Below are 48,067 nucleotides of genomic sequence, written 5' to 3' on the forward strand. Positions count from 1 at the left end.
TGACCGGCTCGCACGAGCGCACGCTCGTGGCACCCCTCGCCCGGTCGTCGCTGCTCGTCGGTCGCGCCCTCAAGGAGATCGCGCCGATCGTGGTGCAGGCGCTGGTCATCGTCGTCATCGCCTGGCCGTTCGGATTCGCCGCCGACGTCGTCGGTCTGCTCGTGGGCCTGGCGCTGCTCGCCGTGTTCGGGGTGGGTCTCGGCTCGCTGTCGTACTCGCTGGCACTCGCGACCAAGGATCGCGAATGGCTGTTCTGGGGCGTGCAGCAGGCCCTCATCTTCCCCCTGCTGATCCTCTCGGGCATGCTGCTGCCCCTCGACGACGCCCCCGACTGGATGCGGGTCGTGGCATCGGTCAACCCCGTGAACTGGGTCGTGCAGGCCGAGCGCGCCCTGTTCGCCGGAGACCTCGGTGACATCACCGTGCTCTGGGGCTGGGTGTCGGCGCTCGCCGTCGCCCTCGTCGGACTCGTGGTCGGCGTGCGGGCGATCAGGCGCAGCAGCTGAGGTGCCCGGGCCACCCCCGTGAGAAGTCCCGGCCGATCGGGTTCTGTGCCGGATTCCGGATGCTGCCGGCGTGTCGGGCTGCCGCTGGCACCGACACGCCGCCGAGCGTCCGGCATCCGGCACCGTGCGACGATGGACAGCATGCTCTGGCCGTTCGGAACGACCTGGCGCCCCGTGCGTCAGAAGCGGCGCGACACCGTGGACCTGCGCTGGCTCAGCGCTCGCTCCTGGACTCCCCGCTGGTATCCGCAGGGCATCGACCTCGGCACGTGGCGCGGGCGACGGACGGTGGCCGTGAGCTGGTTCCGGCAGGATGCCACCCGGCGGCACCTGGCATCGCGCGTGTCCTTCATCGATCTCGAGCGTTCCCGGCACCTCGACATCCTCCTCGCCGTCGACGAGGGCGAACTCGCGCCCGCGCCCATCCACGCCGGCGGTCTCGCCTGGTTCGAGGATCGCCTGTTCGTCGCGGCGACCGGGAAGGGGATCTGGGAGTTCGACCTCGCCGGCATCCGTCGCGTGCGTGGGTCGCTCGCCCGGCACCTCGCCGGTTCCGCCGGCCGGGGCTGGCCCACGAGCGCGCTCGTCGCGGTGCGGAGGCGGGTGCACCCGATCGACCTGCGCTGCTCCTACCTCGGCCGGGTGTTCGACACCGAGGGCGAGCCCCTGCGGCGTGTGCTGATCGGCGAGTACCGCACCGATGAGAACGGCAGCATCGGAGAGTTCACGCTCCCCGACGATGCCGATTCCAGCTTCCGGGAGGAGGACCGCTTCTCCCCCGGCATCCGGTCGATGCAGGGCGCCGTGCGCTGGGGCGACCGCTACTTCGTGTCGCAGTCCGCCCGGATGCGCCCCGGCGTGCTCTGGAGCGGAGGCCGCAAGGCACTCGAGCGCGACCCGGAGCCGCTCCCGGTCGGATGCGAAGACCTCGCGCTCGACCTCGACGAGCGGATGCTCTGGTCGCTCGGCGAGCATCCTTGGCGGCGGGTCGTGCGCGGCATCCCGTTCGCCCGGCTCGGCATCGACGACCGGCCGCCGGAGCGCTCATAGGAAGGCGAATCTAGAATGGTGCGGTGAAGAAGACCGCGCCTTTCCTCGTGTACACCGTGCTGCGGCTGCTGGCGTTCCTCGTCCCGCTCGGCATCCTGTGGTTCTTCTTCCCGATCTTCCGCGAGTTCTGGTGGCTCGCCGCGATCTTCGCCGCCCTCATCGGCGTCAGCATCTCGATGCTGTTCCTGCGGGCTCCGCTGACCGACGCCTCGACCCGGCTGTACGAGCGCCGCCAGACCCGCACCTCGGCTGCTCAGGCCGATGCCGACGCCGAAGACGAGGCGGTCGACGGCGACACCCGGGCCTGACACCGATCACCCCACCCTGCCCGCGACCTGCCGACTCGTGTGAGCGCGGGGAGCGACGCGAGCGCGGGGCACGCGATGCTGCGGCGTCAGCCGACGAACGCCCAGAAGAGGGCGCCCGCGTACAGCAGCGCCGTCAGCGATGTGAGAGCCAGGGCGATGACGAGCTCGCGCGGCTGACGGTACGTCCACACGATCAGGATCGCGGGCAGCCCCGCGAGCAGCGCCAGCAGAGCGATCCAGGCGATGGGGAACAACAGGGCGAGGAACACGGCGATACCGAACGGGACCAACACGAACAGCGTGAAGAGCACTTGCGTCGCCCGGCGTCCGATCAGCACCGTGAGCGTGCGCTTGCCCACCAGGCGGTCCTGGTCGATGTCGCGCAGGTTGTTCGCGAGCAGCACCGCGCAGGCGAACAGACCGGCGGCGATCGCTCCCAGCCAGGCCTGCTGCGGCAGGTCGAAGATCTGCACCCACGTCGTGCCGAGTGTGGCGACGAGCCCGAAGAAGACGAAGACGAACACCTCGCCCAGACCGTAGTAGCCGTAGGGTCGCTTGCCTCCCGTGTAGAACCAGGCGGCGACGATGCACGCGGCGCCGACGGCCAGCATCCACCATTGGCCCGTGCGCACGACGATCGCGAGACCGACACCGGCGGCGAGCACGAAGAAGACCAGGCCGATCACGAGCACGGTGCGCGGCTTCACCCGACCGGATGCCGTGAGGCGGGCGGGTCCGACCCGGTGCGCGTCGGTTCCCCGGATGCCGTCGCTGTAGTCGTTCGTGAAGTTGACGCCGATCTGCAGCAGGACGGCGACGGCGAGACAGGCGAGGGCGATCACCCAGTGGAACTCCGGTCCGGTGCTGCGGGCGGCGCCGGTGCCGATCACGACGGGAGCGACGGCCAGCGGCAGGGTGCGCAGGCGGGCGGCGCCGATCCAGTCCCGGACGGTGACGGGACCGGCGTCGAGGACCGCGCGTCGGCCCGGGTCGCCCACGCGCTTGGCCGGGTTCCCGCTGACATGCGCCGATGTGCGCTTCGCGCTCGATCTCTTCTTCTTGCGCTGTGAGGATGCTGCCACGCAGGGAATCCTACTGTCCTCCGCGATGCGGGCCGTTCGACGAACTCAGGGACCCGCACCACCTCAACGGTTCGGGTTCGTGTCCTTGCCGTCGAGCCAGAGCGTGTCGCTCTTGTCGGCGTGCGACCCGCTCGAGCCGACATGGGTGGAGGCGATCTTGGGCCCCTTGAGGATCACGTGCACCATCGCCTGCGCGTGACCGTGGCCCAGGGAGTACTCCTCCTTGAGCCAGGTGAGCACGACGGTCGACTTCGTGGTCTCGTCGAACCCCTGCTCCTTCGCCTTCTCGATGAACTGGCGCGGGGTGAGCCCGGTCTGGGTCTCGACCTTGTCGAGGTATGCCTGGAACGACATGCTGTCCTCCTGTGTTCAGTCCTCGTCGAGGAACGTCTGGATGATGGTGGCCGACGCGTGGATGCAGAGGATGCGGAGCAGCCCCGTCCCCGCGTTCACGAAGCCGTGCGGCACGAAGGGCGCCACGGTCGCGGTGTGTCCTTCGCCGGCGAGGAACGTCTCGTCCCCGCGGGTGATGCGGACCGTGCCCTCGAGCACGACCCAGGTCTCGGAGTACGGATGCCAGTGCAGGCCGGGACCTTCGCCGGGCTGATTCTCGACGAAGAAGTACGAGATGTCGGCGTCGTGCTCGGCGCCCACGAACCGGCGGCTACGGCCGGTGCCGATGCGGATGTCGGCGGCGGCGACGACTCCCTGCGGACGTTCGGTGGTGTTCATGGGTCCAGTCTCGACAGGCTCCCCGCTCGCCCCTAGAGTTTCGATGTGCATCGAAACACAGGTCCGGTGGAGGGCGTCGACCACCCGGATCACCGCGTCGAGTTCCACCTCGGTCCGGGCGACGTCGAGGCCGTGCGCTTCGGCATCTCGCCCGGTCACGAGCTGGCCCACGCGGTGCGCGTGCTGCTGCGACCCGAGCGGCATCCGCTGCAGTGGGGCTGGCTGCGCGCGGTGCGAGACCGGCTTCCGCGGGAGAGCTTCCGCCTGCTCGCCGGCGTGATCGGCACCGACGGATACATGCCCGACTTCCTCACGACCGCGCCGCGATGGGATCTCACCCCGGAGGATGAGCTCGAGGCTCTGCGATCCGCGCCGCTGACGCCGATGCGCGTCGACCTGGGCAAGATGGTGCAGCGGTCGAGCGGCTCCCGCCAGCGCGCACTGCGCGAGATGCGGGCCGATCCCCGGAGGGCGCGGGCCGCCATCGCCCAGGCCTGCGCTGAGGTGTGGGACGCGGCGCTCGCGCCGGTCTGGCCTCAGCTCGAGCGACTGCTGCGCGCCGACGTCGCGGTGCGTGCGCGCGTCATCGCCACTGGCGGCATCGCGTCGATGGCCGGCGACCTGCACGAACAGGTCACCTGGGGCGGCGGTGCGGTGCGGGTCTCGCTGCGCCGGCACAGCGAGATGGTCGACTGTCGCGGCAGTGGACTCGTGCTCGTGCCGTCGGTCATGTCGTCGTGGGGCTGCATGGTCCTGACCGAGCCGCCCGCGCAGCCGACCCTGTTCTACCCCGCGCGCGGGGTGACCGCCGGATGGTCGCGCGACGAGACCGACATCGCCGACGCACTCGGGGCGCTGCTGGGCCCGGCGCGCGCGGCGATCCTGCTGCGGGCGGGTACCTCCCGAACGACGTCGCAGGTCGCGCGAGACGCGGGTATCGCGGTGTCGACGGCGTCGCATCACCTGTCGGTGCTGCGGGAGGCGGGGCTCGTCTCGAGCCGGCGCGATGGAGTCCGGATGCTGCACCTGCGCACCCCGCTCGGGGAGGCGATGGTCGGCGCCGTGCTTTGAACGGCCTCACTCCCCAGTCGCGACGGGGATGATCGGACGGTGCTCGTAGTACGTCTGCAGCACCACGGTGGTGCGGGTGCTCACGTTCGCCGCGGTGCGGACGTCACGCACCAGCTCCTCCAGGGCCCGCGGAGAGGCCACCCGCACGAACAGGATGTAGCTGGCGTCACCGGCGATGGAGTGGCATGCCTCGATCGCGTCGAGGTGCTCGAGCAGCTCGGGTGCGTTGTCGGGCTGCGCCGGGTCGAGCGGCGTGATCTCGATGAACGCCGACAGAGGAGTGCCGACGAGTTCGGGATCGAGGATCGCCCGATAGCCCGAGATGACTCCCCGCGTCTCGAGACGCCGCAGCCGTGATTGCACCGCCGACACCGACAGGCCGACGGAGTCGGACAGCTGGGCCAGGGTCGCTCGGCCGTCGCGCGCGATCGCCGCGACGATGGCACGGTCGACAGAATCATCCATGCCTGTAAGATTATCGTCAGCGTTCCGGAATGGCCGGAATATTTCCTGAAAACACTGCGATCGGAGGTTCCGATGTCCATGATTTCCGCCCACACCCCCGCTGTGTCGGCCATCGTCGGCGAACCCGAGGTCGTGGAGGACGCCTCCACAGCCGAGACGTCCGCGGCCTGGATGCAGCTGAAGAACGCCGCGATCGAGCTCCGCGACCTCCAGGTCAAGGACGGATCGATCCCCGACGCCTCGGCGGGCTCGGCGACCCACGAGAAGGCTCGCGAGCTCGTGACCGCGATCACGGCCGCCATCCGCGCACTCGCCCCGGCCTTCCCGCACGACGCCGACTACCTGGCGGCATCCGTCGTCGACTTCGAGCGGTGGGCGGCCGAGGGCTTCGGCGTGCCCGACTTCCTCGACTCGCTCGTGGCCTTCCAGCCGCAGGAGCACCGCGTCGACGGCATCCGTCACCTCGTCGTCTTCCCGATGTACACGCAGAACGGCTCGAGCGACCGCCTCGTCGAGGCGCTGATCGTCGAGACGATCTGGCCGGAGTTCATCGCCGCGCTCGAAGCCGGCGACTACGGCAACAAGCTGTTCGTCTCTCTGCGCCTGGTCGACTTCACGCCGGGCTACGACACGAACTCCGCCGTGCTGTTCCCCGAGACCGTCGCGATGCGCGAGATCCCCTCGTTCACGTGGGGAGCGATCTTCCAGGACCGCGAGGCCGCGCGCTACCGTCGCGTCACGCGCGCGGCATCCGAGATCACCAAGCTCGACCTTCCCGAGCGCGCCGCCGCCATGCTCGACGACCAGGCGCTCACCGAGCGCGCGTTCGTGATGTGGGACATCATCCACGATCGCACCCATATGCGCGGCGACCTGCCGTTCGATCCGTTCATGATCAAGCAGCGGATGCCGTTCTTCCTCTACTCGCTGGAGGAGCTGCGGTGCGACCTGACCGCGTTCCGCGAATCGGTCAAGATCGAACGCGCGCTCTCGGCGCGGCTCGCTGAGGGCGAGGAGCTCGCGGCGACCGAGCGCGAGATGCTCGAGCACGCGCCGCTCGTGCAGTACGCGGTGATCTTCGACCGCATCTTCCGCTTCGCCATCACCGGCACCCGCGTGCGCAACTACGACGGCCTCGGCGGGCAGCTGCTGTTCGCCTGGCTGCACCAGCGCGGGGTGCTGCACTGGACCGACACGGCCCTGGCCTTCGACTGGGACGCCGTGCCCGATGCCGTCGTCGCGCTGGGCGATGCGATCGACGAGCTGTACTGGCGATCGATCGATCGGCCGAAGACGGCGCACTGGCTCGCGGCGTACGACCTGGTGCGCTCGGTGCTCACGCCGCATCCCGCCTCGAACTGGGCTCGCGGCCTGTCGGACGAGATCCTCTCCGGCGCCCCCAAGGGCTACACCGATGCGGTGCTGGACGACGAGTTCCCCCTGTCGATGTTCTTCGAGGCGCTCGACAAGAAGATGAAGCCCGTGATCGAGTCGACGGTCGGCATCCGCGGCACCGACGACTGAGGCGGGCGCGTACCTCGGAGAATGGCGCGTTCCTCGGACGAATCCGGCAGGATCGTGCGAGGAACGTGCATTTCTCCGAGATTCGTGCGCGGATGCTGATGCGGTCGCGGATGCGGATGCGGACGGAAGAGAGGCAGACATGAGTGTGACCGAGCGCACCATCCTGCTCGCCGGGGCGACGAGCGCGTCGGGCATCGCGCTGACGGAGGCCCTGGTCGCGCGCGGCGCACGGGTCATCGCGACCGGGCGCTCGCCGGAGCGTCTCACGCCCGTATCGGATGCCGGAGCACAGGCCCTGGTCGCCGACGCGGCCTCGTTCGAGGACATGACGGCCCTGGCCGAGCATCTCGGCGCGGTCGATGGGGTGATCCCGCTGGTGGGCGGATGGCGTGGGGGCGGCGGGCTCGCCGGACAGTCCGACGACGACCTCGACGCGCTGTTGCCCGCCTTCAAGGCGGTGCGGGCGACCAGCCGCGCCTTCGACACGGCACTGCGCGCCTCAGGAGCCGGGCGGTTCGCAATCGTGTCGTCGACGGCGGTCGCGCGCCCCCTCGCGGGGGGCGCCAACTATGCCTCGGTGAAAGCGGCGAGCGAGGCCTGGGCACGAGCGGTCGCACAGGGATACGCGAAAGCGGCTCGCGACGCCGGTGAACCCCTCGAGGCGGCATCCGTCGTCTTCCGGGCGAAAGGACTCGACGTCGCCGCGCTGGTGCCCGCCGTGCTCTCGCTGTGGGAGACGGATGCCGCCGAGCTGAACGACCGCGTCATCGATCTCTGATCCGCACCCGGCGCAGCCGGCGCTGGATGCCAACTCGGAGGCTGGGTCTGCCGGCGATCAGAACTCGCGGCGCATCACCACTCGCCGCGTGGTGGGGTGGGTCACCTCGACGAAGCCCGCGGCGGTGAAGGCGCCGACCGATCCGACGTTCATCTCGCCCCAGGCGACGGCCGAGCCACCGGTGAGCATCGGGTAGCCCTCGACGGCAGTCGCGCCGCGAGAGCGGGCGTGATCGACGGCGGCCGAGACGAGATCGTGCGTCAACCCTCTGCCGCGGAAGCCCGGTCGCACGATCAGGCAGGCGATCGCCCAGACGCCGTCGTCGTCTTTGTCTTCGGCTCGCCCTTTCCACGGTACGGACGAGCCGCGAAGGCGGCCGTACACGCTGCGCCGATCGACAGCGCACCACGCCACGGGATCGGGGCCGAGATACGCGACGAGTCCCACCGTGCCGGGGGCGCGCGGTTCGCCGCAGTTCGTCTCACTGCGCAGCAGGTCGCGTCGCTCCTCGACGGGCATGTGCCACCAGTCGCCGTCTCCGAGCCGCTGCCGTTCGCATTGGCACCGACCGGCGGTCCCGGTGAGGATCGCCTGCAGATCGTCCCAGCGTGCCTCGTTGGCGGGCACGATCCGCAGCTCGGCCGACGAGACGCTCATCGGGGGCTCGCGGCCTCCGATGCGGCGGGGTCGTCTTCCGGTTCGGAGGATCGTGCCGATGGTAGGGAAGGGGAGGACGAACCCACCGCGGTCGCTCGCGCCGCCGCGGTGGGGGGCCCTCCCGTTGGCGCGGACTCACCGGTGGGAACCGACTCACCCGCCGGCACGGCATCCGCTGTCGGCACGGCATCCGCCGCCGATTCCGCTTGCCCTATGGAGTCGACCTGCGCGTCGGAGTCGACCCGTGGGTCGGAGCCGGCCTGCGGGTCGTTGCCCGGTGTCGTGGCGTACAGGTCGGTGAGCTTGCGGTACGAGCGGGTGAAGAAGGCAAGGGTGGCCGCGACCACCATGACCAATCCGGCGAACAGGCAGATGAGCGCGATGCCCCGAGCCTCGCCCTCGCCGAGGAGCCAGCCCCACTGGCGCTGCCCCTCGGCGCTGTCCATGTACGGGATGATGAGCAGGTCGGCGAGCGGCGCGATCAGGAACGCGGTGATCGGGGCCGCCGCCGCCTCCATCGCCGCTGCGACGCCGAAGACCCTCCCCTGGCGCTCGAACGGCACGACCTTCTGGATCACGGTCTGCTCCGCCGCCTCGACGGGCGGGACCAGAGCCATGTACGCCCACATGCCGATCACGTACAGCGGCCACCACTCCCGCAGCATGAACACCGAACCGAGCAGCCCCATCGCGATGACGACCAGCAGCATGGTGCGCATCGGCTTCGCCCCGAGTCCGAACTTCGCCACGAGGGCTCCGCCGATCAGGAAGCCCGTCGAGGAGAAGGCGAGCGCGAAGCCCCACATCTGCGCGTCGAACAGGGTGAGGCCGTAGGGGTCCATCAGCGCCATGTAGACGCCGCCGATGAGGTTGTTGAACGTCGAGAAGACGATCAGCGCGAACAGGCCCGGTGCGAGCCGGATCGCCCGCACGCTGCCACGGAAGTCGACGGCCCCCGCCCCGTTGGGGTCGGCCACCGGATTCTCCTCGGGGATGCGGATGAAGAGCAGGTGCGCGAAGGTCACGGCCATCGCCGCGATCGCGATCGCCAGCGTCCATCCCATGCCGAGGAAGCCGATCGAGAGGCCGGAGAAGACGCTCGTGACGAGGAAGGCGATGCCCTGCACGGTGCCGACGAGGCCGTTGGCGTTGGCGCGCTTCTCCTCGGGGACGAGCAGCGTCACGGTGGTCGACAGCGCGATGTTGCGCAGCTGCTCGATCACCCCGCCGAAGAGGATGATGCCGGAGAACAGCCAGAACCACGGACCGCCCAGATCGAGCAGCGCCGCCTCGGGCTGCCAGATGTAGAGCAGGCCGGCGATGAGGAATGCGCCGGCCGAGATGACGCTCGAGATCACCATCACGGTGTGCTTGCGGTGGCGGTCGACGATGGTGCCGAACATCATCGCGAAGAACGCGACGAAGAGCATGTACGCGCCGCCGATGATGCCGGTCGCCAGAACGGACTGCGTCTCGATGTACACCCAGAAGGTGAGCGCGAACCACAGGAAGCTCGTCGTCACGTTCGCGATGAGCGTGTTGACGAGCACGTTGCCGAAGGCGGTGTTCGCAGCGGTGCGTTCCATGGCTTCGAGGGTAGGGCGAGCCTCCGACATCCGGTACCCCCTCCGAGGCGCCGGGCGTCGGCGTCGGGACATAGGCTTGACCGGTGAGCCTTACGCATGACCCCGCGGTGCGGGGATTCGCCAGTGACAACTACTCCGGCATCCATCCCGAGGTCCTCGCCGCGATCACCGACGCCAACGGGGGGCACCAGGTGGCGTACGGCGAGGACGCCTACACGCAGCGGCTGCAGGAGGTCTTCGAGCGGCACTTCGGCGAGGGCGTGCAGGCGTTCCCGGTGTTCAACGGGACCGGCGCGAACGTCACCGGGCTGCAGTCGATGCTGCCCCGATGGGGCGCGGTGATCGCGGCATCGACCGCGCACATCAACGTCGACGAGGGCGGCGCACCCGAGAAGATCGGCGGCTTCAAGCTGCTGACGGTGCCGACCGACGACGGCAAGCTCACGCCGGAGCTCATCGACCGCGAGGCCTGGGGCTGGGGCGACGAGCACCGCGCGCAGCCGCTGGTCGTCTCGATCACCCAGTCGACCGAGCTCGGCACGCTCTACACGGCCGAGGAGATCCGCGCGATCGCCGATCACGCGCACGAGCGGGGGATGAAGCTGCACCTCGACGGCGCCCGCCTCTCGAACGCCGCCGCGGCACTCGACCTGCCCTTGCGTGCCTTCACCCGCGACGCGGGCGTCGACGTGCTCAGCTTCGGCGGCACGAAGAACGGCGCGATGCTGGGCGAGGCCGTGGTCGTGCTCAACGCCGCGGCATCCGACGGCCTCGTGTACTCCCGCAAGTTCAACATGCAGCTCTCCTCGAAGATGCGCTTCGTGTCGGCGCAGCTGATCGCGCTGCTCGAGGGCGACCTGTGGCTGCGCAACGCCCGGCACGCCAACGCCATGGCCGCCCGGCTGCGCGCGGCCGTCGAGGCGGGCATCGCCGACGGCGGCATCCGCGGCGTCTCGTTCACGCAGCCCACGCAGTCGAACGGCGTCTTCGCCACGCTTCCCGACGGCGTCGCCGACCGCCTGCGCGAGTCGTTCCGCTTCTACGACTGGGACGCGGCCCGCAACGAGGTGCGCTGGATGTGCAGCTTCGACACCGAGGAGGGCGACGTCGACGCCTTCGTCGCCGAGCTCGCCCGGCTGACGCACACCTGACCCGTTCTCCTTCTTCTTCCGCCGAGACCCCGCTCTATCGCCGAGACCCCCGCCTGCTGACGTCAGCAGGCGGGGGTTTCGGCGCGAACCGGGGGTCTCGGCGGGGAGGCGGGGGCGCGGGGGCGGCGCGGCGCGGCGCGCGTCAGCGCAGCAGGCCGAGGTGCGCCAACGCCAGGCGGATGAGCGTTCCGCGGCCGCCCTCCATCTCGGCGGCGACCGCGTCGGACGCCGCTGCCTCCGGCGAGAACCAGGTCACCTCGAGTGCGTCCTGACGGGGCTCGCAAGTGCCGGTGACGGGCACCACGAAGGCCAGCGACACGGCATGCTGCCGGTCGTCGTGAAAGGCGCTGACACCGGGGATCGGGAAGTACTCGGCGACCGTGAAGGGCAGCGGCTGCGGCGGCAGCAGCGGAAACGCCATGGGCCCCAGATCGTTCTCGACGTGGCGGAACAGAGCGTCGCGGATGGTCTCGCCGAAGCGCACCCGCCCCGAGACGATCGTGCGCGTGATCTCGCCCATGGGCGTGGATCGCAGCAGGATGCCGACCTCGGTCACCTGCCCCGAACCGTCCGTGCGCACCGGGACCGCCTCGACGTACAGCATCGGCAGCCGGCGGCGCGCCTCCTCCAGCTCGAACTCGCTCAGCCAGCCCGGGTTCGCATCGGGCGCCGGGGGCTGCGCGTCGCCGAATCCGCCCATGCCGTCGTCGGGTTCGGGATCGGGATCAGGTGTGCGCACCGCCATGTGTCCTTTCTACCAGCCGCCCTGACGACCGCGCAGGGACGACCGGAATGCCGACCCGTGACGACGTCGGACGCCGCTGGCAGGATGGAGGGGTGAGCGAGGAACTGATGCTCGACGGCGCGCTCACGCGCTGGTCGACGACCGAACGGACGGGGATGCCGCTGCTCGTGCTGCTGCACGGCTACGGCGCCGACGAACACGACCTCTTCGGCCTGGCGCCGTACCTGCCCGAGGGCATCGCCGTGGCATCCGTCGCCGCCCCGTTGGTGCCGCCGTGGCCCACGCCCGGCCGCTCCTGGTACCCGATCGAGGGCCTCGACGCGCGCAGCTCGACCGCTGTGACCGCGGCAGCGAAGGCTTTCCTGAGCTGGCTCGGGTCGGAACGGGAGGATGCCGCATCCGTCGCCCTCCTGGGCTTCTCGCAGGGTGCGGCGGTGGCCCTGCAGGCTCTCCGCCTCGCGCCGGAGAGTGTCGACGCCGTGGTCGCGCTGAGCGGCTACGCCACACCCGGCGATCTGCCGCGCGACGGCGAGCTCGCCGAGCTCGGCCCGCCCGTGTTCTGGGGGCGGGGGACGCACGACGACGTCATCCCGCCGGCCCTCGTGGCGCACACGGCCGAGTGGCTGCCCGCGCACGCCGAGCTGTCCGGCCGCGTGTACACGGGCCTCACGCACAGCATCTCGGAGGAGGAGCTCGGCGACGTGCGGACGTTCCTCGACAAGTGGCTCGAACGGGTCGCGAAGACCGAGGGCTAGCGCGGTACGGACGGCGCGGCGATCCGGCATCGCTCGCTCGGCGGACGTGCGCGGCGATCGCGACCCGCCCGGGGTTGCGCACGCGCGACACGCCCGAGTATCGTCATGGAGTCCTGTCCGCCGTGTCTGGAAGTCCTTTGATCTGAATCGTCGCCTCCGCGCTCTCTCATCCGCGCGCTGACCCGACGATCGCCGACTCCACGGCCGACCACCGCCCTCTGTCTCTGTGAGGACCGCCGCTCCTCGCGGCTCCGCTCCCGGGGCGTCCGCTCCTCGAGCAGGGCGATCGGTGTCAGTGCACCCCGCACTCGACAGGAGACCCCCATGACCACCCCCACCCTCCACGCATCCGTCACGCTCGACCGCGTGACCTTCACCTGGCCCGACGGCTCGACGGCGCTCGACTCCGTCTCCGGCTCGTTCGGCACCGGCCGCACCGGCCTCGTCGGTCGCAACGGCGCGGGCAAGTCCACGCTGCTGAGGCTGATGTCCGGTGAGCTCGAGCCCACGTCCGGCACCGTCGCGACGACGGGCGAGGTCGCCTACCTCCCGCAGCAGCTGACGCTCGAGGTCGATCGACGTGTCGCGGAGCTGCTCGGCGTCGCCGATGCCCTCGACGCCGTGCGCGCGATCAGCGCGGGAGACGTCGATCCCGCTCACTTCGACGCGGTCGGCGACGACTGGGACATCGAAGCGCGCGCTCACGTGGCTCTCGCCGACGCCGGACTCGCGCCGGAGTTCCTCGACCGACGCGTCGGGGAGCTGTCGGGCGGCGAGGCCGTGCTGGTGGCGATCGCCGGCATCCGCCTCCGTCGGGCGCCGATCACACTCCTCGACGAGCCGACCAACAACCTCGACCGCGACGCGAGGGCGAAGCTCGCCGCGATGGTGCGCGCCTGGAAGGGCACGCTCATCGTCGTGAGCCACGACCTCTCGCTGCTCGAGCTCATGGACGACACCGCCGAGCTGTACGCCCAGGCGCTCAACGTGTTCGGCGGCCCGTACTCCGCGTGGCGTGCCTGGCTGGATGCGGAGCAGGATGCGGCGAGGCAGGCCGAGGCGACGGCGAAGCAGGAGTTCCGCAAGGAGAAGCGCCAGCGGATCGAGGCGGAGGTCAAGCTCGCCCATCGCGCGCGCACCGCCAAGAAGGCCGAGATCGAGAAGCGCGTGCCGAAGATCATCGCGCACGGGCGTCGGATGGCCGCCGAGGTGTCGGCCGGTCGGCTGCGCACCGAGGTCGGCGCCAAGGAGGACGCCGCGCGGGCATCGCTCGACGAGGCGGGACGCCGCATCCGCTCAGATGCGTCGATGAAGATCGAGCTGCCGGATCCGCAGGTCTCACGCATACGCCGGATCGCCGAGATCGGCGACGGCGAGCGCTCGTGGGTCGTGCAGGGCCCGGAGCGGGTCGCGCTGATCGGTCGCAACGGGGCCGGGAAGACGTCCCTGCTCGAGGATCTCGTGCACCACCGGGTGCGCGGACCGCTCACCGCGCTGCCGCTGACCGATCGCGTCGGTTATCTGCCTCAGCGGGTCGACGGGCTCGACGAGACTCGGTCGGTGTTCGAGAACATCGCGGCTGCCGCGCCGCACGTTCCGGAGAAAGAGCTGCGCAACCGACTGGCCCGCTTCCTGATCCGCGGCGCGACGGCCGACCGGCCGGTGTCAGCGCTCTCCGGCGGCGAACGGTTTCGGGTCGCCCTGGCGAAGCTGCTGCTCGCCGACCCCGCGCCGAACCTCGTCCTGCTCGACGAGCCGACGAACAACCTCGACCTCGACACGGTCGATCAGCTCGTCGAAGCTCTGCGGGCCTACCGCGGCGCCGTTCTGGTGGTGAGCCATGACGACGCGTTCCTCGCCCGACTCGACCTCGATCTCACTCTCGAGATCGATGCCGACGGCGGCCTGCGGGAGGCGGGATGAGGGCTCAGGCGCGCCGGCTCCGCATCGCCTTCGTGTGGGCGACCGCGGGGTCGGCGGCGCGCATCGCATAGTCGTCGGACTCGCGCGCGACGAGCGCCACCCGGCCGTCGGCGTCATGGTCGATGCCCCATCCGTAGCGCTTGCCGAGCGGTGACGAGCGCAGGCACGGCTGCCCCTTCGCGAAGAACGCCTCGCGTGCCGCGGCATCATCGGGGTCGAAGCCCTGACGCAGCGCGTGCGTCTCGAAGACCACGTCGTCGGAGGTGCGTCCGTACGGGTTCTCGGCGATCAGCCGATAGTGCAGAGCCGCGATGGTCGGCTTCTCCCCTGTCGGCGGCTCCTCGGCGTGCTCGGCCGGGCAGTCCTCTGCGACCTCGATGAACGTGCTGCGGTAGTTCGTGGTGTGCGTCGCCATGCCTACAGCATGCTCCGGGGGTCGGACAATCCGGAAGCCGATGTCGGTGGTGTCGACGAAGATGGGGGGGATGGGTGACGTGCTCGACCGCTTCACTCCCGCGACGCAGGACTGGTTCCGGGGGGCGTTCCCCGCGCCCACCGCCGCCCAGGCCGGAGCGTGGGAGGCGATCTCGGCGGGCAGGCACGCTCTCGTGGTGGCGCCGACAGGGTCGGGCAAGACGCTGTCGGCATTCCTCTGGGCGATCGACAGCGTGTTCCGCGAGCGCATCGAGAAGGCGGATGCCGCCCCCGCGAAAGACCCGTCGCGCACGCGCATCCTCTATATCTCGCCACTGAAGGCCCTCGGTGTCGATGTCGAGCGCAACCTCCGGTCGCCGCTGATCGGCATCGGCCAGTCCGCCCGCCGCCTGAACATGCCCGCGCCGGCCGTGACGGTGGGAGTCCGTTCCGGCGACACGACGTCGAGCGACCGCCGCAAGCTCGTCGCCGAGCCTCCCGACATCCTCATCACGACGCCCGAGTCGCTGTACCTGATGTTGACGAGCCGCGCCGGCGAGACCCTGCGCGACGTGCACACGGTGATCATCGACGAGGTGCATGCCGTCGCAGCCACGAAACGCGGCGCGCACCTCGCCGTCAGCCTCGAACGGCTCGACGCGCTGCGCCGATCGCACGGCCATGACGAACCGGCGCAGCGCATCGGCCTCTCGGCGACCGTGCGTCCGATCGACGAGGTGGCGCGCTTCCTCGGGGGCGCGGCCCCGGTCGAGATCGTCGCACCGCCCGCGTCGAAGACGTTCGAGCTCGGCGTGGTCGTACCCATCGACGACATGACGAACCCGCCGCCTCCGCCGGGAGCGCCGGTCGAGGTCGACGAGGAGGCGGCCGAGTACACCGAGGTGACGGGATCGGTGTGGCCGCACGTCGAAGAGGCGATCGTCGACCGCATCCTGCAGAACAACTCGACGATCGTCTTCTCGAACTCTCGCCGGCTGGCCGAGCGACTGACCGGCCGGCTCAACGAGATCTACGCCGAGCGCATCGGCGTCCTTCGACAGGCTCAGGAACCCATCACGAAGCTGCCGGCGGCGATGATGGCCCAGGCCGGCGCGACAGCGGGCGCCGAGCCCGTGCTCGCGAAGGCGCATCACGGCTCGGTGTCGAAAGAGCAGCGCGCCCAGGTCGAGGAGGAGCTGAAGTCCGGCGTCCTGCGCTGCGTGGTCGCCACGAGCAGCCTCGAGCTCGGCATCGACATGGGCGCCGTCGACCTCGTGATCCAGGTCGAGGCCCCGCCCTCCGCGGCATCCGGCCTCCAGCGCGTCGGTCGCGCCGGGCATCAGGTCGGCGAGATCAGCCGCGCCGCGCTCTTTCCGAAGCACCGCGGTGATGTGCTGCACACCGCGATCGTGACCGAGCGGATGCTGGCGGGAAGGATCGAGGCGATCCAGGTGCCGCGCAATCCCCTCGACATCCTGGCGCAGCAGACGGTCGCCGCGAGCGCCCTGGGGGCCATCGGGGTCGAGGAATGGTTCGAGACGGTGCGGCGCTCGGCGCCGTTCCAGTCCCTGCCCCGTTCGGCCTTCGAAGCGACGCTCGACCTGCTCGCCGGCCGGTTCCCCTCCGACGAGTTCGCCGAGCTCCGGCCGCGGCTCGTGTGGGATCGCGACGCCGGCACCCTCACAGGACGACCGGGCGCGCAGCGCATCGCCGTCACGAGCGGAGGCACGATCCCCGACCGCGGCCTGTTCGGCGTGTTCGTCGCCGGGGAGGGCGCCGGTCGGCGGGTGGGCGAGCTCGACGAGGAGATGGTCTACGAATCCCGCGTGGGCGACGTGTTCACCCTCGGCACCACGAGCTGGCGGATCGCCGAGATCACCCACGATCGCGTCAACGTCATCCCGGCGTTCGGGCAGCCCGGCAAGGTGCCGTTCTGGCACGGCGACGGCATCGGACGCCCCTTCGAGCTCGGCGAGGCACTCGGACGCTTCTCTCGCGAGGTCGCCGCGGCGACCCCCGACAAGGCGGAGCAGAGGTTGATCGACGCCGGCCTCGACGAGCAGGCGCGTGCCAACCTGATCGCGCACCTCACCGAGCAGCGCGAGGCGACGGGCACCCTCCCGACCGACCGCACGCTCACGGTGGAACGCGGCCACGACGAGGTGGGCGATTGGCGCGTCATCCTGCATTCCCCGTACGGCATGAAGGTGCACGCACCCTGGGCGCTCGCGATCAACGCCCGCATGAGGGAGCGTCTCGGCGTCGAGGGTTCGGCCGTGGCGAGCGACGACGGCATCATCGTGCGGGTCCCCGATGCCGAGTCCGAGCCTCCCGGAGCCGAGCTGTTCGTGTTCGACCCCGACGAGCTCGAGCACCTGGTGACTCAGGAGGTGGGCGGTTCCGCGCTGTTCGCGTCGCGGTTCCGGGAATGCGCCGCCCGCGCCCTGTTGATGCCGCGCACCAACCCCAACCGACGCAGCCCGCTGTGGCAGCAGCGGCAGCGATCGGCGCAGCTGCTCGAGGTCGCCAGGCGTCATCCGACCTTCCCGGTGATCCTCGAGACGCTGCGCGAGGTGCTGCAGGACGTGTACGACCTGCCGTCGCTGCGGCAGCTGGCCACCTCTATCGCCGATCGGCGCATCCGGCTGGTCGAGACCCAGCCCGGCCAACCCTCGCCCTACGCCCGCGACCTGCTGTTCGGCTATGTCGGCGCGTTCATGTACGAGGGCGACTCCCCGCTCGCCGAGCGCCGTGCCGCCGCCCTCTCGGTCGACCCGGCGCTGCTGGGCGAGCTGCTCGGAACGGTGGAGCTGCGGGAGCTGCTCGATCCCGCCGTCATCGCCCAGTTCGAACGTGAGGCACAGCGGCTCGATCCCGAGCGTCGGGCCCGCGGCCTCGAAGGTGTCGCCGACCTCCTGCGTCTTCTCGGTCCGCTCGACGCCGAAGAGGTGGCTGCGCGCCTGCAGCCGGAATCGCCCGACACCGCCCCCGCCGACACCGCCTCCGCCGACGCCGCCCCCGCCGACGCCGCCCCACCGACGAAGCACGCCCCGTCCACCGACGCCACACCGGCTGAGCCCGCGTCGGCCGACGTGACGCTGGCCGCCGCGCTGCTCGACCAGCTCGTCGCTGCCCGACGCGCCATTCCTGTCACCATCGCGGGTGTCGGCCGCATCGCCGCGATCGAAGACGCAGGACGCCTTCGTGACGCACTCGGCGCCGCACTTCCCGTCGGCATCCCCGTCGCGTTCCTCGAGCCGATGGCCGATCCCCTCGGCGATCTCGTCGCGCGCCATGCGCGCACGCACGGACCGTTCACGACGGATGCCGTCGCGTCGCGGTTCGGCATCGGCACCGCTGTCGCCCGCCACACGCTGCAGCGGCTCGAGACCGCGGGGCGACTCACGAGCGGATACTTCCTGCCCGACCCGTCCGCCGCCTCGGCGACGCGCGAGAACGTCGAGTGGTGCGACTCGGAGGTGTTGCGGCGACTGCGGATGCGGTCGTTGGCGGCGATCCGCGGATCGGTCGAGCCCGTGTCGCCCGAGGCCTATGCGCGATTCCTGCCCGACTGGCAGCACGTCGGTCGCCCGGTGGAGGGCGTCGACGGAGTCCTCTCCGTGATCGAGCAGTTCGCCGGTGTGCCGGTGCCGGCCAGCGCCTGGGAATCGCTGGTGCTCCCCTCACGGGTGCGCGACTACACGCCCGGCCTGCTCGACGAGCTCACGACGGCGGGCGAGGTGATCTGGTCGGGGCACGGCACGCTTCCGGGACGCGACGGCTGGGTGTCGCTGCATCCCGCAGATCTGGCGCCCTTCACCCTGCCGCAGCCCGATGCCGAGATCGCCGACGACTCGCTGGAGGCGCGTGTGCTGGCGGCGCTGGGCGCCGGCGGCGCCTACTTCGCGGCGCAGCTGAAGGAGATGACCCATGCCGAGAACGAGCAGTCCGTGTGGGAGGCGCTCTGGTCGCTCACCTGGGCGGGGCACGTGACCAACGACACCTTCGCGCCCATCCGCTCACTGCTCGCCGGCGGATCGCAGGCGCACAAGGTGAAGCGCCGCGCTCCGCGCGCCCGCGCCTATCGGGGCGTATCGCTGACGCGCACCGCCCCGCGCCCCACCTCGATCGGCGGACGGTGGTCGCTGCTTCCCGCCCTCGACGCGTCGACGGGTTCCGAGGCGCAGGATGCCGCTCGCCGCGCGACCGTGACCGCCGGGCTGCTTCTCGACCGATACGGCGTCGTCACCCGCGGAGCCGTGCAGGCCGAAGGGGTTCCCGGCGGATTCGCGCAGGCCTATCGGGTTCTCGCCGGTTTCGAGGAGGCCGGGCATTGCCGCCGCGGCTACGTGATCGAGCGGCTCGGGGCAGCGCAGTTCGCGGCTTCCAACACCGTCGACCGACTGCGCACCTACGCAGCGCTCGCCGATCCGCCGCCGCGCACGGCGGTCACCCTCGCGGCCACCGACCCCGCGAACCCCTACGGCGCCGCCCTCCCCTGGCCGAAACGCGACGACGTGTCGCACCGCCCGGGCCGCAAGGCCGGCGGACTCGTCGTGCTGGTCGACGGAGCCCTCGTGCTCTACCTCGAACGCGGAGGACGCACCGTGCTGTCTTTCAGCGACGACGGCGACGTGCTGCGTGCGGCGGCCGGCGACCTCGCCGCGACCGCCCGCGCGCGCCGGCTCGACACCCTCACGGTCGAGAAGATCGACGGCGAGGGCGTCTACGGAACCGAGCTGGCCGGTGCGCTGCAGGAGTCCGGCTTCGTCGCCACACCCCGCGGCTACACCCTGAGGAAGGCCGTGTGAGCCACGCCGAGCCCCCGGGTCGATCCCGACGCGACCCGAACCTACGCTGGGAGCCGTGATGCGAGAGTTCGTCGCCGGCATCGGCACGCTGTTCCGCGGCTTCGGCCTGTGGAAGCGCCGTCCGGGGCTCATGGCGCTGGGACTGATCCCGGCGGTGATCGCCCTCCTCCTGCTCGCCGCCCTCCTGATCCCGCTCGTCATCGCGATGCCGTCGATCGCCTCCTGGGCTACCCCGTTCGCCGAGGGGTGGGCGGAGCCGTGGCGGGGCCTGCTGCGCGTCGCGGTCGGGATCGTCGTGGTGATCGCGGCCGTCGCGCTGGCCAGCGCCGTGTTCACCGCACTGACGCTCACGATCGGCGACCCGTTCTACCAGCGCATCTGGCACGCTGTCGAGCGCGACCTCGGGCACGAGCCGCCGGCCGACGGCGGCAGCTTCTGGACGACGGTCGCCGAGGCTCTTCGCCTCGTCGTCCTCGGCGTTCTGATCGCGCTCGTCGTGCTCCTGATCGGCCTCGTCCCCGTGATCGGCGGAGTCCTCAGCGGCATCTTCGGCGTCGTGCTGACGGGTCGCGTGCTCGCACGCGAACTCACGGGCCGAGCGTTCGACGCCCGCGACCTCTCCCCCGCGGATCGCGCGGTGCTCTTCCGAGGCAGCCGGGCGCGCGTGCTCGGGTTCGGCGTGGCGACGCAGCTCTGCTTCCTCGTCCCGGGCGGTGCGATCGCGGTGATGCCCGCAGCGGTCGCAGGCAGCACGATGCTGGCCCGCGACATGCTGGCCCGCGACAGTCGGGCCGGCACCGGATATGCCGCCGGCCCGCCGGCTCCCCCCGCCGGTTCCGTCGTCCCGGGAGACGCCTGATGCCCGAGGGCGACACCGTCTTCCGCACAGCACGTCGTCTCGACGAGGCGCTCGCGGGTGCCGAGGTCACGCGATTCGACCTCCGTGTTCCCCGGTTCGCCACGCTCGACCTCACCGGTCAGCGGGTGCACGCCGTGGTGCCCCGGGGGAAGCACCTCCTCATGCGCATCGGCGAGCACACCCTCCATTCCCACCTGAAGATGGACGGCGCGTGGTTCACCTACCGTCCGGGCGAGAAGTGGCGGCATCCCGCCTTCAAGGTGCGCGCGATCGTCGGCACGGCGTCGCGCGAGGCCGTGGGCGTCGACATCGCCGAGATCGAGGTGGTCGCCACCCGTGACGAGCACGAACTCGTCGGCCATCTGGGACCCGACCCGCTCGCGGCCGACTGGGACGCGGCGGAGGCGATCCGCCGCCTGAGTCGCGACGACCGCAGCATCCACGTCGCCCTGCTCGATCAGCGCAATGTCGCCGGCTTCGGCAACGTGTACGCCGCGGAGCTGCTGTTCCTGCGCGGCATCCTTCCGACGACGCCGACGCCCGAGGTCGACCTCGCCCCTCTTCTCGATATGGGCGTGCGCTCGATCCGCGCCAACCGCGACCGACGCAACCGCATCTTCACGGGCGTCGATCGGCCGGGTCAGGGCACCTGGGTGTACGGGCGCGATCGCAAGCCGTGCCGCCGCTGCGGAGCCCTCATCCGCAGCGGCGAGCTGGGCGCCGACCCGACGCGCGAGCGCATCACGTTCTGGTGCCCGGTCTGCCAGCGCTGATCGACGTTCCGCCCGTCGAACGACATCCATCCGAGGGAATGAATCAACCCCCTTCCCGGTTGTTCCTATATCCGGGGATACTCCGGAACACGGGAGGAATCGTGGGCAAAAACTACGTCGACATCGAGAACGACCAGGGCGCGACACTGCGATATCGCAAGCACGCCAACGGCCGGGGTCTCGTCGCGCACGGCGCGAAGGTGCACCCCAAGGCGCACATCGAGGCCGGTGCGTACATCGAACCGGGGGCGCGTATCGGCGCCGGGGCGATCGTCGCGCGCGGCGCGTGGGTCGAGCCGGATGCCGTGATCGGCGAGGGCGCCCACATCGACGCGCACGCGCACATCGGCCAGGGCGCCGCGGTCGGCGACAACGCGCACGTGGGTGTCCGCACCGACATCGGTGCAGGCGCACGCATCGTCCGCGGTGCGCGGATCGGCGACGACGAGACCGTCGCCGCCGGGCTCACCGTGGCCACCGATCCGAAGGGATTGTGGCTGGCGGCCTGAGTGCCGGCCCCGCCGAGTAGCCTGGACGCCATGGCGAACCAGGGACGACGACCGGGCCGCGCAGCGGGCAGACCGACGCCCGTGCGGCGCAACAAGGCCGCCCCGGCCGAACGCTTTCCCCCGCCGAAGCCGCCGCGGAAGACGGCGAAGGGAGCGGAGAAGGTCGTCTTCGACGCCCCCGCACCCGAACCGGAGGCACCCCGCGCATTCCGCCTCGGGGCCGTCGCCGGCGCGACCCCCGGAAAGTGGATCGATGCGTGGAAGCAGCGGATGCCGCACGTGCCGCTGGAGCTCGTCCCGATCGACGCGACCACCCAGCGCGCGGCGATCGACGACGTCGACGCGGCCCTCGTGCGCCTTCCGCTCGCCGACCCGTCGCTGCACGTCATCCGCCTGTACGACGAGGTCGCCGTCGTCGTCGCGTCGACCGACTCGCACCTCATGGCGGCCGACGAGCTGACCGTCGACGACCTCCGGGGCGAGGTCGTGATCAGCCTGTCCGACGACGTGTGGGGTCCGCTCGACCTGCCCGGCACCACGCCGGCGCGGTTCGCGCCGCTGTCGGCCGATCAGGCGATCGCGACGGCGGCGACCGGCACGGGCATCGTGATCGTGCCGATGTCGCTCGCCCGCCTGCATCACCGCAAAGACGTCGGCCATCGCCGTCTGGCCGACGGCCCGGTCTCCACCGTGGCACTGGCCTGGCCGCGCGAGCGCACCACCGGCGACGTCGAGACGTTCGTCGGCATCGTCCGCGGTCGCACCGCGAACTCGTCGCGGTGACCGAGCGGCCGGGCCACCGGGGCCTGCTCGTTAGAATCTCCTGATGGCCTCGCTTCTGTACGTCTGCGTGCGGCCCGAGACCGGGGCGGCGGATGCCGAGCACGCCTCGTTCCGCCGCGCGCTCGGCGTCGACGTCGTCGATCGGCTGGACCTGCTCCACGAGACACTCGATCCGGCACGCCTGAGCGGCTATCGCGGCGTCGTCGTCGGAGGATCGCCGTTCAACGTGAGCGACGCGGTGAAGTCGCCGGTGCAGCGCCGGGTCGAGGCCGACCTCGAGACGATGGCGCGCGCCGCGATCGCACAGGAGATCGCGATCTTCTTCACCTGCTTCAGCATCGGCGTCGTCACCCGCCTGCTGGGCGGTCGGGTCGTCACCGACAGACCCGAGTCGGCCAGCGCCACGGTCATCCGCACCACGACCGACGGTGCCGACGATCCGGTGTTCGGCCCCAGCGGTCGTGCGCTCACCGTCTTCACCGCCCACAAGGAGAGCGCAGCCGACACGCCGCCGGGCGCGGTGCTCCTGGCCACGAACGACGCCTGCCCCGTGCAGGCGTACCGCGTGGGGACGCACCTCTACGCGGCGCAGTTCCACCCCGAGCCCACACCGCGGGACTTCGCCGACCGGATGACCTTCTACCGCACGACCGGGTACTTCGACCCCGACGAGTTCGACCGGGTACAGGGGCAGGTGCTGGCGGCATCCGTCACCGAGGGCGCCGCGCTGCTGCGCCGCTTCGCCGAGACCTTCGCCTGAGACGACGCCCCGAGAAGACCGAGATCAGCGATCAGCGATCAGCGCTCAGGCCGGGTTCGAACCGCCGCGGAGCAGCTCCACGCGTTCCCGCAGGTATGCCTCCAACGGCATGAGACCGCCCGCCGAGCTCCACCGCACGCACGGGATGCCGTCGGCCATCGACAGCGGACCCGATGCTCCTCCGCGGTCGACCGCGTCGACATCGATCACACTCCACCCCACGTGCACCACATCCCCTTCGGAGAATCCGCCGCGCAGCGCCTCCGCGCGACGCTCCGCGCGCGCCCGCGCCGACTCGGCGGTGTATCCGCGACGACCCGGGTCGGCCGCACGCAGCACCTCGGCGGTGGCCAGCACCTGCGTGTCGGTCAGCAGAAGGACGCCGAGGTGCCAGGCCGCACCGACGCGAACGATGCGGCGCCCGCGCCAGCGCGAGTCGCGCTGCTCGCCCAGCCCCTCCCTCGGCGCCCCCGCGAGATCGGCGGCGGCTCGGGTGAGCAGCGCGCTCGCGGTCGTCACAGTTCTCCCTGGGTGAGCTCGTCGGCTGTGGGTGGTCCGGTGAGGAGCGCGTGATCGCCCCGGAGCGTCATGCCGGCCAGGGGGAACAGCAGCACCGACAGCATCCCGGCGCCGACCAGCGCCGCAGCCGTGCCCGAATCGATCATGTGCTCGTCGACGCCGATGGCCGCGACCGCGACGATGATCGGCAGTCCGGTCGCGGCGAGGAAGCCGAGCGCGGCGCGATCGCGCACCGTGGCCCGCCTCGGCGCCGACAGCTGCGCGGCCGCTCCGCGGATGACGAGCATCGCGACGAGGAACACGGGCACGAGGGCGAGGGCGGCGGGCGAGCTCACCAGTGCCTGCAGGTCGAGCGTCACGCCCGTGTAGATGAAGAACATCGGGACGAGGAAGCCGAAGGCGATGGCTTCGATCTTGCTGTCGATCGCCTCGGCGTCGTCTCGCGGTGCCCGGGCCATGATGATCCGCCAGATCGCCCCCGCCACGAAGGCGCCGAGCAGCATGTCGAGGTCGAGCACCACACTCAGTCCGACCAGGGCGGCGATCAGCAGCACGACGAAGCGGACGCCGAACTGCTCCGAGGTGTGCAGGGTCAGGCGCACCAGGCCGTGCAGGCGCTCGGGCGGCAGCCGACGTGCGAGCAGCACCGCCAGGGCGGCCAGCACCACGAACGCGACCAGCACCGCGGCCGCGATCGGCGTCGACCGCGTGCTGAGGAAGATCGAGATGGCGATGAGGGGGAGGAACTCGCCGACGGCGCCGATCAGGCTGATGGCTGCGCCGAACGGCGAGTCGAGCTCGCGGGCATCCCGCAGGATCGGCATGAGCGTGCCCAGCGCCGTCGAGCTGAGCGCGATGCCGATCACCACCATGCCCTCCCCCGGTGCGAAGAAGAAACCCAGACCGATGCCGGCGGCGACACTGAGAAGCCACCCGAGCGACGCGCGCGCCAGCGGAGTGCCCGACACCGCGCGAACGTCGATCTCGGAACCGGCGACGAAGAACAGCGCGGCCAGTCCGAAATCGCTGAGCTTGTCGAGGAGGGCACCGGGTTCGACCCAGCCCAGCACGGCAGGACCGACGAGGATGCCGAGCACGAGCTCGAACACGATGATCGGCACCCGGACGACGCGCCGGACCCCGCGCGCGAGAAGCGGCGCCGCGACCGCCAGCAGCGGGATCACCACCAGGGCAAGGTCGCTCGCTTCCACCGTCTCACAGTAGCGAGTCGGCGCGCGCGATTCGCCCGCCCGCGGCATCCACGGCAGAATCGTGGGACACCCTCGAGGAGCCCCCATGTCTCAACCCGATACCGCCCGCCTCCTGATCGCCTGCGACGACCAGCCCGGCATCGTCGCGGCGGTCGCCGGCGTCCTCGCGCAGCACGGCGCGAACATCATCTCCCTCGACCAGCACTCGACCGACTCCGAGGGTGGACGCTTCTTCCAGCGCACGGTCATCCACCTCGAAGGTCTCGCCGCCGCTCGCCCCGCGCTCGAAGCCGACATCGCGGTGGTCGCCGAGCGCTTCGGGATGGAGTGGTCGCTGCACGACGTCGCCCGGCGCAAGAGGGTCGCGATCTTCGTGTCGAAGTACGACCACTGCCTGATGGAGCTGCTCTGGCGCACGCAACGCGGTCAGCTCGACATCGACATCACGATGGTCGTGTCGAACCATCCCGACCTCGCCGAATCGGTCCGATCGTTCGGAGTGCCGTTCGTGCACATCCCGTCGGGCGACAAGAAGCTCATGGAGGAGCGTCAGCTCGAGCTGCTGCGCGGCAACGTCGATCTCGTCGTGCTCGCCCGCTACATGCAGATCCTCACCGACGACTTCATCGAGCGGCTCGAGGCTCCGGTCATCAACATCCACCACTCGTTCCTTCCCGCGTTCATCGGGGCGAACCCCTACGCCCGGGCGAAGGACCGCGGGGTCAAGCTGATCGGCGCGACCGCGCACTACGCCACGGCAGACCTCGACGAAGGCCCGATCATCGAGCAGGACGTCACTCGGGTGACGCATTCCGAGTCGGCCGCGCAGCTGCAGAGTCGCGGAGCCGACGTCGAGCGCCTCGTGCTCGCCCGCGCCGTGCAGTGGCACGCCGAGGACCGCGTCATCGTGCACGGCAAGTCGACGGTCATCCTCTAGCGGTCACGCGCTGTCACGAAGACGCGGCGGCGCGGTCGATCACATCGATCGCGAGGCCTCGCGACGCCGCGAGCAGTCTCCGGTCGTTCGTCCAGAGCTCGGTACATCCCGCTATCTGCGCCGCAGCGAGGTGCAGTGCGTCCGGGGTCTTGATGCCGAAGTCCGCCCGGAGCTCCGCCGCGCGGACGAAGACCGCCGCGTCGAGCGCGATGCTCTCGAGATGATCGAAGAGCGCCACGTACCGATCGCGCACTTCGAGGTTCCGTTCTCGAATCGGCAGGACGAGGCACTCCTGCAGCGCGAGCGGGCTCGACGCCACCGTCTCCTCGGTGCCTCGGAGCAGGCGACGAACGGCATCGCCGCGAGGCCCCGCGTCTTCGAGCGCGTAGATCAGGATGCAGGAGTCGAGGTAGATCACTCCCAGGAATCCCGGCTCTCGGCGATCTGCGCGTCGATCTCGCGGGACAGGCGCGAGAGCCGAGGCGGGAGGGGCACGGTGTCGATCCACTCCACGAGCAGTCGTCCGCTCTGAACGATGTCGAGGGGACCGACCGGCACGATCCGAGCCACGGGAGTGCCGCGTCGGGTGATGACGACATCTTCACCGCTCTCCGATTCCGCGATCAGCCGCGACAGGTTGTTCCTGGCGTCCAGAACGTTATGGGTCGACATATGTGCATTCTAGCCAGATACCTAGCCAGCTTCGCCTCCTTTCTCCTCCGGCACGCCCGCGAGCAGTTCCGCGAAGGCATCGGAAGCCGTGCGCGCCTGCACGAGCGGCGCCGCCTGACCCATCCACAGGCTCTGGAGTTCGCCGACGCCCTGCTCGGCGGCGACCGTGCGGAAGCGGCCGGTGAGCCAGTTCTGCATCGGGAAGGGGGCGATCGTTCCCCCCGCCTCGATCGCGCGCACGGCGCGGTTGCGTGCACCGCGGGCGAGGCGCCCGCTCATCGCCCGGGTGAGGACCGTCTCGTCGGCCGCCGTGGCGCGGATCGACGCGCGATGGGTGTCGGTCGCCGCCGACTCCGCGGTGGCGAGGAATGCCGTTCCGACCTGCACCCCCGAGGCGCCGAGTGCGAACGCGGCCGCCACGCCGCGCCGATCGGCGACGCCTCCGGCCGCGATGACGGGGATGTCGACGGCGTCGACCACCTGCGGCACGAGGGCGAACGTGCCGACCAGCGAGTCCTCGGCTCGGCGCAGGAACGACACGCGGTGGCCTGCCGCCTCCATGCCGGTGGCGATGACGGCATCGACCTCGGCGTCGGCGAGCGCGATCGCTTCGGCCACCGTCGTGGCGGTGCCGACCACGCGGATGCCGCGGCGCCGGGCCTCGTCGACGAGCTCTGCCGACGGCACGCCGAACACGACGCTGAGCACGGCGGGCGCCACCTCCCAGATCGCCTCGAGCTGCTCGTCGAGCGGCGGCAGGTAGCGCTCGGGGGCCGGCGGGACCTCGACGCCGACGGCCTCGTAGAAGGGCTGCAGAGCCTGGGCGTGCGCCGCGTGCAGCGGGCCGGGTGCGGCCTCGTCACCGGTGGGCAGCCAGAGGTTCAGGCCGAAGGGCCGTGGGGTGGCGGCGCGCAGGGCGGCGCCGACGCTGCGGATGCGGTCGCCGTCGTAGCCGTAGAGGCCGTAGGCGCCGAGCCCTCCCGCCTCGCTCACGGCGGCGGTCAACTCGACGGACGACAGCCCGCCGAAAGGGCCGAGGAGGATCGGATGCTCGATGCCCAGCATCCGTCGAAGGTCGCTCATGCGTCGAACGTTACTCCTCAGCCCGGTGCTACCCTCGCTGCAGGAGGAGAGGTGCGCATGGGCGGGTGGTTCGGACCGATGCTGACCCTCGTCGCGGCCACGATCGGCCTGGTGTCGGTGCCGGATGCCGCGACCCTCGGTCTCGCGATCGCCCTCCTCGCCGTGACCGCCCTCACGCTCGCCGTCGTGCTGAGCGTGCGGCCGATCCCTGGGGCCGACAGGCCGCACCCGCAGCGCGCGATCGACATCGGCACGCTGCTCGGCCAGAGCGATCCGGATGCCGCGGGCCACCCGCGTCCCAGGGCGCCGGGAGTCGCGACCGCCGCGTAGTCCGTCCGACGGTGCAGCCCTGTGCTGGCCCGTCCGCACGCGACGCCGCGGTCTTCGTCGACCCTTCCCGCCGCCCACGAACGGACGCTTTCATGGACCCCTTCGCCCTGCCACCCCTCGCCGCCCTCCTCGACGCCGCCCACGGCGCGCTCGTCGGGCTCTCGACACTCGTCGACCCCCTCGCCGGAGCATCCGCCGCCGCTCTGGCCGTCGCACTCGTCACACTGCTCGTCCGAGCGCTGCTCATCCCGGTCGGCGTCTCGCAGGCGCGGGCCGAGCAGACCCGCTCCCGGTTGGCCCCACAACTGCGCGAGCTGCAGCGACGCTACAAGAAGGACACCGAACGGCTCCAGAAGGAGACCCTCGCGCTGTATCGGGCCGAGAAAGCCTCGCCGTTCGCCGGCCTGCTGCCCGTGCTGGCGCAGGCGCCCGTCATCGGCATCCTCTACACGCTGTTCCTCCGCACCGAGATCGCCGGGCATCCGAACGAGCTGCTCGCCCACGACCTGTTCGGGGCGCCGCTGGGCACCAGCCTCGTATCGGCGGTCTTCGGCGGCACGGCCAGCCCCGAGACCGGGATCGTCTTCGGCGCGCTGCTGGCCGTGATCGTCGCCGCGGCCTACATCACCCGGCGCGTGCTGCGTCCTCCGTTCGAGAAGGGAGGAGACTCGCCGATGACCTCCCCGGCCATGCTGCGGGTCGCGTCGGCGATGCACTACGCGACCGCGGTGTTCGCGGTGTTCGTCCCTCTCGCCGCCGCGATCTACCTCGCCGTGACGGTGGTCTGGACGCTCGTGCAGCGCGTCGTCCTGCGGCGTCGCTTCCCGCTGTCGACGCCGTCGGGCTCGGGCCGAGCCGCCTGATGTCTGCGGCGGAGCGCCGCCCCGCGTCGGATCGGGGCTCAGTCGGGAAGCGGGATGGGCGCCGTGAACGGACCCGACGCGTCGTCGCGTCGCCGCCCGCGCCGCACTCCAAGAGTCGTCCCGACGCTCGCGGCGATCACGAGCACGACGGCCAGCATCCGCAGCGGTGTCGGGTCCTGCCCGAGGATCAGCCATCCGGCGAGCGTCGCGAACGCCGGCTCGAGGCTCAGCAGCACCCCGAAGACGCGCTGCGGCAGTCGGCGCAGCGCGGCGAGCTCGAAGCTGTACGGGAGGACGGACGACAGCACGGCGGTGATCGCCGCGAGGAGCAGCAGGTGCAGGTCTCCCGCCACGATCGACGCGGTCGGCACCCCGACCGGAAGGAGCAGCATCGCCGCGACCACGAGACCCATCGCCAGGCCGCTGCTGCCGGGGATCAGGGCTCCGACCCGGGCGCTCATGCGGATGTACAGGATCCAGAAGCCGGCCGCTATGACGATGAAGACGACCCCGAGCGGGTCGAGCGGGTCGGCGCCGATCATGCCGTCGATGCCCAGGAGCGCCATGCCGACGAGCGCGACGCCGACCCAGGCGGCATCGGCGAGCCGCCGGGTCAGTACGGCGGCCAGCACCAGCGGCCCGAGGAACTCGATCGCGACGGCGGGTCCGAGCGGGATGCGATCGATGGCGGCGTAGAAGAAGCCGTTCATCGCCGCGAGCGAGACGCCGAAGAGCGTCGCCGCCGTCCACTGCTTCCGGGTCCACCCCCGCACGCGCGGGCGCACGATGGCCACCAGCAGCACGGCGGCGATGACCACGCGCAACGAGGTCGCGCCCCAGGGGCCCAGCACCGGGAACAGCTGCGCCGCCACCGCAGCGCCGAAGGGCAGGGAGAGGCAGGAGCCGACGACCAGAGCGACCCCCACGAGGGGACGGATGCCGCGGGCTTCTGCACTCGCCCAGCCTAGGCGCGGGCGCCTGCGCCCGCCGTCAGAGTGATTTGCCGCCGGTCACCGCGATCACGGCACCGGTCACGTACGACGACTCCCCGGAGGCGAGATACACGTATGTGCCCGCCAGTTCGGCCGGCTGGCCGGCGCGACCCAGCGGGGTGTCGGCGCCGAAGCTCTCGAGTCGCTCGGGGCCCCAGCCGGTCGCCGGGATCAGCGGCGTCCAGATCGGCCCTGGCGCGACGGCGTTGACGCGCACGCCGCGGGAGCCGGCCTCCTCGGCCAGCGCCTGAACGAAGGCCACCTGGGCGGCCTTGGTCATCGCGTAGTCGATCAGTCCCGACGACGGCTGCGACGACTGGATCGACGACGTCACGATGATGCTCGAGCCCGGCTCGAGGTCGGGGAACGCGGTGCGCGCGGTGACGACCAGACCGACGAGGTTCGTGTCGAACACGCGGCGCATGCGCTCGGTCGAGAGGTTCTCGAACCCGTCGATGTCGTGCTGATAGGCGGCGTTGAGCACGAGGATGTCGAGTCCGCCGAACTCCTTCCTCGTGCGGACGACGATGTCGGTCGCGAACGACTCGTCGCGGACGTCTCCCGCGAGGCTCAGCCCCCGCGCGCCGGCCTCTCGCACGAGGGACAGGGTGGCGTCGGCATCCGCCTGCTCCTCGGGCATGTGGGCGATCGCGACGTCGGCGCCCTCGCGGGCGAACGCGATGGCGACCGCCCGGCCGATGCCGGAGTCGCCGCCGGTGATCAGGGCGCGCCGCCCCTTCAGGCGCTCATGCCCGACGTAGCTCTCCTCGCCGTGATCCGGGGTGGGCTCGGTGCGATCCGTGAGGCCGGGCTGATCCTGCCCCTGCGCGGGGAATCCCTCTTCGCGGTGCGCGTGCCGGGGGTCGGGTGTGCTGTCGGTCATGCTGGCTCCTCGTCGTCTCGGCGGGTGCCCGAGGAGGCGTGCCCTCGAGCGTGGTCTCTCGAGACTTCCCGGTCGCCGGTTCGACGGGCAGGGGGTTGACAGTGCGCAGCGGTCGGCGGCAGAGCTCAGTTCGGAGCGTTGACGGGCACCTCTGCGGTCGACGGCTCGCCCGTGTCAGCGGGCTCCGGAACGAGGTAGAGGCCGCCGGGTGCGTTCGCGGTGAAGGCCAGCGCCTCGATCCAGGCGCGGTTGACGGAAGGCTGCCTGCTGCCGAAGTACTTGAACACGAGCGAGCTTCCGGGCTGGATCCAGACCGTCGTCCGCCCGCCGCCGACGCTCGCATCCTCGCGCCAGCTGAAGGGGAACGGCTCTCCGCGGCGCAGCTTGGTCGTGATGACGAGTTGCAGGTGGGTGAGGGCGCGATCCTCGATCTCCGTCTTCACGCCGCCCTCGTAGATGAACTTGCCCATGTTCTCCTCGTTCGACTGTGCCCCGGTGAGACGGGCCCTGTCGGATTCGTGCCCGTCTGCGTAGCGTATGTCCCATGGGGACCCTGTACTACGGTGACGCGCGAAATCCGATCCGGATCGACGATCTGGTGCTGGCTCATCTCAAGGTGGTCATCGCGACCAAACTGCGGCGCAATGAGAGCTTCACTCTATCCTGGCGGCATCCGCCCGGTGAGCCGGTCGGACGCTCGACGATCTGGCTCCACCCCTCGATCCCGTTGCGCTTCACCTTCGACGAGCCCGATCCGCCGCAGTTGCGCTCCGACTGGATCAGCGCGATGGCGACGTCGGCGAATTCCAGCGGGGGCATCACGATCCTCACCCGAGCCGACCTGCCGGTCGGCGCGACGGGCGGTGAGGTGGGTGTCGGCGCGGAACGAAGTCAACCCCCTCGGCAGAACGCCGCCGCATCCGTAGATTTCTGACGACGACTCCGAGGAGGCACAGCCATGAACGCACGACACATCGACGATCGCCCCGACGAGGGCACGGCTCCCACGACGACGCATGCCGAGTGGGGCGCCGGCAACCCTCGCCTGCGCATCACGCGCGACGAGGAGCGGATGGAGTTCGCGCTGGAGGCCGACACCGTGCGGATCGGATCGGCCGCAGGCAACGAGCTGCGCCTCTCCGACACCGACCCGGTGCACGCGACCATCGAGCATGACGAGCGCGACGAGTACGTGCTGACCATGCACGGTTTCGGCGAGATGAACGCGAACCCCGGAGCGGATGCCACGCACCCCGGTGAGGCCACCGAGACGCTGCGGACGGGGTCGCACTTCACGGCGGGCCCGTGGACTCTCGTCTTCGCCCGCGAGGAGTTCGCGGATCACGGCCGTCCGTTCGGCGGCCGCAAGGGCGGCGAGTACTCCGATCAGCCGCTGCAGCCGCCGCGTCCGGACTATGCAGCGGGCGAGTCGCCCGACGGCGCCGACGAGCCGCAGCAGGAGGACCCGGATTCCACCGAGGGCCCCCAGTCGAACGCCCCGCAGTCCGCGCCCGATCGCGGACTCTGAGGAGGCGCGGGGTGGCGGCCGAGGATCACGACGACGTCGTCCGGCTGAGCGAGCTGGCGCAGTCCCGGCATCTGCGCGTCTGCGTCGCCGAGTCGCTGACCTCCGGACGGCTCGCCAACACCGTCGGAGCGGGCGGGAAGGCGTCGGAGTGGTTCGCCGGCGGCATCGTGGCCTATTTCACCGAGGTCAAGGAGCGCGTGCTCGGCCTGACGCCCGGCACCGACCCGGTCTCCGCCGCGTGCGCCGAGGAGCTCGCGGCGGGGGCGCGCACGCTGTTCGACGCCGACATCTGCGTCGCGACGACCGGCGTCGGCGGCCCGGGACCGGAGGGGAAGCACCCGGCGGGAACCGTGTATCTGGGTTGGGCGACGGCCGAAGGTAGAGGGCACCGGCGCCTCGACCTCGACGGCGACCCCGACGACGTCATGGATGCGAGTGTGGATGCCGCGATCCGGCTGCTGGCGTTCCACGCCGAGGGGCTGCGTCGTCCGCTCGACGGCGACTGACGCGCGGAAGAGCCCGCGTCCCGGAGGACAGAAGGCGATCGCGAGCGCGCAAGTGTTTCAGAAGCCAGAAAGACCGCGCTCGCGATCGCAGCGCTGGGGACGCTTTATCTGGGGAGCCTCCAGAATATTCGTGCGGCCGAGCGCCTCTGAAGAGCCGAACGTCGAGACCTGGAGTGGACTTTCGTCTAGATGTGGTCGCGAAGCGGCGCGGAATCGCGGGGCGATCATGTCGTCGCCGCTCGCCGCTCAGCCTAGCGGAAGACGCGCGGATACCAGCCACGAGCCGTCGACTTCTCCCGCGCTGAACTCGCCTCTCGCACCGATCACGCGTTCGGCCATTCGCCCGAGTCCGGTGCTGCTCGACGACAGATGTCGTCGTGGTGTCGTCGGAAGGGGGCTGCGCAGGACGAGGGCCGCCGCGTCGTCGTCGAGGTCGAGCCGGACCAGGACCTCGCCGGGACCGGCGTACTTGAGGATGTTCGTCGCCGACTCCCGCACGATGCGGGCCAGGACGATCTCGGTGGCGCGCGGGATCCGCTCGTCGCGCGGGTCGCCCTCGGAACGGACCGAGTGGCCGGCGGATTCGAACTCCTGCCGCGCCTCGTCGATCGCTTCCGCGAGGTCGCCCGTCTGCACCCCGACGGAGCGGGGTCCGTCGTCGGCGAGCTCGATCACGAACCGCAGATCGGCCATCGCCTTGCGGGCGGCGACGCGGATCGCCTCCCGCGACTCGTCGCTCGTGCGCGGGTCCTCGAGCATCTGCACGTGCAGTGCCACCACCGTGAGGTGGTGGGCGATGCTGTCGTGCAACTCGCCGGCGATCCATCGTCGTTCGGCGAGTACGGCTTGGCGTTCCTGCTCGGCGCGCTCCTGGAGCTCGAGCTCCAGGCGTCGCCCGCGAGCGAACGCGATCCGCAGTGCGAAGCCGACGGCTCCGGCCACTGCGGCGAAGATGAGGAACAGGCCGACGTTCACACCGGCATCCACGTCGCCGTTGGCGACGAGCGCCGCTGCGACCAGGAAGGCTCCGGTGTACGACAGGACCAGAGCGGTCCACCCGAGCCTCATGACCAGGCCGGCCGCGACAGCGGCGGCGGTCAGGACTTGGGATTCGGTTCCTACGAGGAAAGAAAGTGCGAACACGACGCCCAGGGCGCCTGTCGCGATGAGGGGGTTCCAGATGTAGAGGGCGAAGACCGCCGTGGACGAGATGCTCACCAGCACGGCGAGCGGGTTCACACCCGGGACCGTGAGGAAGGAGATGACGTCGAGGGCGACGGTGATGGAGATGATCACCAGGATGACGATCCGCTCTATCGTGCTGAGCTTCTCGCCTCGGCCCAACCGGAGCCCATCCGCTGAATCCCGGGTCGTCTGGTCGAAGGCCATGGTTCACTATCTCCTATTCGCCAGGTAATCTAGCGGACGAGACCAAAGAACTTGCCAACCTGCTGCCAGAAAGTCATACCGTTCACCACCTTTTCCTAGTCGTTCGTTGATGTCTGAACTAATCTTCTCGGCGTTCACGAATCAGCACATCTGACTCAGGACCAGACCTGACTAGACAAAGGTCTATAGTCAGGCGCCGCCCTGTCGCCACGGTTAGGCTTCCTTCATGCCCGATATCCGAGTCCTGATCGTCGACGACGATCCGCTGGTGCGCTCGGCGCTCTCGCACTTCGTCTCTCGCGACCCGAACATCGACGTCATCGGGCAGGCGGAAGACGGTCTGGAGGCGATCGACACGATCGAGCGCCTGCAGCCCGACGTGGTGATGATGGACGTGCAGATGCCGGAGATGGACGGCATCGAGGCCACCGGTGAGATCTCGCGGCGCTGGCCGCACGTGCGCATCCTCGCGGTCACGACCCTCGACGGTCGCGACACGGTCCTCCCGATGCTGAGCGCAGGCGCCTCCGGATATCTGCTCAAGGACTCGAGCGCCGAGGAGATCGTCATCGGCGTGCGCGAGGTGCATGCGGGAGCGAGTTCGCTGTCGCCGCGGATCGCGTCAATGCTCATCAAGCACGTGCGCGACTCGGAGCCGACGACCGGCGACGTGACCGCCCTCGAACCCCTCACCGACCGTGAGGCCGAGGTGCTGCAGTGCCTGGCCAAGGGCATGTCGAACGCCGAGATCGCCAAGGCCCTGATCGTCTCGGAGGGCACGGTGAAGGCGCACCTCGGTCGCATGATGTCGAAGTGGCATCTGCGCGATCGCGTGCAGATCCTCGTCGCCGCCGCGCATGCGGGGCTCGTGAACTTCCGCTGATCTTCCGTCGGGCCTGCGCGGAGCGTACGCACGGGCATCGGAGCGAACGGACGGGCATTCGGGATTACGCTCGAATGACGCCGATCCAGGAGGTCACACCCATGCCCGTCACCCCCGACGCCCTCGCCCACGCCGAGGATCTCGCCGACTTCGTCGCCGCGTCGCCGTCGAGCTACCACGCGGCCGAGGCGATCGCACGCCGCCTGGAGGGCTCGGGTTTCGCACGGCTGCGGGAGGACGAGGCCTGGCCGGCGCAGCAGGGCGGTCGCTTCGTCGTCGTGCGCGACGGCGCCGCCATCGCGTGGACGGTACCGACGGATGCCGGTGCGACGACACCCGCCCACATCTTCGGAGCGCACACCGATTCCCCCGGCTTCAAGCTGAAGCCTCAGCCCACCACCGGATCGCGCGGATGGCTGCAGGCCGCGGTCGAGGTCTACGGCGGCCCTCTGCTCAACTCCTGGCTCGACCGCGAGCTGCGTCTGGCCGGGCGCCTCGCCCTGGCCGACGGCCGCGTGGTGCTGGCGGAGACGGGGGCCCTCCTGCGGATCGCGCAGCTGGCCATCCACCTCGACCGCGGCGTGAACAACGGTCTCGCCCTCGACAAGCAGACCGAGACGCAGCCCGTGTGGGGGCTCGGCGACCCCACCCAGGCCGACATCCTCGGCGAGCTCGCCTCGTCGGCCGACGTCTCGGCAGCCGACATCCGTGGCTACGACGTGATGGTCGCCGACACCTCACGCGGCGCCGTGTTCGGGAAGGACGACGCGTTCTTCGCCTCCGGACGCCTCGACGACCTGGCGTCCGTCCACGCCGGCGTGGCCGCCCTCGCCACGGTCTCCACGTCGGGCGCATGGGAGGCGTCGGGTGCGCCGATCGCCGTGCTCGCCGCCTTCGACCACGAGGAGCTGGGCTCCGAGTCGCGATCGGGTGCGGCCGGCCCCTTCCTCGACGACGTGCTCGAGCGGCTCTACGCCGGGCTGGGCGCCGACTCCTCCGACCGGCGCCGCGCCTCGGCGACGTCGTGGTGCCTGTCGAGCGACGTGGGCCACTCGGTGCACCCGAACTACGCGGCCAAGCACGACCCCGTCGTGCAGCCGGTGCTGGGGTCGGGACCGATCCTCAAGCTCAACGCGAACCAGCGGTATGCGACGGATGCCGTCGGAGCGGCCGCATGGCGCGAGTGGTGCGCACGGGCCGACGTCGTCCCCCAGGAGTTCGTGTCGAACAACGCGGTGCCCTGCGGCTCGACGATCGGCCCGATCACGGCCACTCGTCTCGGCATCCGCACCGTCGACGTCGGCATCCCGATCCTCTCGATGCATTCGGCCCGCGAGCTCGCCGGGGTCTCCGACCTGCACGACCTCGCCCGTATGGCCGAGGCGTTCTTCGCCGCCGAGCCGTAGGCGACGGGGTCGCGAAACGCCGCATTCACACCCGTAACCGGCGGAACGCGCCACCGCGCGCAGCGCGTGTCGCCGCCCGGTGCCAAGATGTCTCCATGACGGACATCACGCCGGCTCTCATCGAGCGCGCGGGCATCGAGATCATCCCCGAATCCGAGCGGGTCGCGAAGCCGCGCGACCTCTTCTGGCCCTGGTTCGCGGCGAACGTGTCGGTGTTCGGCATGTCGTACGGGTCGTTCGTGCTCGGTTTCGGGATCTCGTTCTGGCAGGCGACGCTGGTGTCGGTCGTCGGCATCGTCGTGTCGTTCCTGCTGTGCGGCCTCATCGCGATCGCCGGCAAACGCGGATCGGCGCCGACCATGGTGCTGTCTCGTGCGGCCTTCGGCGTGCAGGGGCAGAAGGTGCCCGGCGTCATCTCGTGGCTGACCTCGATCGGCTGGGAGACCTTCCTCGCCATCCTCGCCGTGCTCGCCACCGCCACGATCATCTCCCGGCTGGGCGGCGACGGCGACAGCACGATCCTCAAGGTGATCGCGACCGTCATCGTCGCGGCGCTCATCGTGGCGGCATCCGTTCTCGGCTATCACACCATCATGCGGATGCAGTCGGTGCTCACCTGGATCACCGGCGTCGTGACCGTCGTCTACATCTTCCTGGCCGCACCGCGGATCGATCTCGACGCGGTGCTGGCCCGCCCCGACGGCGGGGTCGGTCAGGTGATCGGAGCGCTGGTGATGGTCATGACCGGGTTCGGGCTCGGATGGATCAACATCGCGGCGGACTGGTCGCGCTATCAGAAGCGCACGGCGCCCGACGGGGCGATCGTCGCCTGGAACACGGTCGGAGGCTCGGTGGCGCCCGTCGTCCTCGTGGTGTTCGGGCTGCTGCTGGGGGGCTCCGACGACGAGCTCATGAGCGCGATCGCCGCCGATCCGATCGGCGCCCTCGCATCCATCCTGCCGGTCTGGGTGCTCGTGCCCTTCCTGCTCACCGCCGTGCTCGCGCTGGTCTCCGGCGCCGTCCTCGGCATCTACTCCTCCGGACTCACGCTCCTGAGCCTCGGCATCCGGATTCCGCGCCCCACGGCGGCGGCCATCGACGGGATCATCCTCACTCTCGGAACGATCTTCGTCGTCTTCGTCGCCACCGATTTCCTCGGTCCCTTCCAGAGCTTCCTCATCACCCTCGGCGTGCCACTCGCGTCGTGGGCGGGCATCCTGATCGCCGACATCCTGCGCCGCACCGAGGATTACGACGAGGATTCCCTGTTCGACGCCTCCGGCCGATACGGCGCGTGGGACTGGCCGTCGATCATCACCATGGTCGTCGCCTCGGTCATCGGCTGGGGCTTCGTGGTGAACACCTTCGCCGAGGACGCACCGTGGAACAACTGGCAGGGATACCTGCTCTTCCTCATCGGAGGCAGAGACGGCGACTGGGCCTACGCCAACCTCGGGGTGTTCTTCGCCCTCGTGCTGTCGTTCGTCGTGACCTTCTTCGCTCGGGCCGCGAAGATCCGGCGGCAGGAGAGGGCGTGAGCGACGCCCACCCGGTCGTTGGGCGAGGAGCGCAGCGACGAGACGAAACGCCCGATGCCTGGCTGGTGGTGATCGACCCGCAGGCGATCTTCGCGTCTCCCGACTCCGCCTGGGGTTCGCCGTTCTTCGCGGCGGCGATGCCGCGCATCCGGGAATTGGCCACCGCCTTCGACGAGCGCGTGATCGTGACGCGATGGATGCCGACGGCCGACCGGTCGACGTCATGGGGCGCGTACTTCGACGCCTGGCCGTTCGCCGATCAGCCGTCCACCGCCCCCCTCTTCGACCTGGTGCCCGACGCGATCGGGCTGTCGACGCATCCGACCCTCGACCTGCCGACGTTCGGCAAGTGGGGACCGGAGCTCGAGGCGCTCGTCGGGCGCGCGCCCCGCGTGGTGCTCGCGGGCGTCGCGACCGACTGCTGCGTGATCTCGACCGCCCTCGCCGCGGCCGACGCCGGGGCGCACATCACGGTGGTCGCCGATGCGTGCGCGGGGTCGACGGCCGAGAACCACGCGGCGGCGATCCGGGTGATGGGGCTGTATCCGCCGCAGATCACCGTGAGCGACACGGCGACGGTTCTCGGAGCGCACTGACGGCCCGGGACGACGGATGCCGGATGTCGCGGGCGACGGCCGGCGCCGGAATTCTGGCACACTGATGCGCGGAGAGGGGTATCCGTGACCACGAGCGCGCCTGCAGAATCGTCCGAGCGACCGCCGAAGACCCGCCGACCCTGGCATCGCACGCGGATCGCGGTCGGCGTCGTCATCGCGGTGGTGGTCGTGGTCGCCGTCATCGCGTCGATCTCGCCGTGGCCCTCCGCCATGATCATCCGTGCGGTCTTCACCAAGGGCGGGAACGAGACCGCGGCCGAGATGGACAGGCACGTGCCCGACACCGAGTTGACCGAGACACTCGACATCGCGTACGGCGACGCAGGCGCCGACACGACGATGGACGTGTTCCGACCGGCATCCGCTACCGGGCCGCTGCCCGCGGTCGTCTGGATCCACGGCGGCGCCTGGATCTCGGGTGCGAAGGAGAACGTCGACCCGTATCTGCGCATCCTCGCGGGCGAGGGGTACACGACCATCGGCGTCAACTACACGATCGGTCCCGAGGGCGTGTACCCGCTGGCCGTCCACCAGCTCAACGAAGCGCTGGCCTATATCGACGAGCATGCCGACGAGCTCGGTGTCGACCCCGACCAGATCGTGCTCGCGGGCGACTCGGCCGGCGGACAGCTCGCCAGCCAGATGGCAACGCTGATCACGAGTCCCGACTACGCCGAGATCATGGACATCGAGCCCTCGCTCGACGCCGGTCAGCTCGTCGCCACGATACTGAACTGCGGCGTGTACGACCTCGCCGCGCTCGCCGAGCTCGACGGCATCGCCGGCTGGGGCCTGAAATCGGCCATGTGGGCGTACTCCGGCACGAAGACGTGGGCCGAAGACGCGACCGGCGCCACCATGTCGACGATCGACTGGGTCACGGCCGACTTCCCCACGACGTACATCTCGGGCGGCAACGGCGACGGGTTGACCTGGCTGCAGTCGATCCCGATGGCGAAGCGCCTCGACGAACTCGGCGTCGACGTCACGACCCTGTTCTGGCCCGCCCCGCACGAGCCCGCGCTCCCGCACGAGTATCAGTTCCATCTCGACATGCCCGACGCGCAGACCGCACTGCAGAAGACGATCGACTTCCTCGACGCGCACACGTCGCGCTGACGGCATCCGGGCTGTCCCGATCTGCGGACGCCGTCCCGATCTGCTCACCATGCATCGTGACCGGGTGAGCAGATCGGGACGAGGTGAGCAGATCGGGACGGGAATGGGACCGGGACAAGGGCCGGACCGGATGCCGGGGGGCCGGATGCCGGGGGCCCGGGGCTACACCATCGTGTCGAGGATGCCGACGAGGTCGTCGAAGGTGGTGAGCGGATTCAGGATGGCGAAGCGCGTGTTGGGGCGTCCGTCGTGCGAGCTGGGAACGACGAAGGCGTGCTGGGCGTCGAGCAGCCCTGCCGACCACCGGTCGTAGTCGGACCTCTCCCAGCCCTCGCGCTCGAACACGACGACCGAGAGCTGCGGATCGCGCACGAGGCGCAGCTCCGGGCGGCGGCGGATCTCTTCGGCGATGCGCGCGGTCAGGGCGATGGTCGCGCTCACGGCCTCCCGGTACGCGTCGACGCCGTAGGTCGCGAGCGAGAACCACATCGGCAGTCCTCGCGGGCGACGGGTGAGCTGGATCGAGTAGTCCGAGGGGCTGAACTCGTCGACGTCGGTCAGGATGTCGAGGTACTCGGCGTGCTGGGTGTGCGCGCGTCGCCCGGCATCCGGGTCGCGATAGATCAGCGCACAGCAGTCGAACGGCGCGAACAGCCACTTGTGCGGGTCGACGATCACCGAATCGGCGCGTTCGACGCCGGCGAAGAGGTGCCGGGCCTCGGGCGCGAGCATCGCGGTGAGCCCGTAGGCGCCGTCGATGTGCAGCCAGAAGTCGAACTCGTCCTTCAGGGCCGCGATGCCGGCGATGTCGTCGACGATGCCGAAGTTCGTCGAGCCGCCCGTGGCGACGACGGCGCAGATCTCGTCGCCGAACTCGGCGAGAGCCGCGCGCACGGCGTCGGCGCGCAGCACGCCGTCGTCGCCGGCGGGCACGAGGAGGACGTCGGCGTCCATGACTCTCGCCGCGGACTTGTTCGACGAGTGCGCCTCGGCGCTGCACAGGATCTTCCACCGCCTCGGCAGCTCCCTGCCCGCCGCGAGCAGACGCGCCTTCGCCGCCTCGCGCGCCGCCACGAGAGCCGACAGATTGCCGATGGTGCCTCCCTGCACGAACACCCCGCCGGCGCTGTCGGGGAGCCCGAACTCCCGCGCGAGGAAGGCGAGCACCTCGTTCTCGGCGTGCACGGCGCCGGCACCCTCGAGCCAGCTGCCGCCGTAGAGACCGGATGCCGAGACGACGAGGTCGAAGGCGATGGCCGCGGTCGTCGGCGCCGTGGGGATGAACGACAGGTAGAGGGGGTGGCTCGTCGTGAGGCACGCCGGGGCGAGGATGTGCTCGAACACGCTGAGGGCGCGCTGCGCACCCAGTCCGCCGTCGGTGATCGTGGTGCCGACGAGGCGGCGCAGCTCGGCCTCGGACTGGGGCTTGTCGAGCGGCACGGCGGTGGCCAGCATCCGCCGCCGTGAATAGTCGAGCACGGCGTCGACGATGGCGGCCTGCTCAGACGACGGGGCGTGCATGCGGTCGGTGCTCATCGGTGGTCCTCCGGGGTGCGGGTGGGGGAAGTGGCGGATGTCGAGGCGTCGGGGCGGTCGAGCACGGCGGCGACCGTGCGGCGGGCGAGGTCGGCGCGGTCGCGCGGCGCCCATTTCACCAGCGAGTGCGCGCTCATGCCGTCGACCATGGCGAGCAGCATCCAGGCTGTGAACGAGGGATCGACGGGCTCGTGCGCCGCCGATCCGGCACGGGCGATGACGTCTTCGAGGCCGCTCTGCCACCGGTCCATCTCGGCGCGCACACGATCGCCGAGGGCGTCGTTGCGCGCCCCCATCGACCACGCCTGCACCCAGATCAGGGCGACGTCGTCGCGCGAGTCGTCGAGCAGGGTCTCGACCAGACGCTGCAGGCTCGCGCGCAGGTCGGGTTCGGGGTCGAAGGCGCCGAGCACCTCCTCGCGCTCTGAGCCGACGATCGCGCCGAACACCTCGGCGACGAAGGCGTCGGCGACCGGCCGGTAATGCGACACGAGGGCGGGTGTGACGCCGGTCCGCGCGGCGACGGCGCGGACGGTGAAAGCGTCGAGTCCGCTCTCGCGGACGAGCGCCACGGCTCCGTCGACGATCGCTCTCTCGCGTTGCTCGGGTGGCATCCGCCGCGGTGCGGATGCTCTTGACGTCGTGTTCATCGAGGGTTACGGTAGCAGCTATTGATCACGCGTTCAATAGCAGCACGACTGTTCTGAACCGCACCGAGGAGTCACCATGAGCTGGCGCATGCCCGCCGAGACCGCCCCGCACGACCGCACCTGGATGGCCTTCCCCGCCAAAGGCCAGACGCTCGGCGACAGCGACGCCGAGCGCGAGGAGGGATACGCGACCTGGACCGCGGTCGCCCACGCCGTCGTGGAGTTCGAGCCCGTCACCATGCTCGTCGACCCGAGCGAGATCGGCCGGGCGCGGCGCATGCTGAGCCGCGAGGTCGACATCGTCGAAGCACCCGTCGACGAGTTCTGGATGCGGGATTCGGGCCCCACCTTCGTCGTCGACGACGAGCGCCCCGGAGTGCTCGGGGCGGTCGACTGGATCTTCAACGGCTGGGGCGCCCCCGCCTGGGCGGAGTGGTCGAAGGCGGCCGAGCACGGGCGCATCGTCGCAGGTGCCGTGGGCGCCGAGCTCGTCAGCTCGACCCTCGTGAACGAGGGCGGCGGCATCCACGTCGACGGCGAGGGCACGGTGCTCCTCACCGACACCGTGCAGCTCGACCCGCGGCGCAACCCCTACGCCGACCGGCAGCGCGTCGAGGCCGAGATGCTCCGCACGATCGGCGCCACGAAGGCCGTCTGGCTGCCACGCGGACTCACGCGCGACTACGACGACTTCGGCACGAACGGACACGTCGACATCGTCGCGACCATCGTCTCGCCCGGCCGAGTCCTGCTGCACGAGCAGCAGAACCCGGAGCACCCCGATCACGCGGTCAGCCGCGAGCTGCGGGCGCATCTGGAGCACGAGAGGGATGCCGCGGGCCGCCGCTTCGAAGTCGTCGGGCTCCCGGCGCCCGCCACGCTGCGCGACGCGGAGGGCTTCGTCGACTGGAGCTACGTGAACCACCTGGTCACCAACGACGGCGTGGTGGCATGCGGGTTCGGCGACGAGAAGGCGGATGCCGGGGCTCGTGAGATCCTCGCCGACGCGTACCCGGGCCGCCGGGTCGTGACCGTCGACGCGCGACCGCTGTTCGACCGCGGCGGCGGCATCCACTGCATCACCCAGCAGCAGCCTCGTCTCGCGACGGTGAAGCCGTGAACGTCCACGAAGCCACCATCGCCGACCTCCGCCGCGCTCTCGAGTCCGGCGAGATCACGGCCGCGGCCCTCGTCGACGCGTACCTCGCCCGCATCGACGCGTTCGACGGCCCCGATACCGCGACCGCGCTGAACGCCGTCGTCGTGCGCAATCCCGACGCACGGGCCGAGGCCGCGGCATCCGATGCGCGTCGCGCCGCCGGTGAGACGCTCGGTCCGCTCGACGGCATCCCGTACACGGCGAAGGACAGCTATCTGGTGCGGGGGTTGACCGCGGCATCCGGCAGTCCCGCCTTCGCCGACCTCGTCGCGCAGCGCGACGCGTTCACGATCGAGCGCCTGCGCGCGGGCGGCGCGATCTGCCTCGGCCTGACGAACATGCCTCCCATGGCGAACGGCGGCATGCAGCGCGGCGTCTACGGCCGCGCCGAGAGCCCGTACAACGCCGAGTTCCTCACGGCGCCGTTCGCCTCCGGATCGTCGAACGGATCGGGCACCGCGACCGCCGCGAGCTTCGCGGCCTTCGGACTCGGCGAGGAGACCTGGTCGAGTGGTCGCGGTCCTGCGACGAACAACGCGCTCTGCGCCTATACCCCTTCGCGGGGTGTGATCTCGACCCGCGGAAACTGGCCTCTCGTGCCCACGATGGACGTCGTCGTGCCGCACACCCGCACGATGGCCGATCTGCTCGAGGTGCTCGACGTGATCGTCTCCGACGATGGCGAGACCCGCGGCGACTTCTGGCGAACGCAGCCGTGGGTGCCGCTGCCGTCGTCATCCGATGTGCGGCCGGAGTCGTACCCCGCCCTCGCGGACGGCGCGTCGCTCGACGGCGTCCGGATCGGCATCCCGCGGATGTACATCAACGCCGATCCGGATGCCGGCACCGCCGATCACCCGGGCATCGGAGGCCCGACCGGCCGGCGCATCGAGACCCGTGCGTCGGTGATCGCCCGCTGGGAGGCGGCGCGCCGGGACCTCGAAGAGGCGGGTGCGATCGTGATCGAGGTCGACTTCCCCGTGGTGTCGAACTACGAGGGCGACCGTCCGGGCGCTCCGACCATCGCGACGCGCGGCCTCGTGTCGCCCGAGTACCTCCGCCGCGAGATCGTCGACCTGTCGGCATGGGCCTGGGAGGACTTCCTCCAGGCGAACGGCGACCCGCGTCTGTCGACCCTCGCCGACGTCGACGGGGCGACGATCTTCCCGCACCCGGCGGGCGCGCTGCCCGACCGGTACACCGGCTTCGACGACGACATCGCCGAGTACCCGGGTTGGGTGAACGCGAACCCCGGAGCGTCGTTCGCCGACATGCCCGAGCTCGCCGACGGACTCCGCGGCCTGGAGGAGACCCGACGGGTCGACCTCGAGGAATGGATGGACGGCCTCGGTCTGGATGCAGTCGTGTTCCCCGCGGTGGCGGATGTCGGACCCGCCGACATGGATGTGACCGAGGCCTCCGCGGATCTCGGGTGGCGCAACGGCACGTGGATCGCCAACGGCAACCTGGCCGTGCGGCACCTCGGCATCCCGACGGTCACCGTGCCGATGGGGCTCATGACCGACATCGGGATGCCGATCGGCCTGACCTTCGCGGGTCGCGCGTATGACGACTCGGCGCTGCTGCGGATGGCTGCCGCGTTCGAGGCTGCCGGCGCACCGGTCGAGCGCCGCACTCCCCCGCCGCGGACGCCGCGGCTCTGACGAAGGCTCTCCTGACGCTTCGACAGGCTCAGCGGCCCAGCGACATGGGTCCCTGAGCTTGTCGAAGGGCCACATCCGTGGCATTTCATATCTGTGACGTTCGACATGTTCCTGATACGTTCAGGAGATGAGCACCGACAACGAGCGCGCACTGGAGTCCGGCATCGTCACGGACCTGTCGGGAAGGATGACCTATGGCTCGTACCTCCGCCTCGACCAGCTGCTCTCTGCGCAGCATCCGGTCAGCCGGCCCCGGCACCACGACGAGATGCTGTTCATCATCCAGCACCAGACCACGGAGCTCTGGCTCAAGCAGCTGCTGCATGAGCTGTCGTCGGCGCGGGAGCTGCTCGCCCGTGACGATCTGCGCGAGGCGTTGAAGCGCATCGCGCGCATCAAGCGCATCCAAGACGTCATCACCCAGCAGTGGTCGGTGCTCGCGACGCTCACCCCGACCGAGTACGCGCAGTTCCGCGGGGCGCTGGGCAACTCGTCGGGCTTCCAGTCGGTACAGTATCGCGCGGTGGAGTTCGCCCTCGGGAACAAGAACGAGAAGATGCTCGGCGTCTTCTCCGACCACCCCGCGAACCGCGCGCTGCTCGAGGCCGAGTGGGATAAGCCGACGCTCTACGACGAGTTCCTGCGCTTCGCCGCCCGCCGCGGCCTTCCCGTGCCCAGCGAGATCCTCGACCGCGATGTGCGCCTCCCCTACCGCGAGACGCCCGAGCTCGTGCCGGCGATCCGGGCGATCTACCAGGACCCCGCAACGCACTGGGACCTCTATGAGGCGTGCGAAGACCTCGTCGACCTGGAGGACAACTTCCAGTTCTGGCGCTTCCGGCATCTCAAGACGGTCGCCCGCACGATCGGCATGAAGGTCGGCACCGGCGGTTCGAGCGGGGTCGGCTTCCTGCAGCGCGCACTCGATCTCACCTTCTTCCCCGAGCTGTACACGGTGCGCACCGAGATCGGCGGCTGATGCGCGCCGCCACGTTCTTCGACGGTGCGACCTGGCGCGAGGGCGTCGCGCGGGTGGATGACGGGCGGATGCTGCTGCGCGAGGTCGCATCGCCCGCCCCGGTCCCCCGGCTCGACGGCGTGATCATCGGCGGATTCACCGATCATCACGTTCATCTGCAGCTCGTGGAGGTCGACCGTCTCACGGGCTCGCGCCTCGGACGCGTGATCGATCTGGGGGCGGATCCCGCGGTCGTGGCGTCCTACGCCGGGGCAGCGCGTCTCGGCACCCCGCGGATCGAGTTCGCCGGCGCATTCCTGACCCCACCCGGCGGCTATCCGTCGGATCGCGACTGGGCGCCGGCCGGGTCGTTCCGCGAGATCGCCGACCGCACCGCTGCCGCGTCGGCCGTGGCCGAGATGGCCGAGGCCGGGGCGTCGTGCATCAAAGTGTCGAGCAACAGCGACGCCGGGCCGGTGTTCGACGATGACCTCTCCCGCGCCATCGTCGCCCTCGCCGCGGATCACGGTCTGCCCGTGGTCGTGCACGCCCAGGGCGCCGGAGAGGCGCAGCGCGCCGCGCGCCTCGGCGCACGGGCGCTCGCCCACGCCCCCTTCACCGAGCGTCTCACCGACGAGGAGATCGGGCGGCAGGCCGCGGCGCTGACCTGGATCTCGACCCTGTCGATCCACGACGGCGCGGAGCGGGCGACGGCCATCGACAACGTCCGGCGCTTCCACGAGGCCGGCGGGTCGCTGCGCTACGGCACCGACATGGGCAACGGCCCGACACCGGTCGACCTCCATCCCGGCGAGGTCGCGGCCCTCCTCGAGGCCGGTGTCGACGGTGTCCGTCTCCTCCAGGCCCTCGCTCCCGCGGATCCGCGCGATCCCACGGCGCCGCTTCTCCTCCTTCCCGCGCGCGACGGCGACCCGCGCGATGCCCGCGAGCTCACCCCCGACGACCTGAAGGCCTGACATGACCGATCTCCTCGACTCCGCTCGCGCACTCGACGCCGCCGACCCTCTCGCGGCGCACCTCGACGCCTTCCTCGACGCCCCCGGTGTGACCGCGTACCTCGACGGCAACTCGCTCGGTCGACCGTTGCGCGAGCTGCCCGACCGGCTCGCCGCATTCGTGCGCGAGGACTGGGGCACACGGCTCATCCGATCGTGGGACGAGCAGTGGATGGCGCTTCCGGTGGCGCTCGGCGACCGCATCGGGCGCGTGACCCTCGGTGCCGCCGCCGGACAGACCGTCGTCGCCGACTCGACCAGCGTGCTCATCTACAAGCTCATGCGCGCAGCGGCGACCTGGGCCGCAGATCCGTCGACGGGTGCGGCCGGCGCTCCCCGCCGGACCGAACTGGTGATCGAAGCCGGGAACTTCCCGACCGACCGATTCCTCGCCGAGGGCGTCGCGGCCGAGGCGGGCCTGACGCTGCGCTGGCTCGAGCCCGATCCCGTCCACGGCGTGACCGTCGCCGACGTGCAGCACGCCGTGTCGGAGCGCACGGCGCTCGTGTCGCTCAGTCACGTCGACTACCGCTCCGGCGCCTTGGCCGACATGCCGGGGATCACCGCCGCCGCGCATGAGGCCGGCGCCCTGATGATGTGGGACCTGTGCCATTCGGCCGGCGTCGTCCCGATGCAGCTCGACGACTGGGGCGTCGACATGGCGGTGGGCTGCACCTACAAGTACCTGAACGGCGGGCCGGGATCGCCCGCCTTCGCCTACCTGCGCAGCGATCTGCAGGGCTCGCTTCGGCAACCGATCCAGGGCTGGTGGAGCGCTGCGGACATCTTCGCCATGGCGCCGGAGTACGCCCCGGCGGGCGACATCCGCCAGTTGCTCAGCGGCACGCCGCCGGTGACGTCGATGCTCGCGATGCAGGGGATGCTCGACCTCATCGAGCGCGCGGACATCCGGGCCGTGCGCGCCAAGTCGATCTCCCTCACCGGCCTCGCCGTCCAGGCGTACGACGAGGTGCTCGCCCCGCTGGGCGTCCGCCTGCTGAGTCCGCGCGACGCCGAGCTGCGCGGGGGTCACGTCACGATCGGGCATCCGGATTTCCGTGAGGTCACCGCCCGCCTCTGGGCCGACGGCGTCATCCCCGACTTCCGCTTTCCCGACGGGATCCGTCTGGGCCTGTCGCCGCTCAGCACGTCGCACGTCGAGACGGTCACCGGCATCCTCGCCGTGCGAGACGCACTGACGGCGCATGGCTGACGGGGCGGAACCACGGACCCGGGCGACGGGCCCTTCGACAGGCTCAGGGACCCAACGGGCGGGGGCGGGCCCTTCCACAGGCTCAGGGACCCAACGGGCGGGGGCGGGCCCTTCCACAGGCTCAGGGACCCAACGGGCGGGGGCGGGCCCTTC

50 protein-coding genes (1 of these 50 only partly in view) are annotated in these 48,067 nt (G+C 70.6%); 31 read left to right on the plus strand and 19 right to left on the minus strand.

What is annotated here, in order from left to right; genetic code table 11:
• From AB3M90_RS14720 to AB3M90_RS14730, 3 genes are all read left to right on the plus strand, one after another.
• Positions 1 to 506, plus strand: partial view of an ABC transporter permease gene (locus AB3M90_RS14720; RefSeq protein ID WP_412953249.1) — the 3' portion only. Its footprint begins 274 nt before the window's first position; 506 of the gene's 780 nt are visible here — the last part of the coding sequence; the start codon falls outside the window, past its left edge; it ends in the stop codon at positions 504 to 506.
• 132 nt (positions 507 to 638) lie between these two features.
• Complete coding sequence (locus AB3M90_RS14725; protein ID WP_412953252.1) at positions 639 to 1,556, plus strand: hypothetical protein; 918 nt, start codon at positions 639 to 641, stop codon at positions 1,554 to 1,556.
• A gap of 23 nt (positions 1,557 to 1,579) precedes the next feature.
• Positions 1,580 to 1,864, plus strand: coding sequence for a DUF4229 domain-containing protein (locus AB3M90_RS14730; protein WP_412953255.1), 285 nt, complete (start codon positions 1,580 to 1,582; stop codon positions 1,862 to 1,864).
• Between the two features lie 86 nt (positions 1,865 to 1,950).
• Here AB3M90_RS14730 and AB3M90_RS14735 read toward each other — a convergent pair whose 3' ends face one another.
• The 3 genes from AB3M90_RS14735 to AB3M90_RS14745 form a co-directional block, all read right to left on the minus strand.
• Positions 1,951 to 2,946 (minus strand): 1,4-dihydroxy-2-naphthoate polyprenyltransferase, encoded by a 996-nt coding sequence (locus tag AB3M90_RS14735; protein WP_412953258.1) that lies wholly within the window; start codon positions 2,944 to 2,946, stop codon positions 1,951 to 1,953.
• Between the two features lie 63 nt (positions 2,947 to 3,009).
• On the minus strand, positions 3,010 to 3,300 hold the full coding sequence (locus AB3M90_RS14740; RefSeq protein ID WP_412953260.1) for a DUF4287 domain-containing protein: 291 nt from the start codon (positions 3,298 to 3,300) through the stop codon (positions 3,010 to 3,012).
• 15 nt (positions 3,301 to 3,315) lie between these two features.
• Positions 3,316 to 3,678, minus strand: coding sequence for a cupin domain-containing protein (locus tag AB3M90_RS14745; protein ID WP_412953262.1), 363 nt, complete (start codon positions 3,676 to 3,678; stop codon positions 3,316 to 3,318).
• Between the two features lie 45 nt (positions 3,679 to 3,723).
• Between AB3M90_RS14745 and AB3M90_RS14750 the strand changes: the two genes are divergently transcribed.
• A complete protein-coding gene (locus tag AB3M90_RS14750; RefSeq protein ID WP_412953264.1) occupies positions 3,724 to 4,749 on the plus strand; it encodes an ArsR/SmtB family transcription factor in 1,026 nt (341 codons plus the stop codon).
• A gap of 6 nt (positions 4,750 to 4,755) precedes the next feature.
• Here AB3M90_RS14750 and AB3M90_RS14755 read toward each other — a convergent pair whose 3' ends face one another.
• Complete coding sequence (locus AB3M90_RS14755; protein ID WP_412953267.1) at positions 4,756 to 5,214, minus strand: Lrp/AsnC family transcriptional regulator; 459 nt, start codon at positions 5,212 to 5,214, stop codon at positions 4,756 to 4,758.
• Positions 5,215 to 5,286: 72 nt separating this feature from the next.
• Between AB3M90_RS14755 and AB3M90_RS14760 the strand changes: the two genes are divergently transcribed.
• Positions 5,287 to 6,738 (plus strand): DUF6421 family protein, encoded by a 1,452-nt coding sequence (locus AB3M90_RS14760; protein ID WP_412953269.1) that lies wholly within the window; start codon positions 5,287 to 5,289, stop codon positions 6,736 to 6,738.
• Between the two features lie 139 nt (positions 6,739 to 6,877).
• On the plus strand, positions 6,878 to 7,516 hold the full coding sequence (locus AB3M90_RS14765) for an SDR family NAD(P)-dependent oxidoreductase (RefSeq protein WP_412953271.1): 639 nt from the start codon (positions 6,878 to 6,880) through the stop codon (positions 7,514 to 7,516).
• 57 nt (positions 7,517 to 7,573) lie between these two features.
• On the opposite strand, the gene AB3M90_RS14770 is transcribed toward AB3M90_RS14765, so the two are convergent.
• Together AB3M90_RS14770 and AB3M90_RS14775 are read right to left on the minus strand one after the other, a co-directional pair.
• A complete protein-coding gene (locus AB3M90_RS14770; RefSeq protein ID WP_412953274.1) occupies positions 7,574 to 8,173 on the minus strand; it encodes a GNAT family N-acetyltransferase in 600 nt (199 codons plus the stop codon).
• Positions 8,170 to 9,759 (minus strand): MFS transporter, encoded by a 1,590-nt coding sequence (locus AB3M90_RS14775; RefSeq protein WP_412953277.1) that lies wholly within the window; start codon positions 9,757 to 9,759, stop codon positions 8,170 to 8,172. Before AB3M90_RS14775 ends, AB3M90_RS14770 begins: the two co-directional genes overlap by 4 nt.
• An 83-nt stretch (positions 9,760 to 9,842) precedes the next feature.
• Here AB3M90_RS14775 and AB3M90_RS14780 point away from each other — a divergent pair, with 83 nt between their 5' ends.
• The gene (locus AB3M90_RS14780; RefSeq protein WP_412953280.1) at positions 9,843 to 10,910 is read left to right on the plus strand and encodes a threonine aldolase family protein; all 1,068 of its coding nucleotides are present in this window, start codon (positions 9,843 to 9,845) and stop codon (positions 10,908 to 10,910) included.
• A gap of 142 nt (positions 10,911 to 11,052) precedes the next feature.
• Here AB3M90_RS14780 and AB3M90_RS14785 read toward each other — a convergent pair whose 3' ends face one another.
• Positions 11,053 to 11,655: a DUF4916 domain-containing protein gene (locus AB3M90_RS14785; RefSeq protein WP_412953282.1), complete on the minus strand. Its 603-nt coding sequence runs from the start codon at positions 11,653 to 11,655 to the stop codon at positions 11,053 to 11,055.
• A gap of 92 nt (positions 11,656 to 11,747) precedes the next feature.
• On the opposite strand from AB3M90_RS14785, the gene AB3M90_RS14790 reads away from it, so the two are divergent.
• Both AB3M90_RS14790 and AB3M90_RS14795 read left to right on the plus strand, forming a co-directional pair.
• Entirely contained in the window at positions 11,748 to 12,410 is a 663-nt protein-coding gene (locus tag AB3M90_RS14790) for an alpha/beta hydrolase (RefSeq protein WP_412953285.1), read from the plus strand.
• Between the two features lie 324 nt (positions 12,411 to 12,734).
• Positions 12,735 to 14,333: an ABC-F family ATP-binding cassette domain-containing protein gene (locus AB3M90_RS14795; RefSeq protein ID WP_412953287.1), complete on the plus strand. Its 1,599-nt coding sequence runs from the start codon at positions 12,735 to 12,737 to the stop codon at positions 14,331 to 14,333.
• A 4-nt stretch (positions 14,334 to 14,337) separates the two neighbouring features.
• On the opposite strand, the gene AB3M90_RS14800 is transcribed toward AB3M90_RS14795, so the two are convergent.
• A complete protein-coding gene (locus AB3M90_RS14800) occupies positions 14,338 to 14,748 on the minus strand; it encodes a DUF6157 family protein (RefSeq protein ID WP_412953289.1) in 411 nt (136 codons plus the stop codon).
• Positions 14,749 to 14,818: 70 nt separating this feature from the next.
• On the opposite strand from AB3M90_RS14800, the gene AB3M90_RS14805 reads away from it, so the two are divergent.
• The 6 genes from AB3M90_RS14805 (at position 14,819) to AB3M90_RS14830 (ending at position 23,242) form a co-directional block, all read left to right on the plus strand.
• A complete protein-coding gene (locus AB3M90_RS14805; protein WP_412953291.1) occupies positions 14,819 to 19,558 on the plus strand; it encodes an Lhr family ATP-dependent helicase in 4,740 nt (1,579 codons plus the stop codon).
• A 58-nt stretch (positions 19,559 to 19,616) separates the two neighbouring features.
• A complete protein-coding gene (locus tag AB3M90_RS14810; protein ID WP_412953374.1) occupies positions 19,617 to 20,417 on the plus strand; it encodes an EI24 domain-containing protein in 801 nt (266 codons plus the stop codon).
• Positions 20,417 to 21,190 (plus strand): DNA-formamidopyrimidine glycosylase family protein, encoded by a 774-nt coding sequence (locus AB3M90_RS14815; protein ID WP_412953293.1) that lies wholly within the window; start codon positions 20,417 to 20,419, stop codon positions 21,188 to 21,190. Before AB3M90_RS14810 ends, AB3M90_RS14815 begins: the two co-directional genes overlap by 1 nt.
• 101 nt (positions 21,191 to 21,291) lie before the next feature.
• Positions 21,292 to 21,699 carry a DapH/DapD/GlmU-related protein gene (locus tag AB3M90_RS14820; protein ID WP_412953295.1) on the plus strand — a complete coding sequence of 136 codons (408 nt, stop codon included), beginning with the start codon at positions 21,292 to 21,294 and terminating at the stop codon, positions 21,697 to 21,699.
• 30 nt (positions 21,700 to 21,729) lie between these two features.
• On the plus strand, positions 21,730 to 22,482 hold the full coding sequence (locus AB3M90_RS14825; protein WP_412953298.1) for a LysR substrate-binding domain-containing protein: 753 nt from the start codon (positions 21,730 to 21,732) through the stop codon (positions 22,480 to 22,482).
• Positions 22,483 to 22,525: 43 nt separating this feature from the next.
• Positions 22,526 to 23,242 carry a glutamine amidotransferase-related protein gene (locus AB3M90_RS14830; protein ID WP_412953301.1) on the plus strand — a complete coding sequence of 239 codons (717 nt, stop codon included), beginning with the start codon at positions 22,526 to 22,528 and terminating at the stop codon, positions 23,240 to 23,242.
• 45 nt (positions 23,243 to 23,287) lie between these two features.
• Here AB3M90_RS14830 and AB3M90_RS14835 read toward each other — a convergent pair whose 3' ends face one another.
• Entirely contained in the window at positions 23,288 to 23,761 is a 474-nt protein-coding gene (locus AB3M90_RS14835) for a glutaminase (protein WP_412953303.1), read from the minus strand.
• Positions 23,758 to 24,972 (minus strand): cation:proton antiporter, encoded by a 1,215-nt coding sequence (locus tag AB3M90_RS14840; protein ID WP_412953305.1) that lies wholly within the window; start codon positions 24,970 to 24,972, stop codon positions 23,758 to 23,760. Before AB3M90_RS14840 ends, AB3M90_RS14835 begins: the two co-directional genes overlap by 4 nt.
• Positions 24,973 to 25,057: 85 nt before the next feature.
• Here AB3M90_RS14840 and purU point away from each other — a divergent pair, with 85 nt between their 5' ends.
• Positions 25,058 to 25,909 carry a formyltetrahydrofolate deformylase gene (gene purU / locus AB3M90_RS14845; RefSeq protein ID WP_412953307.1) on the plus strand — a complete coding sequence of 284 codons (852 nt, stop codon included), beginning with the start codon at positions 25,058 to 25,060 and terminating at the stop codon, positions 25,907 to 25,909.
• A gap of 13 nt (positions 25,910 to 25,922) precedes the next feature.
• Here the strand turns inward: purU and AB3M90_RS14850 are convergent, their stop codons facing one another.
• From AB3M90_RS14850 to AB3M90_RS14860, 3 genes are read right to left on the minus strand one after another with little or no spacing between them, the layout of a single operon-like run.
• On the minus strand, positions 25,923 to 26,327 hold the full coding sequence (locus AB3M90_RS14850) for a type II toxin-antitoxin system VapC family toxin (protein ID WP_412953310.1): 405 nt from the start codon (positions 26,325 to 26,327) through the stop codon (positions 25,923 to 25,925).
• A complete protein-coding gene (locus AB3M90_RS14855; RefSeq protein ID WP_412953313.1) occupies positions 26,324 to 26,581 on the minus strand; it encodes a type II toxin-antitoxin system Phd/YefM family antitoxin in 258 nt (85 codons plus the stop codon). Before AB3M90_RS14855 ends, AB3M90_RS14850 begins: the two co-directional genes overlap by 4 nt.
• Positions 26,582 to 26,602: 21 nt before the next feature.
• Complete coding sequence (locus AB3M90_RS14860) at positions 26,603 to 27,664, minus strand: NAD(P)H-dependent flavin oxidoreductase (RefSeq protein WP_412953315.1); 1,062 nt, start codon at positions 27,662 to 27,664, stop codon at positions 26,603 to 26,605.
• A 57-nt stretch (positions 27,665 to 27,721) separates the two neighbouring features.
• Between AB3M90_RS14860 and AB3M90_RS14865 the strand changes: the two genes are divergently transcribed.
• Both AB3M90_RS14865 and AB3M90_RS14870 read left to right on the plus strand, forming a co-directional pair.
• A complete protein-coding gene (locus tag AB3M90_RS14865; RefSeq protein WP_412953317.1) occupies positions 27,722 to 27,994 on the plus strand; it encodes a DUF6412 domain-containing protein in 273 nt (90 codons plus the stop codon).
• A 92-nt stretch (positions 27,995 to 28,086) separates the two neighbouring features.
• The gene (locus tag AB3M90_RS14870) at positions 28,087 to 28,857 is read left to right on the plus strand and encodes a YidC/Oxa1 family membrane protein insertase (RefSeq protein ID WP_412953319.1); all 771 of its coding nucleotides are present in this window, start codon (positions 28,087 to 28,089) and stop codon (positions 28,855 to 28,857) included.
• A 38-nt stretch (positions 28,858 to 28,895) separates the two neighbouring features.
• Here AB3M90_RS14870 and AB3M90_RS14875 read toward each other — a convergent pair whose 3' ends face one another.
• From AB3M90_RS14875 to AB3M90_RS14885, 3 genes are all read right to left on the minus strand, one after another.
• Positions 28,896 to 29,783, minus strand: a complete 888-nt coding sequence (locus AB3M90_RS14875) for an EamA family transporter (RefSeq protein ID WP_412953322.1) — start codon at positions 29,781 to 29,783, stop codon at positions 28,896 to 28,898.
• A gap of 64 nt (positions 29,784 to 29,847) precedes the next feature.
• Entirely contained in the window at positions 29,848 to 30,732 is an 885-nt protein-coding gene (locus tag AB3M90_RS14880; protein ID WP_412953324.1) for an SDR family oxidoreductase, read from the minus strand.
• 125 nt (positions 30,733 to 30,857) lie between these two features.
• On the minus strand, positions 30,858 to 31,202 hold the full coding sequence (locus AB3M90_RS14885) for a DUF7882 family protein (protein WP_412953327.1): 345 nt from the start codon (positions 31,200 to 31,202) through the stop codon (positions 30,858 to 30,860).
• Positions 31,203 to 31,276: 74 nt separating this feature from the next.
• On the opposite strand from AB3M90_RS14885, the gene AB3M90_RS14890 reads away from it, so the two are divergent.
• From AB3M90_RS14890 to AB3M90_RS14900, 3 genes are read left to right on the plus strand one after another with little or no spacing between them, the layout of a single operon-like run.
• Positions 31,277 to 31,666, plus strand: a complete 390-nt coding sequence (locus AB3M90_RS14890; protein ID WP_412953329.1) for a DUF7882 family protein — start codon at positions 31,277 to 31,279, stop codon at positions 31,664 to 31,666.
• A 24-nt stretch (positions 31,667 to 31,690) separates the two neighbouring features.
• On the plus strand, positions 31,691 to 32,260 hold the full coding sequence (locus AB3M90_RS14895; protein WP_412953330.1) for a hypothetical protein: 570 nt from the start codon (positions 31,691 to 31,693) through the stop codon (positions 32,258 to 32,260).
• 11 nt (positions 32,261 to 32,271) lie between these two features.
• Entirely contained in the window at positions 32,272 to 32,766 is a 495-nt protein-coding gene (locus AB3M90_RS14900; RefSeq protein ID WP_412953332.1) for a CinA family protein, read from the plus strand.
• Positions 32,767 to 33,012: 246 nt separating this feature from the next.
• On the opposite strand, the gene AB3M90_RS14905 is transcribed toward AB3M90_RS14900, so the two are convergent.
• Positions 33,013 to 34,062, minus strand: a complete 1,050-nt coding sequence (locus AB3M90_RS14905; protein WP_412953335.1) for a sensor histidine kinase — start codon at positions 34,060 to 34,062, stop codon at positions 33,013 to 33,015.
• Between the two features lie 319 nt (positions 34,063 to 34,381).
• On the opposite strand from AB3M90_RS14905, the gene AB3M90_RS14910 reads away from it, so the two are divergent.
• The 5 genes from AB3M90_RS14910 (at position 34,382) to AB3M90_RS14930 (ending at position 39,718) form a co-directional block, all read left to right on the plus strand.
• Positions 34,382 to 35,038, plus strand: a complete 657-nt coding sequence (locus AB3M90_RS14910) for a response regulator (RefSeq protein WP_412953338.1) — start codon at positions 34,382 to 34,384, stop codon at positions 35,036 to 35,038.
• A 101-nt stretch (positions 35,039 to 35,139) separates the two neighbouring features.
• Complete coding sequence (locus AB3M90_RS14915) at positions 35,140 to 36,444, plus strand: M18 family aminopeptidase (protein WP_412953340.1); 1,305 nt, start codon at positions 35,140 to 35,142, stop codon at positions 36,442 to 36,444.
• Between the two features lie 95 nt (positions 36,445 to 36,539).
• Positions 36,540 to 37,982, plus strand: coding sequence for a purine-cytosine permease family protein (locus AB3M90_RS14920; protein ID WP_412953343.1), 1,443 nt, complete (start codon positions 36,540 to 36,542; stop codon positions 37,980 to 37,982).
• Positions 37,979 to 38,578 (plus strand): cysteine hydrolase family protein, encoded by a 600-nt coding sequence (locus tag AB3M90_RS14925; protein WP_412953346.1) that lies wholly within the window; start codon positions 37,979 to 37,981, stop codon positions 38,576 to 38,578. Before AB3M90_RS14920 ends, AB3M90_RS14925 begins: the two co-directional genes overlap by 4 nt.
• An 84-nt stretch (positions 38,579 to 38,662) precedes the next feature.
• Positions 38,663 to 39,718 (plus strand): alpha/beta hydrolase, encoded by a 1,056-nt coding sequence (locus AB3M90_RS14930; RefSeq protein WP_412953349.1) that lies wholly within the window; start codon positions 38,663 to 38,665, stop codon positions 39,716 to 39,718.
• Positions 39,719 to 39,880: 162 nt separating this feature from the next.
• On the opposite strand, the gene AB3M90_RS14935 is transcribed toward AB3M90_RS14930, so the two are convergent.
• Together AB3M90_RS14935 and AB3M90_RS14940 are read right to left on the minus strand one after the other, a co-directional pair.
• The gene (locus AB3M90_RS14935) at positions 39,881 to 41,254 is read right to left on the minus strand and encodes a pyridoxal phosphate-dependent decarboxylase family protein (RefSeq protein WP_412953352.1); all 1,374 of its coding nucleotides are present in this window, start codon (positions 41,252 to 41,254) and stop codon (positions 39,881 to 39,883) included.
• A complete protein-coding gene (locus AB3M90_RS14940) occupies positions 41,251 to 41,904 on the minus strand; it encodes a TetR/AcrR family transcriptional regulator (protein WP_412953354.1) in 654 nt (217 codons plus the stop codon). The genes AB3M90_RS14935 and AB3M90_RS14940 overlap by 4 nt, the downstream gene beginning before the upstream one ends.
• A 76-nt stretch (positions 41,905 to 41,980) precedes the next feature.
• Between AB3M90_RS14940 and AB3M90_RS14945 the strand changes: the two genes are divergently transcribed.
• From AB3M90_RS14945 to AB3M90_RS14965, 5 genes are all read left to right on the plus strand, one after another.
• Complete coding sequence (locus AB3M90_RS14945; protein WP_412953356.1) at positions 41,981 to 43,024, plus strand: agmatine deiminase family protein; 1,044 nt, start codon at positions 41,981 to 41,983, stop codon at positions 43,022 to 43,024.
• Complete coding sequence (locus tag AB3M90_RS14950) at positions 43,021 to 44,727, plus strand: amidase (RefSeq protein WP_412953358.1); 1,707 nt, start codon at positions 43,021 to 43,023, stop codon at positions 44,725 to 44,727. Before AB3M90_RS14945 ends, AB3M90_RS14950 begins: the two co-directional genes overlap by 4 nt.
• Before the next feature lie 127 nt (positions 44,728 to 44,854).
• Complete coding sequence (locus tag AB3M90_RS14955) at positions 44,855 to 45,706, plus strand: tryptophan 2,3-dioxygenase (RefSeq protein WP_412953360.1); 852 nt, start codon at positions 44,855 to 44,857, stop codon at positions 45,704 to 45,706.
• Positions 45,706 to 46,662 carry an amidohydrolase family protein gene (locus AB3M90_RS14960; protein WP_412953362.1) on the plus strand — a complete coding sequence of 319 codons (957 nt, stop codon included), beginning with the start codon at positions 45,706 to 45,708 and terminating at the stop codon, positions 46,660 to 46,662. Before AB3M90_RS14955 ends, AB3M90_RS14960 begins: the two co-directional genes overlap by 1 nt.
• Before the next feature lies 1 nt (position 46,663).
• On the plus strand, positions 46,664 to 47,914 hold the full coding sequence (locus AB3M90_RS14965; protein WP_412953364.1) for a kynureninase: 1,251 nt from the start codon (positions 46,664 to 46,666) through the stop codon (positions 47,912 to 47,914).
• The last annotated feature ends 153 nt before the right edge of the window (positions 47,915 to 48,067 follow it).

The sequence above is a fragment of the Microbacterium martis genome (genome assembly GCF_047246685.1).
In the GTDB taxonomy this organism is placed as follows: Bacteria; Actinomycetota; Actinomycetes; order Actinomycetales; family Microbacteriaceae; genus Microbacterium.

Bases quoted from the DNA above. Each gene is read 5' to 3' on its own strand.
- AB3M90_RS14805 (WP_412953291.1), top strand. From the start codon at position 14,819: ATGGGTGACGTGCTCGACCGCTTCACTCCCGCGACGCAGGACTGGTTC.
- AB3M90_RS14895 (WP_412953330.1), top strand. From the start codon at position 31,691: ATGAACGCACGACACATCGACGATCGCCCCGACGAGGGCACGGCTCCC.
- AB3M90_RS14745 (WP_412953262.1), bottom strand. From the start codon at position 3,678: ATGAACACCACCGAACGTCCGCAGGGAGTCGTCGCCGCCGCCGACATC.
- AB3M90_RS14830 (WP_412953301.1), top strand. From the start codon at position 22,526: ATGGCCTCGCTTCTGTACGTCTGCGTGCGGCCCGAGACCGGGGCGGCG.
- AB3M90_RS14800 (WP_412953289.1), bottom strand. From the start codon at position 14,748: ATGGCGACGCACACCACGAACTACCGCAGCACGTTCATCGAGGTCGCA.
- AB3M90_RS14795 (WP_412953287.1), top strand. From the start codon at position 12,735: ATGACCACCCCCACCCTCCACGCATCCGTCACGCTCGACCGCGTGACC.
- AB3M90_RS14855 (WP_412953313.1), bottom strand. From the start codon at position 26,581: ATGTCGACCCATAACGTTCTGGACGCCAGGAACAACCTGTCGCGGCTG.
- AB3M90_RS14725 (WP_412953252.1), top strand. From the start codon at position 639: ATGGACAGCATGCTCTGGCCGTTCGGAACGACCTGGCGCCCCGTGCGT.
- AB3M90_RS14825 (WP_412953298.1), top strand. From the start codon at position 21,730: ATGGCGAACCAGGGACGACGACCGGGCCGCGCAGCGGGCAGACCGACG.
- purU (WP_412953307.1), top strand. From the start codon at position 25,058: ATGTCTCAACCCGATACCGCCCGCCTCCTGATCGCCTGCGACGACCAG.
- AB3M90_RS14755 (WP_412953267.1), bottom strand. From the start codon at position 5,214: ATGGATGATTCTGTCGACCGTGCCATCGTCGCGGCGATCGCGCGCGAC.
- AB3M90_RS14740 (WP_412953260.1), bottom strand. From the start codon at position 3,300: ATGTCGTTCCAGGCATACCTCGACAAGGTCGAGACCCAGACCGGGCTC.
- AB3M90_RS14870 (WP_412953319.1), top strand. From the start codon at position 28,087: ATGGACCCCTTCGCCCTGCCACCCCTCGCCGCCCTCCTCGACGCCGCC.
- AB3M90_RS14765 (WP_412953271.1), top strand. From the start codon at position 6,878: ATGAGTGTGACCGAGCGCACCATCCTGCTCGCCGGGGCGACGAGCGCG.
- AB3M90_RS14945 (WP_412953356.1), top strand. From the start codon at position 41,981: ATGAGCTGGCGCATGCCCGCCGAGACCGCCCCGCACGACCGCACCTGG.
- AB3M90_RS14785 (WP_412953282.1), bottom strand. From the start codon at position 11,655: ATGGCGGTGCGCACACCTGATCCCGATCCCGAACCCGACGACGGCATG.
- AB3M90_RS14880 (WP_412953324.1), bottom strand. From the start codon at position 30,732: ATGACCGACAGCACACCCGACCCCCGGCACGCGCACCGCGAAGAGGGA.
- AB3M90_RS14860 (WP_412953315.1), bottom strand. From the start codon at position 27,664: ATGAGCGACCTTCGACGGATGCTGGGCATCGAGCATCCGATCCTCCTC.
- AB3M90_RS14965 (WP_412953364.1), top strand. From the start codon at position 46,664: ATGACCGATCTCCTCGACTCCGCTCGCGCACTCGACGCCGCCGACCCT.
- AB3M90_RS14940 (WP_412953354.1), bottom strand. From the start codon at position 41,904: ATGAACACGACGTCAAGAGCATCCGCACCGCGGCGGATGCCACCCGAG.
- AB3M90_RS14890 (WP_412953329.1), top strand. From the start codon at position 31,277: ATGGGGACCCTGTACTACGGTGACGCGCGAAATCCGATCCGGATCGAC.
- AB3M90_RS14770 (WP_412953274.1), bottom strand. From the start codon at position 8,173: ATGAGCGTCTCGTCGGCCGAGCTGCGGATCGTGCCCGCCAACGAGGCA.
- AB3M90_RS14960 (WP_412953362.1), top strand. From the start codon at position 45,706: ATGCGCGCCGCCACGTTCTTCGACGGTGCGACCTGGCGCGAGGGCGTC.
- AB3M90_RS14910 (WP_412953338.1), top strand. From the start codon at position 34,382: ATGCCCGATATCCGAGTCCTGATCGTCGACGACGATCCGCTGGTGCGC.
- AB3M90_RS14815 (WP_412953293.1), top strand. From the start codon at position 20,417: ATGCCCGAGGGCGACACCGTCTTCCGCACAGCACGTCGTCTCGACGAG.
- AB3M90_RS14885 (WP_412953327.1), bottom strand. From the start codon at position 31,202: ATGGGCAAGTTCATCTACGAGGGCGGCGTGAAGACGGAGATCGAGGAT.
- AB3M90_RS14810 (WP_412953374.1), top strand. From the start codon at position 19,617: ATGCGAGAGTTCGTCGCCGGCATCGGCACGCTGTTCCGCGGCTTCGGC.
- AB3M90_RS14775 (WP_412953277.1), bottom strand. From the start codon at position 9,759: ATGGAACGCACCGCTGCGAACACCGCCTTCGGCAACGTGCTCGTCAAC.
- AB3M90_RS14920 (WP_412953343.1), top strand. From the start codon at position 36,540: ATGACGGACATCACGCCGGCTCTCATCGAGCGCGCGGGCATCGAGATC.
- AB3M90_RS14935 (WP_412953352.1), bottom strand. From the start codon at position 41,254: ATGAGCACCGACCGCATGCACGCCCCGTCGTCTGAGCAGGCCGCCATC.
- AB3M90_RS14760 (WP_412953269.1), top strand. From the start codon at position 5,287: ATGTCCATGATTTCCGCCCACACCCCCGCTGTGTCGGCCATCGTCGGC.
- AB3M90_RS14915 (WP_412953340.1), top strand. From the start codon at position 35,140: ATGCCCGTCACCCCCGACGCCCTCGCCCACGCCGAGGATCTCGCCGAC.
- AB3M90_RS14865 (WP_412953317.1), top strand. From the start codon at position 27,722: ATGGGCGGGTGGTTCGGACCGATGCTGACCCTCGTCGCGGCCACGATC.
- AB3M90_RS14955 (WP_412953360.1), top strand. From the start codon at position 44,855: ATGAGCACCGACAACGAGCGCGCACTGGAGTCCGGCATCGTCACGGAC.